This window comes from Clostridium carnis (assembly GCF_054657435.1).
Genome location: NZ_BAAHYS010000001.1, coordinates 2,523,522 through 2,581,192 on the forward strand (window position 1 = coordinate 2,523,522; position 57,671 = coordinate 2,581,192).

General features: G+C 26.7%; 52 protein-coding genes, 2 pseudogenes and 1 riboswitch (2 of these 55 cut by a window edge). Of the genes and pseudogenes, 48 read left to right on the forward strand and 6 right to left on the reverse strand.

Annotated elements, in window-relative coordinates; translation table 11 throughout:
- A protein-coding gene (locus ACYQ1T_RS12175; RefSeq protein WP_459835123.1) for a glycerophosphoryl diester phosphodiesterase membrane domain-containing protein crosses the window boundary here: on the forward strand, positions 1 to 459 show its end. Its footprint begins 1,392 nt before the window's first position; only the last 459 of its 1,851 coding nucleotides appear in the window; its start codon lies off the left edge, out of view; it ends in the stop codon at positions 457 to 459.
- Positions 460 to 496: 37 nt separating this feature from the next.
- Here the strand turns inward: ACYQ1T_RS12175 and ACYQ1T_RS12180 are convergent, their stop codons facing one another.
- Both ACYQ1T_RS12180 and ACYQ1T_RS12185 read right to left on the reverse strand, forming a co-directional pair.
- Positions 497 to 1,024, reverse strand: a complete 528-nt coding sequence (locus ACYQ1T_RS12180) for a permease (RefSeq protein ID WP_459836538.1) — start codon at positions 1,022 to 1,024, stop codon at positions 497 to 499.
- Between the two features lie 8 nt (positions 1,025 to 1,032).
- Positions 1,033 to 1,518: a permease gene (locus tag ACYQ1T_RS12185; RefSeq protein WP_459835125.1), complete on the reverse strand. Its 486-nt coding sequence runs from the start codon at positions 1,516 to 1,518 to the stop codon at positions 1,033 to 1,035.
- 182 nt (positions 1,519 to 1,700) lie between these two features.
- Between ACYQ1T_RS12185 and ACYQ1T_RS12190 the strand changes: the two genes are divergently transcribed.
- From ACYQ1T_RS12190 to ACYQ1T_RS12210, 5 genes are all read left to right on the forward strand, one after another.
- Positions 1,701 to 2,246 carry an ECF transporter S component gene (locus ACYQ1T_RS12190; protein ID WP_459835127.1) on the forward strand — a complete coding sequence of 182 codons (546 nt, stop codon included), beginning with the start codon at positions 1,701 to 1,703 and terminating at the stop codon, positions 2,244 to 2,246.
- A gap of 11 nt (positions 2,247 to 2,257) precedes the next feature.
- Entirely contained in the window at positions 2,258 to 3,403 is a 1,146-nt protein-coding gene (locus ACYQ1T_RS12195) for a pyridoxal-phosphate-dependent aminotransferase family protein (protein WP_459835130.1), read from the forward strand.
- A gap of 136 nt (positions 3,404 to 3,539) precedes the next feature.
- On the forward strand, positions 3,540 to 3,806 hold the full coding sequence (locus tag ACYQ1T_RS12200) for a metal-sensing transcriptional repressor (RefSeq protein ID WP_459835133.1): 267 nt from the start codon (positions 3,540 to 3,542) through the stop codon (positions 3,804 to 3,806).
- Between the two features lie 14 nt (positions 3,807 to 3,820).
- The gene (locus tag ACYQ1T_RS12205) at positions 3,821 to 6,259 is read left to right on the forward strand and encodes a heavy metal translocating P-type ATPase (protein ID WP_459835136.1); all 2,439 of its coding nucleotides are present in this window, start codon (positions 3,821 to 3,823) and stop codon (positions 6,257 to 6,259) included.
- Between the two features lie 508 nt (positions 6,260 to 6,767).
- On the forward strand, positions 6,768 to 8,957 hold the full coding sequence (locus ACYQ1T_RS12210) for an alpha-galactosidase (protein WP_459835138.1): 2,190 nt from the start codon (positions 6,768 to 6,770) through the stop codon (positions 8,955 to 8,957).
- An 87-nt stretch (positions 8,958 to 9,044) separates the two neighbouring features.
- Here the strand turns inward: ACYQ1T_RS12210 and ACYQ1T_RS12215 are convergent, their stop codons facing one another.
- Positions 9,045 to 9,875: an AraC family transcriptional regulator gene (locus ACYQ1T_RS12215; protein ID WP_459835141.1), complete on the reverse strand. Its 831-nt coding sequence runs from the start codon at positions 9,873 to 9,875 to the stop codon at positions 9,045 to 9,047.
- 286 nt (positions 9,876 to 10,161) lie between these two features.
- On the opposite strand from ACYQ1T_RS12215, the gene ACYQ1T_RS12220 reads away from it, so the two are divergent.
- The 13 genes and pseudogenes from ACYQ1T_RS12220 to ACYQ1T_RS12280 form a co-directional block, all read left to right on the forward strand.
- Complete coding sequence (locus ACYQ1T_RS12220) at positions 10,162 to 11,754, forward strand: ClC family H(+)/Cl(-) exchange transporter (protein ID WP_459835143.1); 1,593 nt, start codon at positions 10,162 to 10,164, stop codon at positions 11,752 to 11,754.
- A 63-nt stretch (positions 11,755 to 11,817) separates the two neighbouring features.
- Complete coding sequence (locus tag ACYQ1T_RS12225; protein WP_459835145.1) at positions 11,818 to 12,012, forward strand: hypothetical protein; 195 nt, start codon at positions 11,818 to 11,820, stop codon at positions 12,010 to 12,012.
- A 298-nt stretch (positions 12,013 to 12,310) separates the two neighbouring features.
- Positions 12,311 to 13,063: a Fe-S cluster assembly ATPase SufC gene (sufC, locus tag ACYQ1T_RS12230; RefSeq protein ID WP_459836540.1), complete on the forward strand. Its 753-nt coding sequence runs from the start codon at positions 12,311 to 12,313 to the stop codon at positions 13,061 to 13,063.
- Between the two features lie 15 nt (positions 13,064 to 13,078).
- Positions 13,079 to 14,488, forward strand: coding sequence for a Fe-S cluster assembly protein SufB (gene sufB, locus ACYQ1T_RS12235; RefSeq protein ID WP_459835147.1), 1,410 nt, complete (start codon positions 13,079 to 13,081; stop codon positions 14,486 to 14,488).
- Positions 14,489 to 14,498: 10 nt separating this feature from the next.
- The gene (sufD, locus tag ACYQ1T_RS12240) at positions 14,499 to 15,596 is read left to right on the forward strand and encodes a Fe-S cluster assembly protein SufD (protein ID WP_459835149.1); all 1,098 of its coding nucleotides are present in this window, start codon (positions 14,499 to 14,501) and stop codon (positions 15,594 to 15,596) included.
- Positions 15,589 to 16,824 (forward strand): cysteine desulfurase, encoded by a 1,236-nt coding sequence (locus ACYQ1T_RS12245; RefSeq protein WP_459835151.1) that lies wholly within the window; start codon positions 15,589 to 15,591, stop codon positions 16,822 to 16,824. The genes sufD and ACYQ1T_RS12245 overlap by 8 nt, the downstream gene beginning before the upstream one ends.
- A 1-nt stretch (position 16,825) precedes the next feature.
- Positions 16,826 to 17,248 carry a Fe-S cluster assembly sulfur transfer protein SufU gene (gene sufU, locus ACYQ1T_RS12250; protein ID WP_459835153.1) on the forward strand — a complete coding sequence of 141 codons (423 nt, stop codon included), beginning with the start codon at positions 16,826 to 16,828 and terminating at the stop codon, positions 17,246 to 17,248.
- Between the two features lie 329 nt (positions 17,249 to 17,577).
- A complete protein-coding gene (gene hydG / locus ACYQ1T_RS12255; protein WP_459835155.1) occupies positions 17,578 to 18,954 on the forward strand; it encodes a [FeFe] hydrogenase H-cluster radical SAM maturase HydG in 1,377 nt (458 codons plus the stop codon).
- 9 nt (positions 18,955 to 18,963) lie between these two features.
- The gene (hydF, locus tag ACYQ1T_RS12260; RefSeq protein ID WP_459835158.1) at positions 18,964 to 20,151 is read left to right on the forward strand and encodes a [FeFe] hydrogenase H-cluster maturation GTPase HydF; all 1,188 of its coding nucleotides are present in this window, start codon (positions 18,964 to 18,966) and stop codon (positions 20,149 to 20,151) included.
- Positions 20,152 to 20,301: 150 nt separating this feature from the next.
- On the forward strand, positions 20,302 to 22,893 hold the full coding sequence (locus tag ACYQ1T_RS12265; RefSeq protein WP_459835160.1) for a 3'-5' exonuclease: 2,592 nt from the start codon (positions 20,302 to 20,304) through the stop codon (positions 22,891 to 22,893).
- Positions 22,894 to 22,910: 17 nt separating this feature from the next.
- Positions 22,911 to 23,777: a DMT family transporter gene (locus ACYQ1T_RS12270; RefSeq protein WP_459835164.1), complete on the forward strand. Its 867-nt coding sequence runs from the start codon at positions 22,911 to 22,913 to the stop codon at positions 23,775 to 23,777.
- 29 nt (positions 23,778 to 23,806) lie between these two features.
- Positions 23,807 to 24,121: a hypothetical protein gene (locus ACYQ1T_RS12275; protein WP_459835167.1), complete on the forward strand. Its 315-nt coding sequence runs from the start codon at positions 23,807 to 23,809 to the stop codon at positions 24,119 to 24,121.
- Between the two features lie 108 nt (positions 24,122 to 24,229).
- Positions 24,230 to 24,682 (forward strand): annotated as a pseudogene (locus ACYQ1T_RS12280) (AlbA family DNA-binding domain-containing protein); the annotation flags it as partial.
- Between the two features lie 91 nt (positions 24,683 to 24,773).
- On the opposite strand, the gene ACYQ1T_RS12285 reads toward ACYQ1T_RS12280, so the two are convergent.
- On the reverse strand, positions 24,774 to 25,577 hold the full coding sequence (locus ACYQ1T_RS12285; RefSeq protein WP_459835169.1) for an N-acetylmuramoyl-L-alanine amidase family protein: 804 nt from the start codon (positions 25,575 to 25,577) through the stop codon (positions 24,774 to 24,776).
- 174 nt (positions 25,578 to 25,751) lie between these two features.
- Between ACYQ1T_RS12285 and ACYQ1T_RS12290 the strand changes: the two genes are divergently transcribed.
- A complete protein-coding gene (locus ACYQ1T_RS12290; RefSeq protein ID WP_459835171.1) occupies positions 25,752 to 27,116 on the forward strand; it encodes an MATE family efflux transporter in 1,365 nt (454 codons plus the stop codon).
- Positions 27,117 to 27,189: 73 nt separating this feature from the next.
- Positions 27,190 to 27,345: a hypothetical protein gene (locus tag ACYQ1T_RS12295; protein ID WP_459835173.1), complete on the forward strand. Its 156-nt coding sequence runs from the start codon at positions 27,190 to 27,192 to the stop codon at positions 27,343 to 27,345.
- 69 nt (positions 27,346 to 27,414) lie between these two features.
- Here ACYQ1T_RS12295 and ACYQ1T_RS12300 read toward each other — a convergent pair whose 3' ends face one another.
- Positions 27,415 to 28,518, reverse strand: coding sequence for a DEAD/DEAH box helicase (locus ACYQ1T_RS12300; protein ID WP_459835175.1), 1,104 nt, complete (start codon positions 28,516 to 28,518; stop codon positions 27,415 to 27,417).
- Positions 28,519 to 28,809: 291 nt separating this feature from the next.
- Between ACYQ1T_RS12300 and ACYQ1T_RS12305 the strand changes: the two genes are divergently transcribed.
- The 14 genes and pseudogenes from ACYQ1T_RS12305 (at position 28,810) to ACYQ1T_RS12370 (ending at position 45,665) form a co-directional block, all read left to right on the forward strand.
- Positions 28,810 to 30,138, forward strand: coding sequence for an MATE family efflux transporter (locus ACYQ1T_RS12305; RefSeq protein WP_459835177.1), 1,329 nt, complete (start codon positions 28,810 to 28,812; stop codon positions 30,136 to 30,138).
- Positions 30,123 to 32,447, forward strand: a complete 2,325-nt coding sequence (gshAB, locus tag ACYQ1T_RS12310) for a bifunctional glutamate--cysteine ligase GshA/glutathione synthetase GshB (RefSeq protein ID WP_459835179.1) — start codon at positions 30,123 to 30,125, stop codon at positions 32,445 to 32,447. The genes ACYQ1T_RS12305 and gshAB overlap by 16 nt, the downstream gene beginning before the upstream one ends.
- A 273-nt stretch (positions 32,448 to 32,720) precedes the next feature.
- Positions 32,721 to 33,527, forward strand: coding sequence for a cation diffusion facilitator family transporter (locus tag ACYQ1T_RS12315; protein ID WP_459835181.1), 807 nt, complete (start codon positions 32,721 to 32,723; stop codon positions 33,525 to 33,527).
- Between the two features lie 140 nt (positions 33,528 to 33,667).
- A complete protein-coding gene (locus ACYQ1T_RS12320) occupies positions 33,668 to 34,852 on the forward strand; it encodes a sensor histidine kinase (protein ID WP_459835183.1) in 1,185 nt (394 codons plus the stop codon).
- Positions 34,845 to 35,504, forward strand: coding sequence for a response regulator (locus ACYQ1T_RS12325; RefSeq protein WP_459835186.1), 660 nt, complete (start codon positions 34,845 to 34,847; stop codon positions 35,502 to 35,504). Before ACYQ1T_RS12320 ends, ACYQ1T_RS12325 begins: the two co-directional genes overlap by 8 nt.
- A 131-nt stretch (positions 35,505 to 35,635) precedes the next feature.
- Positions 35,636 to 35,956 carry a hypothetical protein gene (locus tag ACYQ1T_RS12330; RefSeq protein WP_459835188.1) on the forward strand — a complete coding sequence of 107 codons (321 nt, stop codon included), beginning with the start codon at positions 35,636 to 35,638 and terminating at the stop codon, positions 35,954 to 35,956.
- 267 nt (positions 35,957 to 36,223) lie between these two features.
- Positions 36,224 to 37,090: a hypothetical protein gene (locus ACYQ1T_RS12335; RefSeq protein ID WP_459835190.1), complete on the forward strand. Its 867-nt coding sequence runs from the start codon at positions 36,224 to 36,226 to the stop codon at positions 37,088 to 37,090.
- Positions 37,091 to 37,296: 206 nt separating this feature from the next.
- A complete protein-coding gene (locus tag ACYQ1T_RS12340; RefSeq protein ID WP_459835193.1) occupies positions 37,297 to 38,298 on the forward strand; it encodes an ABC transporter ATP-binding protein in 1,002 nt (333 codons plus the stop codon).
- A 2-nt stretch (positions 38,299 to 38,300) separates the two neighbouring features.
- Positions 38,301 to 39,119: an ABC transporter permease gene (locus tag ACYQ1T_RS12345; RefSeq protein WP_459835195.1), complete on the forward strand. Its 819-nt coding sequence runs from the start codon at positions 38,301 to 38,303 to the stop codon at positions 39,117 to 39,119.
- 3 nt (positions 39,120 to 39,122) lie between these two features.
- Positions 39,123 to 39,914 carry an ABC transporter permease gene (locus ACYQ1T_RS12350; protein ID WP_459835197.1) on the forward strand — a complete coding sequence of 264 codons (792 nt, stop codon included), beginning with the start codon at positions 39,123 to 39,125 and terminating at the stop codon, positions 39,912 to 39,914.
- 93 nt (positions 39,915 to 40,007) lie between these two features.
- A riboswitch (Lysine riboswitch) is annotated at positions 40,008 to 40,182 on the forward strand.
- Between the two features lie 86 nt (positions 40,183 to 40,268).
- Positions 40,269 to 41,592: pseudogene (locus ACYQ1T_RS12355) on the forward strand (APC family permease).
- Positions 41,593 to 41,740: 148 nt separating this feature from the next.
- Positions 41,741 to 42,304: a hypothetical protein gene (locus ACYQ1T_RS12360; RefSeq protein WP_459835199.1), complete on the forward strand. Its 564-nt coding sequence runs from the start codon at positions 41,741 to 41,743 to the stop codon at positions 42,302 to 42,304.
- 139 nt (positions 42,305 to 42,443) lie between these two features.
- A complete protein-coding gene (gene mprF, locus ACYQ1T_RS12365; protein WP_459835201.1) occupies positions 42,444 to 44,996 on the forward strand; it encodes a bifunctional lysylphosphatidylglycerol flippase/synthetase MprF in 2,553 nt (850 codons plus the stop codon).
- A 102-nt stretch (positions 44,997 to 45,098) separates the two neighbouring features.
- Entirely contained in the window at positions 45,099 to 45,665 is a 567-nt protein-coding gene (locus ACYQ1T_RS12370; protein ID WP_459835203.1) for a metal-binding protein, read from the forward strand.
- A gap of 50 nt (positions 45,666 to 45,715) precedes the next feature.
- Here the strand turns inward: ACYQ1T_RS12370 and ACYQ1T_RS12375 are convergent, their stop codons facing one another.
- Positions 45,716 to 46,117, reverse strand: a complete 402-nt coding sequence (locus ACYQ1T_RS12375) for a hypothetical protein (RefSeq protein ID WP_459835205.1) — start codon at positions 46,115 to 46,117, stop codon at positions 45,716 to 45,718.
- 165 nt (positions 46,118 to 46,282) lie between these two features.
- Between ACYQ1T_RS12375 and ACYQ1T_RS12380 the strand changes: the two genes are divergently transcribed.
- From ACYQ1T_RS12380 to ACYQ1T_RS12440, 13 genes are all read left to right on the forward strand, one after another.
- Entirely contained in the window at positions 46,283 to 46,582 is a 300-nt protein-coding gene (locus ACYQ1T_RS12380; protein ID WP_459835207.1) for an ATP-dependent Clp protease adaptor ClpS, read from the forward strand.
- 1 nt (position 46,583) lies between these two features.
- Positions 46,584 to 48,815 (forward strand): AAA family ATPase, encoded by a 2,232-nt coding sequence (locus ACYQ1T_RS12385; protein WP_459835209.1) that lies wholly within the window; start codon positions 46,584 to 46,586, stop codon positions 48,813 to 48,815.
- Between the two features lie 118 nt (positions 48,816 to 48,933).
- Positions 48,934 to 50,067 carry an SEC-C metal-binding domain-containing protein gene (locus ACYQ1T_RS12390; RefSeq protein ID WP_459835211.1) on the forward strand — a complete coding sequence of 378 codons (1,134 nt, stop codon included), beginning with the start codon at positions 48,934 to 48,936 and terminating at the stop codon, positions 50,065 to 50,067.
- Positions 50,068 to 50,089: 22 nt separating this feature from the next.
- Positions 50,090 to 50,425 carry a hypothetical protein gene (locus tag ACYQ1T_RS12395; protein WP_459835213.1) on the forward strand — a complete coding sequence of 112 codons (336 nt, stop codon included), beginning with the start codon at positions 50,090 to 50,092 and terminating at the stop codon, positions 50,423 to 50,425.
- 61 nt (positions 50,426 to 50,486) lie between these two features.
- Entirely contained in the window at positions 50,487 to 51,407 is a 921-nt protein-coding gene (locus ACYQ1T_RS12400) for a tetratricopeptide repeat protein (protein ID WP_459835215.1), read from the forward strand.
- 280 nt (positions 51,408 to 51,687) lie between these two features.
- On the forward strand, positions 51,688 to 52,620 hold the full coding sequence (locus ACYQ1T_RS12405; RefSeq protein ID WP_459835217.1) for a 4Fe-4S dicluster domain-containing protein: 933 nt from the start codon (positions 51,688 to 51,690) through the stop codon (positions 52,618 to 52,620).
- Positions 52,621 to 52,653: 33 nt separating this feature from the next.
- Positions 52,654 to 53,544: an RnfABCDGE type electron transport complex subunit D gene (locus tag ACYQ1T_RS12410; protein WP_459835219.1), complete on the forward strand. Its 891-nt coding sequence runs from the start codon at positions 52,654 to 52,656 to the stop codon at positions 53,542 to 53,544.
- Position 53,545: 1 nt separating this feature from the next.
- Positions 53,546 to 54,160 (forward strand): RnfABCDGE type electron transport complex subunit G, encoded by a 615-nt coding sequence (locus tag ACYQ1T_RS12415; RefSeq protein ID WP_459835222.1) that lies wholly within the window; start codon positions 53,546 to 53,548, stop codon positions 54,158 to 54,160.
- A 29-nt stretch (positions 54,161 to 54,189) separates the two neighbouring features.
- The gene (gene rsxE / locus ACYQ1T_RS12420; RefSeq protein WP_459835225.1) at positions 54,190 to 54,909 is read left to right on the forward strand and encodes an electron transport complex subunit RsxE; all 720 of its coding nucleotides are present in this window, start codon (positions 54,190 to 54,192) and stop codon (positions 54,907 to 54,909) included.
- A gap of 14 nt (positions 54,910 to 54,923) precedes the next feature.
- Complete coding sequence (gene rsxA / locus ACYQ1T_RS12425; protein ID WP_459835228.1) at positions 54,924 to 55,502, forward strand: electron transport complex subunit RsxA; 579 nt, start codon at positions 54,924 to 54,926, stop codon at positions 55,500 to 55,502.
- 11 nt (positions 55,503 to 55,513) lie between these two features.
- On the forward strand, positions 55,514 to 56,308 hold the full coding sequence (locus ACYQ1T_RS12430) for an RnfABCDGE type electron transport complex subunit B (protein WP_459835231.1): 795 nt from the start codon (positions 55,514 to 55,516) through the stop codon (positions 56,306 to 56,308).
- Positions 56,309 to 56,596: 288 nt separating this feature from the next.
- The gene (locus ACYQ1T_RS12435) at positions 56,597 to 57,007 is read left to right on the forward strand and encodes a hypothetical protein (protein WP_459835234.1); all 411 of its coding nucleotides are present in this window, start codon (positions 56,597 to 56,599) and stop codon (positions 57,005 to 57,007) included.
- 153 nt (positions 57,008 to 57,160) lie between these two features.
- On the forward strand, positions 57,161 to 57,671 hold the 5' portion of the coding sequence (locus tag ACYQ1T_RS12440; protein ID WP_459835236.1) for an MgtC/SapB family protein. 224 nt of this gene lie beyond the right edge of the window; only the first 511 of its 735 coding nucleotides appear in the window; it begins with the start codon at positions 57,161 to 57,163; the stop codon falls past the right edge of the window.

Sequence of the window (57,671 nt, forward strand, 5' to 3'; positions counted from 1 at the left end):
CTAAAACCAATGAAAGAAGAAGATTCATTAGCTAAGGAAGTAGTGTCATTAATTGAAAAGTATGAAATGGATAAAGAAGTTGTAATATCGTCTTTAGATTATAAATCAATACAGGAAGTTAAAAAATATAATCCTTTAATAAAGGTTGGTTATATTTTAACATTTGGAGTGGGAGACTTTACTGAACTAAATGTAGACTTTATATCTGTAGAATACCAAATGCTAAAGAAGGAACTAGTATATGCTATGCATGCTTTAGGGAAAGAAGTCCATGTATGGACTATAAATGATAGTACTATGGCAGAAGATGCGATAAAGTTAGGTGTTGATAATATTATAACTGATTCCGTAGAAACTATAAAATTTGTATCTAAGGATTTAAAAGAAGATAATGAAATAGATTATTTAACTTGGCTTTATGAATGTATGAATTCAATAATAAAATATGTAAAAATATAAATGAAAAATCCATGATTATAAAAAATCATGGATTTTTTTATAAATTATTTAAATTATAAAGCTTATTTAAATCATCTTTGCTCATAAAATAATTAACTAAATAACCCATTAATATAACACCAGGTATATCTATAATAAGTCTAGTAATGGTAAACTTATAACCAATAGAAGTAATCTCGAAAAGAAGAGTAGAAACTTTAGTAACACACCAAGCATTCATAAAAATTATAATATTACTAAATTTCACTCCTTTTTTTATTAATACAGAAGTAAAAGGGAAGGCTGCATACATTGGTCCAGCAGCTAAAGATCCAATAAGCATTGAAAAAAATATTCCCAAAGCCTTTGAGTTTTCCCCCATATATTTAATTAAAGTTTCCCGAGGAATCCAAATATCCATAAGCCCAAGCAAAATCATTATAGGAGGAAGAACAGTTAACATTTGTAAAAAGCTAGACTTTGCACTTTTAAGGGAGTTAATACCTATATCATAATTAACAAAAAAAATCAAAATAAGAAGAACAATAGAAATAATAAAAAAAATATATCTTTTACATAGTTTAATAATTAATTTCATATAAAACTCATAACCTTTCCAAGGATAAAAGCAACTATAAATGAAAAAAGAAAAGCCAAAAAATTTCTCAAAAAAGCTGCTTTTTTTCCTATATATTTAGATTCTAAAGAAAATGTCATAATACCAACTAAGGTTAATGTAGAAATTAATGCGGCTACTTGTGGATACCCAGCTCCACTTTGAAGAAGAGAATTTCCAGTAGAGAATGCAACAAATGTTGGCATCATAGTAATAGAGCCAAGAATAGAGGCCATAAATACTCCCAAAAAACCTGAGTTGTTACCTATTATTTTTGAAATAGTTTCAGGATCTAATAAGGATAGAATTACACCAATAGTAATAATAATACTTAAAAATTGAGGCATTATATTTTCAAATGATTTAAAAGAAATTTTAAGAGCTTTAAGGGTTTTTTCTGAACTTCGTAAAAAAGATATAAAAAGTAAAATAAAAGCTAATGTATATAAAACAAATCCAGTCATAATTTGACCTCACAATTATTTATTAATTATACTATGCAGTTTATTATAACTTGTGTAGAGTTAGAAAGAATACTAATAGTTAGAATTGTATGGGTACACTTGAAAAAAATTAAGTTGTTTATTATATTAAATATTAAGATTATATAAGAACACGAATTTTTAAATAATTAGGGGGGGAATGTATGAAAAGTAATTCTAAAAAAGATTTTAATGGAAGGCAAATAGCTATTTATGGTTTATTTATTGCACTTGTATATGTAGCAACAAGATTTATAAATATTCCAGGTCCAACACCAGGAGGGTTATTTCATTTAGGAAATGTTATGTTTTTTACTATTGCTATAGTATTTGGTAAAAAAGCAGGGGCAATATCAGGTGGGGTAGGAATGGCATTGTTTGATTTAACAAGTCCTTATGCAATTTGGGCTCCATTTACTTTTATAATAAGATTTGCTATGGGATATATTATTGGTTTTTCAGCAAATATAAAAAATGAAGATAAAAGGAAAAATGTATTATATACAAGCCTAGGGATAATAGCTTCTTCAGTGATAATGATAGTTGGATATTATTTTACAGAGGTTTTACTTTATGGAAATTGGATAACTGCATTTGAATCTTTATGGGGAAACTTTATGCAGTGCTTTATTGGGACTATTCTTTCAATTCCAATTTCAATTTCGCTTAAATTAGGCTTTAAAAGCAGAAAAATAAGTACAGAGGTGTAAAGGAGAAACATATGGAAAAGTTGATAATGACTCCAGGTCCAACATATATAAGAAAAAATGTTAGAGAAGCAATGAGTAGACCTATTACAAATCCAGATTTAGATATAGAGTTTTATGATTTTTATAAGGGCACTTGTGAAAAAATTCAAAGAATATTAAATACAGAGAATAATGTTTTAATACTGTCAGGAGAAGGAATATTAGGATTAGAATCAGCCTGTGCTTCATTAATAGAAGAGGGAGATAATGTTCTTTGTATTGAAAATGGAATATTTGGTTATGGATTTGGAGATTTTGCTAAATTATATGGTGGTAATGTAGATTATTTTAATGGTGATAGAAATAAAGGATTAGATGTTAGAGAAATAGAAGATTTTTTAAAAGAAAATAATAATTATAAAGTTGCAACCTTAGTTCATTGTGAAACACCATCAGGAATTACAAATCCAATAGCTAATATATGTAAAATATTAAATGAGTATGGAATAATAACTGTAGTAGATGCAGTATCAAGTATTGGTGGTGAAGAAATAAAAGTAGATGAATGGAGAATAGATATAGCACTTGGAGGATCTCAAAAATGTTTATCTGCACCTCCAGGATTAACTTTTCTTAGTTTAAGTAAGCGAGCTTTAGATAAAATAAACAATAGAAAAGAGCCAATAAAGGGATTTTACACTAATTTATCAACTTGGAATAGCTGGTATCAAGATAAGTGGTTCCCATATACTCAGCCAATAAGTGATATCTACGCATTAGATAAGGCTTTAGATAATGCTTTAGAAGATAAAGATATTATAAATAGACATAAGTTATTTGGAGAAGCATGTAGAAAAGCTTTTAAGAGATGTGGTCTTAATTTACTTTCAAAAGATTATTATTCTAATACAGTCTCTACTATTCTAGTTCCAAGTAATGTTAAATATGAAGATATATTTAATAAAATGTTAAAGGATCATAATATAATTATTGCAGGTGGATTTGATTTCTTAAAAGATAAAATAATAAGAATAGGACATATGGGAGAAAATTGTTATAAAGATAATCTATATGAAACTTTAAAAGCACTTGATAGTGTTTTAAGAGAATTAAAAGTAAATTTAAATTATGAGCTTCATAGAGCTTTTGAAGAAGCTTTAAGTAATAGCGAAGAGTAAATTAATGTATAAATAAAAATATCTCTCTAATTGAGGGATATTTTTATTTATAGAATTTTTTTAAAATTGTTGACAAAACTAAAAAGAAGAATATAATAAAATTATAAATACACCCCCTAGGGGTGGGGAGGTAAAAATGAGAGAAGAAAGAAAAAAAGCATTACAATATTTAAAAACAGCTAGAGGTCAATTAGATGGAATAATAAATATGATAGAAAATGAAAGATATTGTATAGATATATCTAATCAAATATTGGCGTCACAATCTTTAATAAGAAAATCTAATTTAATGATTTTAAAAGGGCATCTTAATAGTTGTGTAAAAGATGCATGTATTAATAATAATCCTGAAGAGAAAATAGAAGAAATTAATACTATATTAGAAAAAATATTATCAAAATAAAAGAGGGGAGTAATATGGAAAAAAAGTTATTTAAAATAGAAGGTATGTCTTGTTCAGCTTGTGCAAATAGAGTTGAAAAAGCTATAAATAAATTAGAAGGAGTAGACAAGGCAAACGTAAATTTTGCAACAGAAACATTAAGTGTTTCATTTAATAATGAAAAAATAAAAAAAGAAGAAATAGAAAATGCAGTTGAAAAGGTTGGATATGGGGTTAAGAAAAATATAAAATCTTCTATATATAAAATAGAGGGGATGACATGTTCAGCTTGTGCAAATAGAGTTGAAAAAGTTACAAGTAAACTTGGCGGTATAGAAAAGTCTTCAGTAAATTTTGCAACGGAAACTTTAAATATTTCATATAACGAAGATGAAGTAAGTTATGGACAAATAAAGTCAGTAGTTGAAAAGGCAGGATATAAACTTATAAAAGAAGATGAAATATTAAATGAAGAAGAAGCAAAAAAGAAAAAAGATCCAGCTAAATTATTAATGCAAAGATTTATAATATCAATGATATTTACAGTACCATTACTAATAATAAGTATGGGACATATGATTGGAATGGACCTACCAGATATAATAGATCCTATGAAAGGTCCACTTAATTTTGCAGTAATCCAACTTGCATTAACTCTTCCAGTAATGATAGTTGGATATAAGTTTTATAAGGTTGGGCTAAAAAATTTATTTAAGCTAAGTCCAAACATGGATTCTTTAATTTCTATAGGAACATTAGCAGCAATTGTATATGGGATTTTTGCAATTTATAAAATAGTAAATGGTGAAACTGAATATGCAATGCATTTATATTTTGAATCAGCAGCAGTAATATTAACATTAATAACACTTGGTAAATATCTAGAAGCAGTTTCAAAGGGAAAAACTTCACAAGCAATTAAAGCTCTTATGGGGTTAGCTCCTAAAACAGCAAAGGTTATAAGAAATGAACAAGAAGTAGAAATTCCATTAGAAGAAGTTATAGTGGGAGATATTATAATTGTTAAACCAGGAGAAAAGCTTCCAGTTGATGGAACGGTTTTAGAAGGAACTACATCTATAGATGAGTCAATGCTTACAGGTGAAAGTATCCCTGTAGAAAAATCAATTGGAGATAAAGTAATTGGAGCAAGCATTAATAAAACAGGATTTATAAAATATAAAGCAACAAAAGTAGGAAAAGATACAGCTTTAGCTCAAATAGTTAAGTTAGTAGAAGAGGCACAAGGTACAAAAGCACCAATAGCAAAACTTGCAGATGTAATATCTTCTTACTTTGTACCAATAGTAATAGGTCTTGCAATAATAGCAACAGTAGCATGGCTTATGGCAGGAGAAACAACAGTATTTGCTTTAACAATATTTATAGCAGTTTTAGTAATAGCATGTCCATGTGCTTTAGGGTTAGCAACACCAACTGCAATAATGGTTGGTACAGGTAAAGGTGCAGAAAATGGAGTTCTTATAAAAGGTGGAGAGGCTTTAGAGACAACTTATAAATTAGATACGATAGTATTTGATAAAACCGGTACTATAACAGAAGGAAAACCAAAGGTTACAAATATAATAACTAATAATTTAAAAGAAGATGATATATTAATTTTAGCAGCAAGTGCTGAAAAGGGATCTGAGCATCCATTAGGTGAGGCTATAGTAAAAGAAGCAGAGGATAAGGGATTACAGCTTAAGAATATAGAGAAATTTAATGCTATACCTGGACATGGAATAGAAGTTGATATAGAAGGAAAGAACGTTCTTTTAGGAAACAAAAAATTAATGGATGAAAAAAAGGTAGATATATTAGCTTTAAGTAAAAAATCAGATAAGCTAGCAGAAGAAGGAAAAACTCCTATGTATATAGCAATAAATGGAGTTATAGGTGGAATAGTTGCTGTTGCTGATACAGTAAAGCCAAGTAGTAAAAAGGCAATAGAAACTCTTCATAATATGGGGATAAAAGTTGCTATGATAACAGGAGATAATAAGAAAACTGCAAATGCAATAGCTAAAGAAGTTGGGATAGATATAGTACTTTCAGAAGTTTTACCTGAAGATAAAGCAAATGAAGTTAAAAAGATTCAAGATAAAGGAAATAAAGTTGGAATGGTTGGAGATGGAATAAATGATGCTCCAGCGTTAGTTCAAGCAGATATAGGGATAGCAATTGGATCAGGTACTGATGTTGCAATAGAATCAGCAGATATAGTTCTTATGAGAAGTGATTTAATGGATGTTTCTACAGCTATAAAGTTAAGTAAAGAAACAATAAAGAATATAAAACAAAACTTAGGATGGGCATTTGGCTATAATATTTTAGGAATACCAGTTGCAATGGGAGTACTTCATATATTCGGTGGGCCATTATTAAATCCAATGATTGCTGCAGCAGCAATGAGCTTAAGTTCAGTTTCTGTTTTATTAAATGCATTAAGGTTAAAAAGATTTAAATCATAAAGATATTAAAAAGAAAGTCATTAATTTAAATTTATGACTTTCTTTTTAATTTAAACTTATTTATATTTCTATTAAGTTAATGGTAATAAAGTAACTTAATAGAAGTAATATATTTTATCACGAATAATTTTCTATATGAGATAAGGTTAAATATAGTTATATTAAGTAAATTTATAAAAATATAAATAAATTAATAATAATTACAATTAATATTAAAATAAATAATTATTAGGTGAAAAATATAAGAATAGTTGTAGCTACCGGAGCAGTTCTATTTGCTTTACAATTTGCATTAGATCGAACTGATGGAAACTATGATTAGATGTTAACAATTAGCTGGAAAGGATTCTGGAAAACAGAATCAAATCCTTATCAACCTAATTAGTTATTAACCAACATTTATCCATAAAATTGTAACATAAGAACATAGAGTGAAATTAATATAAAATATATAATATTAATGAAAACGTTGTATAGAATGTGTGAAGGTTTAATTTAGGAGGATAATATGGCAATTAGATTTAATGAGGAAAATAAATTATTTCATATTCAATCAGATAATACAAGTTATGTATTAAAAATACTTGAAACAGGACATTTAATTCATCTATATTGGGGAAGAAAAATTAAATCTGATAATATAGATTATATTTTTAAAAATAGACAATGTGGAAACTTTTTAGCTGATTTAGATAATATTAATGATTTACATTTAGAGGTGGTTCCACAAGAATATCCAAGCTATGGAAATACAGATTTAAGATCTCCAGCATTTCAAATAAAATTAGCTAATGGAACTACTTTAACTGATTTTAGATATAGTAATCATGAAATATTTAAAGGAAAGAGGAAGCTTGAAGGTCTGCCAGCAACATATATTGAAAAAGAATGTGAAGCTGAAACTTTAGAGATAATTTTAAAAGATAATTTAGCAAAATTAAGATTAATATTATCTTACTCTGTTTTTGAAAAGTATGATGTAGTAACAAGATCATGTAAAATTATAAATGATAGTAATAACGATGTTGATATACTTAGAGTTTTAAGTGCTAATGTTGATTTTAATAATAGTGAGTTTGATTTAATACAATTATCTGGAGCATGGGCACGAGAAAGACATATAATAAGAACTAAGCTAAGAAGTGGAGGACAATGTGTAGAAAGCAGAAGAGGAGCTAGTAGTCATGCTCAAAATCCTTTTATAGCATTAGCAAGTCATGGAGCAAATGAAGATAGTGGAGATGTATATGGATTTAATTTAATATATAGCGGGAATTTTTTAGCTAATGTAGAAGTAGATATGTACAGTAATACAAGAGTTCAAATAGGGATAAATCCATTTGATTTTACTTGGAATTTAGAGGTAGGGCAAGAATTTCAAAGCCCTGAAGTTGTTATGGTATATTCATCCAAGGGATTAACGGGAATGTCTCATATTTTTCATGACTTATATAGAAATAGACTAGCAAGAGGTATATTTAGAGATAAAGAAAGACCAATTCTTATAAATAATTGGGAGGCAACATATTTTGATTTTAATAATGAAAAAATAAAAGAAATAGCTAAAGATTCTAGTAAACTTGGAATAGAGTTATTCGTATTGGATGATGGATGGTTTGGAGAGAGAAATAACGATAAATCATCCCTTGGAGATTGGTTTGTAAATGAAGAGAAAATTAAATATGGACTAAATTTATTAGCAAGTGATATAAATAAAATGAATATGAATTTTGGATTATGGTTTGAACCAGAGATGATATCTCCAAATAGTAAATTATATAAAGAACATCCAGATTGGTGTATTAGTATTGAAGGAAGAAATAGGTCTCAGGCGAGAAATCAATTAATACTAGATTTAACAAGAGATGAAGTTTGTAATGCTATAATAGAGATGATTACAAATGTATTGAAATCAGCACCTATTTCTTATGTTAAATGGGATATGAATAGAAATATGACTGAGATAGGGTCAGTAAGTTTGACACCTAAAAGACAAAAAGAAGTTGCACATAGATATATTTTAGGCTTATACAAGATATTAGAAAATATAACTTCAAATTTTCCAAATATTTTATTTGAAAGCTGCTCAGGTGGAGGTGGAAGATTTGATGGTGGAATGCTGTATTATATGCCTCAAACATGGACAAGTGATAATACAGATGCTATTGAAAGATTAAAGATTCAAGAAGGTACATCATTGGTATATCCTAATATTACAATGGGGAGCCATGTTTCGGATGTACCAAATCATCAAGTAAATAGAGTAACACCAATTAACACAAGAGGAATTGTAGCTATGGCTGGAAACTTTGGTTATGAATTAGATATAACAAAATTAGAAAAAGATGAAAAGGAAGAAATTAAAAAACAAGTTAAATTTTATAAAAAGATTAGAAAAACTATACAATTTGGTGATTTATATAGGCTAAAAAGTCCATTTGAAAGTAATGAAGTAGCTTGGATGAATTTATCTAAGGATAAAAATGAAATAGTTGTTAGTTATGTAAAGCAATACTCGGAAGCAAACACTTTACAAAACAGACTGAAGCTTAAAGCTTTAGATAAAGATTCTTTATATAAGATAATAGAAACAGGAGAAGTATTTGCAGGAGATGAACTTATGTATATAGGAATTGAAATAGGTGAAGTTATAGGAGATTATGTAGCTAAAGTATGGACATTAAACAAAGTTAAATAAATTTAGATTATTAAAAAATTACTGCTTAAACCAATATTTATTTAAGCAGTAATTTTTTATTAATTTTAATCTGTAAGTAAAAATTCTTCAGTAGATTCTTTTTTGTCTATATTCTTTTGGACTACTTTTTTTTATTTTTTTAAAGGCTTTTGAAAAAGCTAAAGGGTCACTATATCCACAAGAAAAAGCAATATTTCCTATAGGTAAATCAGTATCGTATAAAAGTTCAGCAGCTTTAGTTATTCTAAATTCCATTAAAAATCTTTGAGGTGAAATTTTTAAATGCTTTTGAAAAATAGAAGTTAAATAGCTTCTATTTAAACATATATAATTAGCTATATCACTGACTTTAATTTGAGTATGATAGTTATTTTGTATAAATTCTATGGCTTTACTTATATAAATATTATAAGAATCATCTTTATTTAATGAGTATGTATTATTAAGATTTTCAGATAATTTAGAAAAAAATAAGTATAATAAACCTTCAATTTTAAAAGAGTCTGCTGCTGTTGTAGTATGATGTTTTAACATTTCTAGTACATATTCTTTAAGTGTATCATTTTGATCTGATTTAAATATTAAGTTATCATTATCTAAACCTAAAGATTTTAAGTATACGCTAACTTTATTGCCATCAATACCAATCCATAAATATGTCCAAGGATTATCATTATCAGCCTGATAAAAAGTAACAACATTTGGCATTATTAAAAAACCTTCATTTTTAGTGACAGTATATTTTCTATTATTGACATAATAATAGCCTTTTCCTTCTAAAACATAATGAATTAAATAATTTGGTCTAATAGCTGGGCCAAAGGAATATAAAGGAGCACATTCTTCAAGTCCACAATAACAGAGATACATATCATTAAAATTTCTATTTGTATTTTCTAAAAAATAAACATCTAACATAAACAACCTCTCAATCCAACATAAAGACATATAGTAATAATATTGTTATATATTATTCTAATTAAGTAAATGTTACAATTCAAGTGATATTAAGTATATAATCATCTGTTTACAGTATTTAAAATATATAAAGATAATCAAAGAAAAAATTAATAATAGTATATTTATAATGTTTACATAGGAGCTATATATAACTATGAAGTTTTAATTAATTTTGGATAATATATAATTTGGGAGTATAATAAAAGATAGGGATTTTTTAGAAAACATAATAGGAGGGAAATAGATGGATAATGAAAATATAAATAGTATTTTAACAGATAGAAGAAGTACTAGAATAAGATTAATCTATCAAGGGACTTTAGTTGGATTAGCTACAGGACTTATTATTGTTTTAAATAGAGTTGCTATAACAAAATTATCTGCTTTATTTAAAAATTTATATGAAATATCTAGAGGAGATATATTAAAAGTAATTGGAGTATTTATATTGCTTGGCTTAATTGGTATATTTACTGGATATTTAGTTAGGAAAGAACCTATGATTTCAGGTAGTGGAATTCCTCAAGTTGAAGGGAAACTACTTAGGAAGTTAAATATGAATTGGTTTAGAATTTTAGTGTACAAGTTTATTGGAGGAGTAATGGCGTTGGCAGCAGGTTTATCTGTTGGTAGAGAAGGTCCTTCAGTTCAAATAGGAGCTTCAATTGGAGAAGGTGTTAGTAAGTTATTTAAGAAAAATCCATCAAAAGATGAATTTTTAATTACATCAGGTGCGTCAGCAGGGCTAACAGCAGCATTTAATGCACCGTTATCAGGAGTAATATTTGCATTAGAAGAAGTTCATAGAAGTTTTTCACCGTTGGTTTTAATACCTGCAATGGCAGCTGCATTAACAGCAGATTTTATAACAAAGCAATTTTTAGGCTTTGGCCCATCACTACATTTTACTGATGTAACACCACTACCGTTAAAATATTACTGGGTATTAATTATACTAGGAATTATTACAGGATTATCTGGAGTAATGTTTTCAAAGGGAATACTATTATTTCAAAATTTATATGGAAAACTTAAAAAATTACCAATAGAAATAAAGGTAATGATACCATTCTTAATTACAGGGGTAGTTGGATTTTTAGCACCTAAACTTCTAGGTGGTGGTCATGAATTTATAATGACATTAATAGAAGATGGATATTCACCATGGATGTTATTGCTGATATTTATTATTAAAGCATTATTAATTTTTATAGCATTTGGTTCAGGGGCCCCAGGTGGAATATTTTTACCACTACTTTTACTTGGTGCAATTTTAGGTGATGTTGTAGGAGTGACTGTATCGAATATGTTTAATGTACCAGGAATATTTATTATTAATTTTCTTATTTTTGGTATGGCAGGAAACTTTGCTTCTATAGTTAAAGCACCAATTACTGGTATAGTTCTTATTACTGAAATGACAGGTTCTTTTGAGCATTTACTTGCTTTGGCTATAGTAGTAATGATATCTTATATAACTTCAGATTTATTAAAAAGCGATCCAATATATGAATCATTATTAGAAAGACTATTAAGAAAATCTGGAATAGTATTACATGAAGAAGATGAAAATAAAATTTTATTAGAAATGGTTGTAGAAATGGGAAGTGAAGCCCATGGGAAACTAATAAAGGATATAACTTGGCCAAAAGAATGTCTTTTAGTGGCTATTAAAAGGGGAAACAAGGAAATAATACCAAGAGGGTATATAAAAGTATTAAGTGGTGATTATATTGTTGTATTAGTAAGTGAAAGTAAAGCAGCAGCAACTAAAGATAAAATTAAAAAAATTACATTAATAAAAAATGCCTATAAAGTAGAAACTGAGAATAAGTAATAACAAAAAAAGTTCATATAACTTAACAGATACAATAAACTTTTAAAGACAAGGAGTATTAATATGATAACATTAAAACAACTTAAGGAAGATATAATAACATATGATATTATAAAATTTAAAGATGAAAATGAAAAGTTAATAGAATATGTAGAAGTTACATTAGTAGATAGAATTATTGATGTTTATATGGATACAAAGGAAGTTAATATTGGAATTCTAGCTAAAAAAATAATAGAGGATAATCTTTATAAGTAAGCAAAAAGCTAAGGGAATATATAAAATCCCTTAGCTTTTTTCATTGTTAAGGAAATTATATAAATAACTAAATTATTGACAACTTAAAAGTCTTCATGGCAATTTTTATATATTAATTAGGAAATCTAAGTAAATCAAAGAATAATAGAGCAAATATTAAAAAATATAATTTAATAAGAAGTATTAGATAATATTTAAAGTATATTGCTTATTGATTAAATCAGAGTATTTTAGTAAGATATAAACAAATAAATCAGAGTGATTTACTATGATATAAATTTTTAGGGAGTGTAGTATGATGAATAATATATTATTAAAAATAAATGATTTAAAGATAAATGTAGAAGAAAAAGAAATATTAAAAGGATTAAATCTTAAAATAAAAAAAGGTGAGATTCATGTAATTATGGGTCCTAATGGAGCTGGAAAATCAACTTTAGCAAATGCTCTTATGAATCATCCAAAATATTCTTTAGTAAACGGAAAAGTTATATTTTTAGGAGAAGATATAACTGAATTAAAAACAGATGAAAGGGCGAGAAAAGGAATGTTTTTATCATTCCAATATCCAGAAGAAATTCCTGGGATTACAGTTGAAAACTTTTTAAAAACAGCTAAAACTTCTATCGATGGTAATTTAATAAAGTATTTAAAGTTTGATAAAGATTTGAAGGGAAATATGAAGGAACTTAAAATTAAGCCTGAATATGCAAAAAGATATTTAAATGTAGGTTTTTCTGGTGGAGAAAAAAAGAAAAATGAAATTCTTCAAATGCTTATGTTAAATCCTAAATTAGCAATTTTAGATGAAACAGATTCAGGACTAGATGTTGATGCTATAAAAGTGGTTTCAGAAGGTATAAGACTTTTTGCAAATGAAGAAAATGGTGTTTTAATAATAACACATAATACTAAAATATTAGACGGATTAAATCCAGATTTTGTACATGTATTAGTAAATGGAAAAATTGTTAAAAGTGGCGATAGCAGTTTAGCTAATGAAATAAATGAAATGGGATATGAAAAATATAAAGAAGAAATTACTTTATAAAGGTGGTGATTTAAGTTGGAAATGAAAAAAAGAACATATGTAGATGAAATGGATAGAGGTATCTATGATATTAAAAATAAGGATGAGTTTAGCTTTAAGTCTAAAAAAGGTTTAACTAGAGAAATAGTCGAAACAATTTCTAGAGAAAAAAATGAACCAGAATGGATGAGGGAATTTAGATTAAAATCTTTAGAGATATATAATAGTTTAGAACTTCCATCATGGGGACCATCTTTAGAAGAATTAGATATGGATAATATAGTAACTTATGTAAGACCTAAAACAAACTTAAATGAAAGTTGGGAGAATGTTCCGGAAGATATTAAAAAAACTTTTGATCTTTTAGGAATACCGGAGGCAGAGAAAAAATCATTAGCAGGGGTTGGAGCACAATATGATTCAGAAGTTGTTTACCATAGTATAAAGGAAGACCTTGTTAAACAGGGTGTTATATATACTGATATGGAAACAGCGGTAAAAGAACATGAAGATTTAGTAAAAGAGTATTTTATGAAATGTGTTACAGCAAGAGATCATAAGTTTGTTGCTTTACATGGAGCAGTTTGGTCAGGGGGATCATTTGTTTATGTACCAAAAGGTGTTGAAGTAGATATTCCACTTCAATCATATTTTAGATTAAACTCACCAGGAGCAGGGCAGTTTGAACATACATTAATAATTGTAGATGAGGGCGCAAAGTTACATTTTATAGAAGGTTGTTCGGCTCCAAAGCATAATGTTACTAATTTGCATGCTGGATGTGTAGAACTTTTTGTAAAGGAAAAGGCTACATTAAGATATAGCACAATAGAAAATTGGTCTAAAAATATGCTTAATTTAAATACAAAGAGAGCAATAGTTGATAAAGACGCTACAATAGAATGGGTATCAGGTTCCTTTGGTTCAAAAATATCAATGTTATATCCTATGAGTGTTTTAAGAGGAGAAGGAGCAAGAGCAGAGTTTACAGGGGTTTCTTTTGCAGGAAAAGGACAAAATTTAGATACTGGAGCAAAGGTTGTTCATGCAGCTCCAAATACTTCATCTACAATAAATTCAAAATCAATATCTAAAAATGGTGGTTCAGCTATCTATAGAGGTGTTATTAAAGTAAATGCAAATGCATATAACTCAAAATCTATGGTTTCATGTGAATCATTAATGTTAGATAGTATATCAAAATCAGATACAATACCAGTAATTGACTTAATGAATGATGAGGTTGAAATTGGACATGAAGCTAAGATAGGTAAAATTAGTGATGAAGCAATATTCTATTTAATGACTAGAGGAATAAGTGAAGACGAGGCAAAGTCAATGATTGTTAGAGGATTTGTTGAGCCAATATCAAAGGAGCTACCTTTAGAATATGCGGTAGAAATGAATAACTTAATTAAACTAGAATTAGAAGGAAGTATTGGATAGGAGTAATAGTATGAAAAATATAGAGTTTAAAAATTTAAATAAGACACCGGTAAGAACAAAAAACTGGTTGAAAATTAATGATATTACAATTGAAAATTATAAAATGCCTAAAATTACTCCTTTTAATAATTTAAATATTAAAGATATAAATGGAATAGAAATTATACCATTTGAAAAGAATAATATTTTTTCTTTTAGTAAGAATTTTGATTATGGGGTTTCTAAGGAACTAATAAATCAAGGTGAAAAAGATTTTAACCAAGGATATTTAGTTAAAATAAATAAGGATTTAAGTGAAGAAGAAGCCGCAGTAATTGAATTTAATATAGATAAAGATAATAGTATATTAGTTGATAATATTATTATAGTAGCAGAGGAGAATACAAAGGGAAAAATTATATTAGTATATAAATCAGTAGATGATACTTTAGGATATCATAATGGAGTATGTAAAGTCTTTTGTAAAGAAAATAGTGATATTCAATTAGTTAATGTAAATTTATTAAATAAAAATACTGTTCATATTAACTCTACAATTGCAGAAGTTAAGGAAAATGGAAATGTAGATTTTATTTCAATTGATTTAGGAGGAAAATATAGTATTACTAATTATCATGGAGACTTAATAGAAGATAAATCTAATTCAAGGTTAAATTCATTATATTTAGGTGGAGAAAGTAAAGTTATAGATATAAATTATATAATGAGCCATAAAGGGAAGTATAGTAATTCAGAAATAATTACTAAGGGAGCCTTAAAAGATAAATCAAGTAAAATATTTAGAGGAACATTAGATTTTAAAAGAGGTGCAGAAAAAAGTGTAGGAAATGAAGAAGAATACTGTATGCTTTTATCAAAAAAGGCAAAGTCAAAAGCGGTTCCTTTATTACTTTGCGAAGAGTATGATGTTTCAGGAGAACATGCAGCATCATCAGGAAAAATAGATGAAGATAAATTATTTTATTTAATGAGTAGAGGTTTAAGCTTTTTAGATGCTAGATTATTGATTATAGAAGCCACATTTAATCCGATAATAGATAAGATAAAAGATGAAGAAATAAAAAATGAAATATTAAAAGAGGTTAAGGAGCAATTAAAAAATGAATAATTATGATTTTAAAAATGACTTTCCTCTTCTTACAAATACTGAAAGTGGACAGAAAACTATATATTTAGATAGTGCAGCAACAACTCAAAAGCCAATTGAAGTAATAAAAGCTATAGAAGAATATTATGAAAAATATAATGCCAATCCTCATAGAGGAGCGTATCAGTTAAGTGTACTAGCAACAGAAGCCTATGAAAATGCAAGAAAAAAAGTTAAAGATTTTATAGGAGCAGAAAGCGAAAAAGAAATAGTTTTTACAAAAAATGCAACAGAGGGGTTTAATCTTTTATCTATGTCATATGGTATTGAGAACATAAATAAGGGAGATGAAATAGTTATATCAATAGCTGAACATCACTCTAACTTAATTCCTTGGCAGCAATTAGCAATGGCAAAGGGAGCAACACTTAAGTATCTTTATATAAATGAAGATGGAGAACTAAATTTAGATGAGGTTAGAGAAAAGATTACAGAAAAAACTAAGATAGTAAGTATAACTCATGTATCAAATGTATTAGGAACTATTAATCCAATTAAGGAAATAATAGAAATTGCACATTCTAAAGGGGCGGTAGTTATTGTAGATGGAGCTCAAGGAGTTCCTCATTTAAAGGTAGATGTAAAAGAGTTAGATGCAGACTTTTTAGTGTTTTCAGGTCATAAATTATTAGCACCTATGGGAATAGGAGTACTTTATGGAAAGAAAAAGTTACTAGAAAAAATGAAGCCATTTTTATATGGTGGAGATATGGTTGAATATGTTTATGAACAGGAAGCTACCTTTAATGAAGTTCCATATAGATTTGAAGGTGGAACTCAAAATGTTGAAGGGGCAATTGGACTTTCTAAAGCTATTGAGTATATTGAAAAGATAGGTTTTGATAGGATTGTTGAAATTGAAAGAGAACTTGTAGAGTATGCAATGGAAAGACTTAGAGATATGCCATATATAAAGGTATATGGACCTAAGGATAATAAAAAGAGATGTGGTGTTATATCCTTTGAAATAGATGGGGTTCATTCTCACGATGTTGCATCAGTATTTGATAATTTGGGAATATCGGTAAGATCAGGAAATCACTGTGCACAACCTTTAATGAGATATATGGGAATAAACTCAACATGTAGAGCAAGCTTTTATTTCTATAACACTAAGGAAGATGTAGATAAGCTAATTTATGCTATGAAAAAGGTATATAATATGTTTGAGAAATGGAGGGGAAAATAATATGGATTTAAATTCAATATATACAGAACTTATAATGGAGCATAGTGTATCAAAACACAATAGAGGTCATTTGGAAAATCCAGATAAATGTGAAAAGGGTCATAATCCAAGTTGTGGAGATGAAATAACATTGGAGATAAAATTTAAAGACAATATTATTGAAGAACTTTCTTTTACAGGAACTGGATGTGCTATTTCTCAAGCATCTACATCTATGATGATAGATTTAATAAATGGTAAAAGTAAAGATGAAGCACTTAAATTAATTGAAACTTTTATTTCTATGATTAAAAGGGAAATTAAAGATGAAGAAGAGTTGGAAGCATTAGAAGATGCTATAATTTTAAAGAATATTTCTAATATGCCAGCAAGAGTAAAGTGTGCTGTACTTGCATGGCATACAATAAAAAATGCAATAGAATAAATTAGGTATATTATGGTTATGTATCCGTTGACAAATAATATTAGTATGACTATTATAAATATATGGACTTCATATTTTAAGAGAGTTTTCTTTTTAAATGTGTACCATATAAATAAAATTATCTAACAGAGAAAAGAAATTTAATCTGAAAGAGATGAGATTAAAGTTAATAGTCTTCACTAGTAATTTGTTTAACTAGTGATTTTAGGGTATGTAATTTTAGCAGAGTTTCTTTTTAGAAATTCTGCTTTTTTTAATATAAAAAAAGATGCATATCTTGAAGCTTTAGGATAATTTTAAAATAAATTTAAATGTGGAGGATTTATTTTATGTTTATTAATCATGAGTTTATACAAAACACTTTAGAAAAAGCTAAGTATGCTACAAAAGAACAAATTGGAGAAGTTTTAGAAAGAGCTAAAAGTAGAAAAGGATTATCTTATGAAGATATAGCTATTTTACTTCAAATGGAAGATAAAGTTCAATTGAAAGAAATGTACAAGCTAGCCGGAGAAATAAAGGAATCTATTTATGGGAAAAGAGTAGTGGTATTTGCACCATTATATGTAAGTGATTATTGTGTTAATGATTGTGTTTATTGTGGTTATCAAAGATGTAATAAATTTACAAGAAGAAAGCTAACTCAAGAAGAAGTTGCATCAGAAGTTGAAATTTTAGAAAGTATGGGACATAAAAGATTAGCATTAGAACTAGGAGAGGATCCAGTTAATGCTCCAATAGAATATGTTTTAGAATGTTTAGATACAATTTATAAAACTCAAAAAGATAATGGTTCTATAAGAAGAGTAAATGTAAATATCGCAGCTACAACAGTTGAAGAATATAAAATGTTAAAGGAAGCTGGAATAGGAACTTATATATTATTCCAAGAAACATATCATAAGGAAACTTACGAAAAAATGCATCCAAAATGTTTAAAAAGCAGTTATGAGTATCATTTAACAGCTTTTGATAGAGCTATGGAGGCAGGTATTGATGATGTTGGTGCAGGTGCATTATTTGGACTTGCAGATCCTAAGTTTGAAGTTCTTGCATTAATGATGCATAATGAACATTTAGAAGAAAAGTATGGTGTAGGATTCCATACTATATCTGTACCAAGATTAAAGCCAGCAGGAGGAGTAAGTCTTGAAAATTTCCCTAACTTAGTAGATGATAATATGTTTAAAAAGATAGTAGCTGTTTTAAGAATAGCAGTACCTTTTACAGGCTTAATTCTTTCAACTAGGGAAAGTGCAAAAATGAGAAAAGAATTGTTAAAATATGGTGTTTCTCAAGTTTCGGCAGGTTCAAGTACTGGCGTTGGAGGATATAAAAGTAGACAAGAAGGCAAGGAGTCAAGTCAATTTAAAACATCTGATGAAAGAAGTCCAATGGATATTTTAAAGGAACTTTTGGATGATGGGTATATACCAAGCTATTGTACAGCATGCTATAGAAAGGGTAGAACTGGAGAAAGATTTATGTCTATGGCTAAAGCAGGAACAATACAATATGTATGTGGACCTAATGCATTAATGACATTAATGGAGTTTGCAGTAGATTATGGTGATAAGGAACTTTATAAAAAGGCAAAGGAAACAATAGAAAGAGAAGCTGAAAATATAAATAGAGAGGATATTAAAACTTTACTAAAGAATAATCTTAAGAAGATTGAAAATGGAGAGAGAGATTTTTATTTATAGGAGAAAAATATGAATAGTACACCAAATGCTAATAGAAAGCATATAGCCTTATTTGGAAAAACAAATGCAGGTAAATCTTCATTATTAAATAAAATACTAAATCAAGAGATATCATTAGTATCAGAAAAAGAAGGGACCACTACAGATCCAGTAATAAAAGCAATGGAACTTATTCCATTTGGTCCAGTTTTATTTATAGATACGGCAGGACTTTATGACAGTAGTGAACTTGGTGATTTAAGAATCAAAAGAACAAAGGATATCTACAAGAGAGTTGATTTAGCTTTATATATTATGGAAGCTAATAAGTGCAATGAAAAGGAATTAAATGAATTTAAAAGCGAAGCTAAAAAGTATAATTTTCCTTATCTTTTAATTATAAATAAAATAGACACTATTAAAGAAGATAAAAAAGAAAAATTAAAAGGGAAATATAATGAGGCTATATTTGTAAGCTGTAATGAAAATTTAGGTATTGAAGAACTAAAAATTAAAATAATAGATGCTTTAAATGAGGAAGATGAGGAAATTTCTCTTATAGGAGATATAGTCCCTTATAACGGAAAAGTAATTTTAGTAGTTCCAATAGATTCGGAAGCTCCAAAGGGAAGAATAATACTTCCTCAAGTTCAAATAATAAGAGATTGTTTAGATAATGGAATTAAAAGCTATGTTGTAAGAGATACAGAACTTAAAGATGCTTTAAAAGATTTAAAAGATGTAGATTTAGTGGTTACAGACTCTCAAGTATTTAAAGAAGTTGATAAAATAGTACCAAAGAATATTCCTTTAACGAGCTTTTCCATTTTATTTGCAAGACATAAGGGCGATATAAAAACATTTATACAAGGTGTAAAAGAAATTAGAAAATTAAAACCTGGAGATAAAATATTAATTTCAGAAAGCTGTTCTCATAATATATCTCATGAAGATATTGGAAGAGTAAAAATACCAAACCTTCTAAATAAATATGTAGGAGGAGAGTTAAATTATGAGTTTAGAGTAGGACATGATTTCCCAGAAAATATAAATGAATATAGTCTTATTATTCATTGTGGAGCATGTATGATTAATAGAAAAACAGTTATTAATAGAGTAAATTATTGTAATGAAAAAAATATTCCAATAACTAATTACGGGGTAGTATTAGCATTCCTAACTGGAATTCTAGAGAGAGCAACAGATATAAATTATTAAATTTATACTTTAGGCTTATAGAAATAAAATTAATGTTTATTTCTATAAGCCTTTTGTAAATTTAAAGATAAAAGACGATATATAAATATGGTATAATTATAAAAAATATATAATCGTTAATATACTATTTCCTTGAAAGAAGGTGAAAAAATGAGTTTAAATAAGGAACAAAATATTGTTATAAATGAATTAGATAAAAATATAATACTACTTGCATCAGCAGGCACTGGGAAGACAGAAACTTTAGCCAAAAGAATTACAAATATAATATCTAGAGAAAAAGCAAAGCCAAGTGAAATTCTTTGTATTACATTTACAAATAAAGCTTGTAGAGAAATGGAGGAGAGAATTTCAAAAAGATTAGGAGGCAAAGCAAAAGATATTACAATTAAAACATTTCATAGTTTTTGTTTTGATATAATAAAATCAGAAGCTAAAAAAAGAACTGATATATTTACAGATTTTATGATTTTCGATGAAGAAGATTGTAAGGAGTTAATCAAAACTTGTAATTATATGAATTTTTCAATAGGACAATTACAAAGATTTATAGATTTCATAAAAATTGAAAGAGCTAAACTAGATATTTATTCAAATAATATAATTGAAGATTACAATAATGTAATAGCGTATGTATTTAAAAATAAAGAAGAAGTTATAAATAATATTTGTACAGAAAAAGGACAATTTAATGGAAATCTAAAGAACTTTTTTATTGTAAAAGGTGGAATTTTAGTTAATACATATAATTCATTATTACATAATAATCATGGTTTAGATTTTGCAGATATAATTGTTAAAGTTAAAGAGTTATTTAAAAGTAAGGATGTTATTTTTAAATTAAGTGAGAAATATAAATATATAAATATTGATGAAGTACAAGATACAAGTACATTAGAATATTCAATAATAGAAAGGATATTTAAAGATAATAATATTCTTATTTGTGGAGATATATTTCAAACTATTTATGGGTGGCGAGGTTCTGAACCACTAAATATATTTAAGGAGTATAAAAATAAATATAATCCAATAGAAATAGTATTTTCTAAAAATTATAGAGCAACTAAAATTTTAACAAATGCTTCTTTGGATTTTCTTAGAAATGCCTTTAGTGATGAAGTAAATGAAATCTATAAAAGTGATATAAAATCAGAGTCTGTAGAAGTAGGAGAAAAAATATCTTTAAAGGTTACAGAGGACTTATTAGAAGAAGCACATTTTATAATAGATGAAATAAGAAAGTTAGAGGAAGCTGGATGTGATTTATCCAAGATTTGCATTTTAACAAGAGATAACAATTATAACATAGCTTTAAGTGATAAAATAGGTAAAATAATAGAAAGAGAAGGTGCAAATTTTAGTTTTATTCTAGTAGATCAATTTAAGTTCTTTAGAAGACAAGAAGTTAAAGACATAATCTCATTTTTAAAGCTAATTTGCAATAGATATGATTCAATAAGTTTAAAAAGAATAGTAAAAAGGCTTCCAACAGGAGTAGGAGATAAAGCTTTTGAAGCAATAGATTCAAAGAAATACAAAAGTATTGGAATAGAACTTTGTGATTTTATAGATATAGGCGTTAGAGAATATGGTGAAAAGTATGGAATGTTACTTAGAGAATTTTCAGAAGATAATATAATTATTTTTGATGTAGAGAGTACAGGGATAGATGTAACTTCAGATGAAATTATACAAATAGCAGCTATAAAGATAAATAGAAGTGGTGATGTTATAGAGGTATTTGAAAAGTTTTTAAAAAATAAAAAATCAGTTAATAATTCAAAACATGTACATGGTTTTTCAGATGAATTTTTAAGAGAGAATGGAGAAGAAAAAGAAAAAGTTCTAAGGGAGTTTATAGAATTTTCAAAAGATGCTGTAATAGTAGGACATAATGTACAATTTGATATAAATATATTAACAAGTGAAGCAAGTAGAGTTAAAATTTCAAAACCTAAATTTAAGGGATTTTATGACACTTTAGATATATATAGAAGATTTTATCCTAATTTAAAGAATCATAAACTTGAAACTTTAAGTAATATATTTAATACAACTCATAAGCCAAGCCATAATGCTATGGATGATATACTTGCAACTAAGGAACTTTTAGTAATGGCAATAAAAAATGATATTACTAAAACATCTTTAGAGAGAATGACATTAATGAATAATCATTTAAAAGCATTCTCTAAAATAACAAATAAATTAGATAAACTTTTTAAAGAATCATTAGAATTAAGGCCATTTGAAATAGTTGCATATATTATAAATGAATTTCATATTAAAAGTCTTTATACAGGTGAAGAAGGGAAAGAAAAAATAGAGAGGCTAAGGGATTTTTATTATTTACTTAGGGAAATAGATGATAAGGAAAAAAGCAATAGAGATTCTCTTTTAGAAATAATTAAAATAACTTCACTTTCAAATGGAGAACTTGAAAATCTTATGATTAATAGAGCTAAAGCTGTAAGAATACCAATAATAACGGTACATCAAGCAAAAGGATTAGAGTTTGAAACTGTATTTTTATCAGGATTAAAACAAAATACATTTCCATCATATATGTCAGTTAAAAGTAACAATTTAGAAGAAGAAAAAAGAACATTTTATGTTGCTATAACAAGGGCAAAAAAGAGATTATATTTAACTGCTAATAGAGATGGAGGATATTTTAGAAAAACAACACAAAGTACTTTTATAAATTTAATTCCAAAAAAATATATAGAAAACAGATAAAATTTAAGGAGTTTAAAATGACTAATAAAAAAATTAATAATACAACAAAGGGAATATTTTTTATAATATTATCTGCCTTTGGTTTTGCAATGATGTCTACTTTTGTTAAACTATCAGGAGATTTACCATCACTGCAGAAAACATTTTTTAGAAATTTAATATCTACAATTATTGCATTTGCATTTATTGTTAAAAATAAAGAGAGCTTTTTTGGAAAAAGGGAAAATCAAAAAACTCTTATTTTAAGATCTACATTTGGAACTTTAGGTATAGTTTTAAATTTTTATGCAATTGATAAATTAGTTTTATCAGATGCTAATATGTTAAACAAACTTAGTCCATTTTTTGTTATAATATTTTCAGCATTATTTTTAAATGAGAAAGTTAAGTTAAGACAAGGCTTAGCTATGATGATTGCTTTCATAGGAGCACTTTTTATAATTAAGCCATCTTTTAATTTAGATATAATACCAGCAATAGCAGGATTCTCAAGTGCTATATTTGCAGCAGCAGCTTATACTTGTTTAAGAGTTTTAGGAGGAAAAGAAAAGTACTATACAATTGTTTTTTACTTTTCACTATTTTCAACTGTAACTATATTACCATTTATGCTAATAATATATAAATCAATGTCAATAATGCAATTAACATACTTAGTTTTAGCAGGTATATTTGCAAGTATAGGTCAATTTGGAATAACAATTGCATATAAGTATGCTCCAGCAAAGGAAATATCAATATTTGATTATTCAAATATAATATTTTCTGCAATAATTAGTATTGTAATTTTTGGAGTATTACCAGATTATTTAAGTGTAATTGGATATATTGTTATATTTAGTGCATCAATTTATATGTATATATACAATAGAAAATCAAGTTAATTAATATAAGAAAATAGGGGGAAGAGGTTATGGAGAAGTCAGCTAAAATAATTACTTTTATAGGAGATGTATTAGTTTCAATTGCTTGTATTGTGTTATCAGTAACATCAATTGTAGATTCAGCAATATGGATTTTAGTAAGTATTCCTGTTATAGTATTAGTTTGGGTAGGAAGAAGATATGCAATAGGAAAACAATCAAAGAAGTGGTCAATAGCAATGTTAATACTAACTGGTATATGGGGATATTATTTAACATGGTTTGGAATGATAGAACTACTAGGATATTTGATTTATATAATTTATTTAAATGCAGAAGAGCAATCTAATAATATTTATATTTAAATAGGACGAAAGTTCTATTTTTTTATCTTTTATAGTAGGTATAAAAGGTTTTCACTATATGTATGTAGAATGAATAATATAATAATATAGTGTAATGAGGTGGCTGTAGTGAATAAAAGAAAGATAAGGTCGCTTATAAAACGAGAAGAGGGTCTTAAACTAGATTTTAAGCTTAAACTACTTCTAAATTACGAAAGTGGCAAAAAGGAGCTAGCAAAGGATATTTGTGCAATTGCAAATTCAAAAGGTGGTAGAGGATATATAATAGTAGGAATTGAAGATAAAACAAAGAAAATTGTTGGATTAAATAAAGATGAATTATTTACTGAGGAACAGATACAACAAATTGTATCTTCAAGATGTGAGCCACCTATACCAGTTTCAGTAAGCAAACATTTTATTGATGGAAAATGTATTTGTGTAATAATTATATATAATGGTGACCAAAAACCTTATCAAATTAGAGAAACAGGTGCGTTTTATATTAGAAGAGGATCAACTACAGATGTTATGAGAAGAGATGAATTAATAGAAGCTATTGAAGAATATATAGGATTATCAAGATAATATAAAACCTTGAAATTATTAAAATGTATCAGCTTTTCTTTTGAAGATATTTTATATATTTCAAGGTTTTATTTTAAATATAAATTTACTGATGGTTAGATAAATTTTCAATAGACTTATTAGAATAAATTTCTTTATATTTTAAAATCCCATTATAGATTGCTAAGGCACAATTGGCTTGACCTTTTTCAGAAGATAGAAATTTCTCATCCTGAATATTACTTAAAAAACCTAGTTCTATTAATGTAGATGTGGCTGTGTTAAGTTCAAGAACAGCAAGGGCATCTTCGGGCTTTCCATAGGACTTAAGCCCTCTATCAACAGTATAGTTTATATTGGCAAGCTCTTTTTGAATTAAATCAGCTAACATTTCACCATCTTTACTATTAGGTTTGTACCAAGATTCTACACCTTTAGATTCCTTTGAAGCTTCATTGCTATTACAATGTATAGATATAAATAAGTCAGCTTTAAATACTTTAGGAATATTTATTCTTTCTTTTAAGCTATCATTAGCAGTAGATAACCATGGAAGAGAATCATTTGTTCGTGTATAAACTACTTTTATTTCATTTTCTTCAAGAAGTTTTCCAAGTTTTAATGAAACATTAAGTACTATATCCTTTTCCATAGTACCATTTTCTCCTTTTGCACCAATATCCCAATCACCATGACCTGGATCTATACAAACTATATATTTTTTTTCATCAGTAGCAATTTTTTTAACTGCTATTTTTTTATCATCTTGTTTCATAGTAAATATTAAGGTAAGTGATAAAATAAAAAATAAAAATAAAAGAAAATTAACTCTTAAAATAAACTTTCTTTTTTGCTTACGTTTATATAAAATTTTACGTTTTTCATCGATATTAAAAGTATCTTTTTCCATAATAATTACCTCGTATACTTTATAGAATATAAATCTATTATACATAATAAAATAATAAATGTAAATAAATGGAAAATATAAAATTTTCATTTTGTTAATTATTATAATTTATTTAGTGTATATTATTATGATATAATAAGTTTTCAGAAATTATGGAAAATGGGAGAATTTATAATGAAAATAACAAGAGATAGAAAATTTTATAGGTTACTTTTAAGTATTTCATTACCAATAGCTATTCAAAATCTTATAACTTTTGCTGTAAGTATGATAGACACTTTAATGGTTGGTTCTTTAGGGGAAGTACAATTATCAGCAGTTTCAATTGCAAATAATTTATTTTTTGTTTTAATGATATTGATGTTTGGATTAGCAGGAGGGTCTTGTATAATGACTTCTCAATATTGGGGTAAGGGGGATAGAAAATCAATACATAAAATACTTTCTATAATGTATAGATTTTGCATTATTATAACATTTATATTTATAGCAATAGCAATTTTTATTCCAGGAAAGTTTATGAATATATTTACAACTGATAAGGCTGTTATCGAAGCAGGAAAAAGCTATTTAAGAATTGTCTGTATAGGTTATTTGTTTTATTCAGTAACTAACTGTACTATTATGATTTTAAGGTCTGTAAAAACAGTTAAAATTTCTATGGTTGTATATAGTGCTTCATTAATAGTAAATGCATTTTTTAATTGGGTTTTTATATTTGGTAATTTAGGATCACCTGAAATGGGAATAAAAGGTGCGGCTATTGCAACGGTAATGGCACGTATTACAGAGTTTATTATTATAATTTTGTTTATGAAATTCTTTGAAGAAAAAATACGTATAAAAATAAAAGATTTCTTAAATATTGATAAAGTAATTTTTAAAGATTTTATTTCAATATGTACTCCAGTATTATTCAATGAACTTTTATGGTCAATAGGTGCTTCAATGATATCAGTTGTGGTTGGAAGAATGGGAACTGATGTAGTTGCAGCAAATAGTATAAATGGAGTTGCACACCAATTTGTTACAGTATTTATATTTGGATTATCAAATGCTACATCTGTAGTTATTGGAAATACAATTGGTGAAGGGAGAGGTGAGAAAGCAAAGGAATATGCTCATACAATTGCATTATTTAGTGTTGTAATGGGAGTAATGGCAAGTTTAATTATTTATATTATAAGACCATTTGTAGTAGATTTTTATAATGTATCATCTAGTACAAAAGCAATAGCTATGGAGATAATGAGTATAACTTCAATTATAGTAATATTTCAATCTTTAGGAGTAAATATGCTAATGGGAGTGTTACGTGGTGGTGGAGATGCTAAATTTGTGCTTATTAATGATATAATTTTTATGTGGCTTGTTGCTATACCAGGAGGGTTTATAGCAGCATTTGTATTAAATTTACCAGTAGCATTTGTATTCTTAATTATAAAATCAGATGAAATATTAAAATCTATTATAAGTATATTTAGAGTTTCAAGTGGAAGATGGATTAAAGATGTTACTAGAGACTTTGTTGAATCTTAAAATATAAATTAAGAATAAATCTTCTTAATTAAGTAATACTAATTTTGAATAAACTTAAATAGGAGGAATAGTTATGAAATCTACAAATAAAAGAGAACATACTAAGGATAACTACTTAAAAAATGGAGTTAAAACAAAGGAATCAATGTCTAAAAATAGTTTTATAAATACTACAGAAGAACCAGCATTAAATGAAAGTGGTATAGAAGCTAAGAAAAGAGGATTCTAAATAAATATAATCTAAAAAAAGCTAACTAATTCTATAAGTTAAATAGTATTAGTTAGCTTTTTATAAAGGTTAAAGAATTCTTCTAGGTATTTTAAACTTTATAGCTTCTTCAATTTCTTCAAGAGCATTTTTATTTTTAGGATCTATAAACATACATGTATACCCTTCTTCACCAGCTCTTCCAGTTCTACCTATTCTATGTATATAAGCTTCAGGGCTTTCAGGAATATCATAATTATAAATATGAGTAACTCCAGTTACATCAATACCTCTTGATGCCACATCAGTAGCAATAAGATATTGAATATCAGCATTTTTAAATGATTTCATAATTCTTTCACGTTTTGATTGAATTATATCACTATGTAGTTTAACGCAATTATAACCTCTTCTATGTAATGCAATTTCTAAATCATCAACCCTTCTTTTAGTTCTACAGAAAATAATAGCCATAAATGGATTATCTTCATCTAAAACTTTACATAAAGAATCTTGCTTCCATCTATCAGTTGTTTCAACAACTTCTTGTTTTATTGATTCTAGTGTTATCTGTTGCTTTTTTATACTTATAATAACTGGGTCATTCATATACCTATAGGCTAATTTTTTTACTTGTGAGTCCATTGTAGCAGAAAAACATATAGTTTGACTTTTTTTAGGAACTTCTTTCATTATTGCTTCAACTTCATTTTTAAAACCCATTAAAAGCATTTGATCAGCTTCATCTAAAACTATAGTTTTTAATTTAGATAAATTAATTGTATTTCTTTTTAAGTGATCTAATAGTCTACCAGGTGTTGCAATAATTAAATGGATTCCACCATTTAGTTTTTTAAGTTGAGATCCAATATCTTTACCGCCATAGATAGATAAAATATTAATATCCTTACCTTTTTTTAATTTAAGAGCTTCTTCAGTAATTTGTATGGCAAGCTCTCTAGTAGGAGATATTATTAAGCCTTGTATATTATTTATTTTTGGAGAAATGTTTTCGAAAATTGGAAGTAAAAAGGCAAGTGTTTTACCAGTTCCAGTTTGAGCTTCACCAATAAGATCGCTACCATTTTTTATATAGTTAATACTTTCTTCTTGAACTTTTGTAGGAGTTTTAATTCCTGAATTTTTTAGCACATCTATTAAATTTTCACTAATTCCTAATTCTTTAAAATTCATTATAATTACCTTTCTTAGTATATTTATATTTTTATCAATTAATAATATCATATTGTTTTAATTAATGCTAATTAAAACAATAAATAATATTATTACAAATAAATTAATTTATTTGTAAAAAGGCAATAAATAACTAAAAATATTAAATAAGAATATTTGTGAAATAAGGAGAACTTTTATAAAATAAATAGATATGATTAATGAAAATGTTTAAAAGGTAAAATAAGGTATAGACTCTTTTTATAAATGGAGTATAATGAATACATGTTTGATAAATAAATAGGAGGGAAAATGAAAAAAGTAGACTTAACTACAGGAAATGTTGCTAAAAGTATAACGTCATTAGCTTTACCTATTATGGGAAGTTCATTACTTCAGTTAACTTATAACTTTATAGATATGCTTTGGGTTGGATCACTTGGTAGCGATAGTGTGGCAAGTATAGGAACAGCTAGCTTTTTTATAGGATTAGGTCATTCAATAAGCTCTATGGTTATAATTGGGACTGGTATTAAGGTAGCACATAGTGTCGGCAAAAAAGATGAAAAAGAAGTTAGAGAATATCTAAATGCAGGTTTATTTTTAAATCTTATTATTGGATTATTATATGGATCTATTTTACTTATACTAGGTAAAAACTTTATAGGATTTTTTAATATCGGAAGTTCAACAGTAGAGAGGGATGGATATTTATATTTAGCATTAAGTTCTCCTATGTTATTTTTTTCATTTTATAATTTGCTTTATACAAGAATATTAGGAAGTTTCGGGAATAATAAAAGTGCTTTAAAAATTAGTGTAATTGGCGTAGTTATAAATATGATTTTAGATCCTATATTAATATATATATTTAAATTGGGTGTATCAGGAGCAGCTATAGCAACTTTGATTGCTAATATAGCAATGTTTATACTTTTTAACATTAAAGGAAAAGATATTCTTAGATATAGTCCTAATGAGGGACTAAGTATAAATAAGACAATAAAAATAATTATTTTAGGCTTTCCAATGGCATTTCAAAGATGCTTGTTTACAGTAGTTAATATAATATTAGCCAAAATAATTGCCACATTTGGTGCAAATGCAATTGCAGCACAAAAAATAGGTTTACAAATAGAATCTATTACATTTATGGTTATTGGAGGTTTAAATGGAGCAGTTTCAAGCTTTGTTGGGCAAAATTATGGAGCTTTTAAATTAGAAAGAGTAAAAGAAGGATATAAAGTATCACTTATAATAGGATTAATTTATTCATTAATGGCATCAGCGATATTTATTTTATTTTCTGAAGAGTTAGCAAGGCTATTTGTTAGAGAGGAAGAAACAATAAAAATTGCTAGTGATTATTTGAAAATAGTAGGAGTATCTCAAGTATTTAGTGCAGTAGAAATGATATCAAATGGATTATTTACAGGAATAGGTGAACCTAAAATATCAGCCATTATAAGTATAATATTTACAGTAATTAGAATACCAATGGCGCTTATATTTACAAAGTATATTGGAATATTTGGAATATGGTGGAGTATATCATTATCAAGTATTTTAAAGGGAATTAGCGCTTATAGTATGTATGTGATAAAAATATGGAGAGTGGATAAAAAATGTTATATAAAATAAAAGACAGTATAATTATAGATGAACTTTTAAGTGGAAACTATGGAATAGAAAGAGAATCTTTAAGAATAAATAATAAAGGTAAATTATCATCAAAGTCACATCCTAAGGGGTTTTATGGGAAAATGTCAAATCCGTATATAACTACGGATTTTTCAGAAAGTCAAATAGAACTCATTACACCAGTTTGTAATAGTGTAGAAGAGGTTTATAATTTTTCAAGTGCGCTTTATGATATTGCAGCTCTAGAAATAGGAGATGAATATTTATGGCCTCAATCTATGCCTTGTGATATACCAGAGAATCACGATATTCCAATAGCTGAATTTTGTCAATGTAAAGAAGAAGGAAGAAGAGCAAGAGAATATCGTGAAAAATTATTTAGAAAATACGGTGGAAAAAAACAATTAATATCAGGAATCCATTATAATTTTTCTTATAATGAAAGTATAATAAAAAAGCTTTATGAAAAGCTTGGAGAAGATAGAAGTTATAAGGATTTTAGAGATAGTGTATATCTAAAGGTAGCAAGAAATTATTTAAGATACAGATGGATACTAATTTATTTATTAGGGGGAGCTGCTGTAATTCATGAAACTTATGAAGGAGAATGTATTAAAAAGTTAGAGAAAATTGCAGATAGCACTTTTTCAAATGATGGAGCTTTATCATACAGAAATGGCGATTGTGGATATGGAAATAAAATAGAGTTATTTCCTAGCTATAAAGATGTAAATAGCTATGTAGAAAGCATAAAAGGATATGTTAGAGAAGGAATAATAGAAAGTCATAAGGAACTTTATAGTCAAGTAAGACTTAAAGCAATAGACAATAATAACTTTTTACAATCTCTTTTAAGTGATGGAATTAAATATTTAGAAATTAGAAGCATTGATATTAATCCATTTGATAAGGTTGGAATAAGTTTAGATGATTTAAGATTTTTAAATTTATTTACATTATTCTTATTAAATGAAGAAGAAGATTATAATGAGAAGTGGCAAGAAGAAGGATTGTACAATCAAAAAGTAATTGCTACATATGGTATAAATAATGTCTTGCTTAAAAGAAATGGTGAAAAAATAGAAAAGAATTTATGGGCTAAAGTTATCATTGATAAAATAAGGAAAATAAATGATGATTTTAATTTAGGTGAAAATGAAATAATAAATAAACAGATAGAAAAAATAAATAACTCAAAATTAACTTATGGATATAAGATAACAGAAATATCAAGATCAGAAGGATATATTAATGCTAATATGAAATTAGCTAAAACATATAAAAAAATTGCTTTCAAAAACAGATATAAATTAAAAGGATTTGAAGATTTAGAGCTATCTACTCAAATATTATTAAAGACCGCTATAAAGAGGGGATTAGAATTTGAGATATTAGACAAAGAAGAAAATTTTATTTCATTAAAAAGAAAAAATCATATTGAATACATAAAACAAGCTACAAAAACTTCAAAGGATAATTATATATCTTCATTAATAATGGAAAATAAAATAGTTACTAAAAAAGTACTTCATAAAAATAATATTAATGTTCCAATTGGAGTTGAAGTTAATTCATTAGAAGAGGGAATTAAGAGCATAAGTGATTTTATAAATAGAAGTATTGTAATAAAGCCTAAGTCAACTAATTTTGGACTCGGAATAAGTATATTTAAAAAGGGTGGAAATGAAAAAGATTTAATTAAGGCTTTAGAAATTGCATTTTCATATGATAGTAAAGTTATAATAGAAGAATTAATAGATGGTAAAGAATATAGATTTTTAGTTATAGGGGATAAAGTTTCAGGAGTTCTTCATAGAGTTCCTGCTAATGTTAAAGGTGATGGAAGACATTCTATAGAAGAGTTAGTAGAAGAGAAAAATAAAAATGACTTAAGGGGAAAGGGATACAAAACTCCTTTAGAAAAAATTTCTTTAAATGAAGAGGCAAAACTTTATTTAAAACAAAATAATTTAACTATAGAGTATATACCTAAGGAGAATGAAATAGTTTATTTAAGAGAAAATTCTAATATAAGCACTGGCGGAGATAGTATAGATTATACAAATGATATAAAAGAATATTTTAAAGATATAGCAGTTAAAAGTGCAAAAGCAGTTGGAGCAAATATATGTGGTGTTGATATGATGATAGAAGATTATACTAATATTAATTCTAAATATGCAATTATAGAACTTAATTTTAATCCAGCAATTCATATTCATTGTTTCCCATATGTAGGAGAAGAAAGAAATATAGGAGATGAGGTATTAGATTTATTAGGATTTGAATATATAGATGAATGTAAGTGATGTACATTTAAGTAGAATATAATAATAAAAATATGTACTTTTATGCTATTTTAAAAAAAATACAATTTTTAAAATAGTCATATTAATAAAATTTAAATAGCATGTTAATGGTTTGATAAAAAACCTCTTTAATTATAAAATATATAGTATAATATTCCAAATTAGAGAGGTGATAATATGAAAGCGGAAAACAAAATTCTTAAATTTTCAGCTTATGGTGGATTGTTCTTCGCTATTATTGGTATTGCATGGGGATGAGCGATAGATTCAGAAATGATAACCTTTGATGGTTTATATTCTTTAGTAAGTCTAATTTTATCTTTATTTGCCATTATAGTGACTACATTTATTGGAAAAACTGATTCTGAAAAATATCCATTTGGAAAAACTAATTTAGAGCCTATATTAGTTTTAGTAAAATCTTTAGTTCTTTTAATTATGTGTACAGTTACCATGACAAATGCTGTAAAAGCAGTCTTATCAGGAGGAAATAAAGTAGAGGTTGGATTTGCTATAGGTTATGCAATTATATCATCCGTTGGATGTGCTATAGTGTATTTTTATATGAAAAGTTGTTCCAAAACTTTAAATTCTGAAATAATAAAAGCAGAAAGTAATCAATGGCTAATGGATACAATCTTAAGTGTTGGAGTATTTGTTGGATTTATAATTTCGTTAGTATTAGGAAAACTAGGTTTATATAAAATTGCAAACTACGTTGATCCAGTAATGGTAATTTTAACATCTAGTATTTTCTTAAGAGTACCTATTATAACATTTATAAATTCTTTTAAAGAAATTATAAATGTAACAGCTGACAAAGAAATAAATGAAGATGTTTCTGCATTAGTTAAGGAGATAGAGAAAGAATACAATATGGAAGATTCTATTTCTAGAGTAGTAAAGGTCGGAAGAGAATTAAGAATTGAAATAGATTTTGTAGTTTCAAATAATTCTAAAGTTAAATCTGTAGAAGATATGGATAAGGTAAGAGAAATAATTGATAAAAATACTAATCATTTTGATTTGAAAAAATGGTTAAATGTATCTTTTACTAAAAATAAAAAATGGGCAATTTAAAAACTATACTAGGTAGTATTTACCTAGTATAGTTTTTTGCATTTATAAATATTAACTTTCATTTTATAACGTATCTTGTCAATATGGTGAAAATTATGATATTTTTAAAAGGGTTACTTTATAAATAATAATTAGAATTTATGAAGAATGGAGAAAAAATGGATAAACAATTATATGGAATAGCAAATATAAATATAATAATAAAAAAGGTTATAAGCGAAATAAATATTGGGAAATCTGGTATATTTGAAATTGCAGATAGGCTTAGAGATGATTTTGAAAGAAAAAAAATTGAACTAGAAGAAGTCAAGAATTTAATAAAAAAGGTAATAGTTGAAGTAGATGAATTAGAGGCTTTAGATAAAAAAATGAGAAATTTATTAGCTAATGCTTCAAGAAAAACTAATGAAGATACAGAATCGAAGCTAAAGGAAATTTATGAAGAAGCATTAGATATAAGAGTAAAATTTATTACTAAAAAAAATGAAGAAAAGGATTTAATAAAGAAAAGAGATTCTTTAGAAAGAACTATTAAATCTTATATGAATAGTATTGAAGAAGCAAATAATGCAGTAAATCAAATTAATATTGCTTTAGGGTATCTAGAGGGCGATATTTTAAAGGAATTTAAAGACATTGAGGACTCTGGTATATTATTAGGCATAAAAATTCTAGAAAATCAAGAAATGGAAAGAAGAAGGATTGCAAGAGAAATTCATGATGGTCCTGCTCAATATATAGCTAATACTATGATAAGGATAGATTTATGTAAAATGATATTGCAAAAAGATTTAAATAGTGGTTTAAAGGAACTGGATGATTTAAAATTAAATGTAAAAATGGCTTTAAAAGAAGTAAGGGGAGTTTTATGTGATTTAAAACCAATGCATTTGGAAGAACTTGGGTTAAATGATTCTATTAAAGAAATGGCAAATGAGATAAGTAGAGAGTGTAATATAAATATAAATTTAAATATGATGCCAATAGTTGTAGAAATAGAAGAAATAATACAAGTTGCAGTATATAGGTTAACTCAAGAAATATTAAATAATGTAAAAAAACATTCTAAAGCTACAAAAGTAATTATAAGAGTTGAGAGTGGAAGTAAATATATTATGTTAATGATAAAAGATGATGGGGTAGGATTTAATATAGATAATGTATTAAAAAAATCAAAACAAACCAGAAATAAATATGGATTAATTGGAATATTAGATAGAGTAAATCAGTTACAAGGAGAAATAAGCTTAAATTCATCTGAAAATGAAGGAACTACATATAAAATTAAACTACCTATAAATAGAAAGGTTAGAAAAAATGAGTAAAGAAAAAATAAAAGTTATGGTAATAGATGATCATCATTTAATAAGAGAAGGATTAAATAGAATTATAAGTTTTGAAGAAGATTTAATTTTGTTAGCAGAAGGAAAAACAGGACAAGATGCAGTAGAGTTAGTAGATTGGAATGAGCCGGATGTAATATTATTAGATATAAATATGCCAGTATTAAGTGGGCTTGAGGCTCTTAAAATTTTAAAAGAAAAATATAAAAATCTAAAAATTGTAATGCTAACAGTAGAAGACGATAGAAAAACAATAAAAGAAGCAATTGATTTAGGTGCTGATGCATATATATTAAAGGAATCAGCAGGATGTGAAGTTGTTTATGCAATAAGAAGTGTATTCTATGGAGATAAGTATATAGATAAAGCTTTAGTTAAGATTATGGTTACTGATATAACTGAGAGCAATGAAAGAGAAGAAAATATATTAGACTCATTAACAAAAAGGGAATTAAGAATATTATATGAAATCTCTAATGGATTAAAAAATAAAGAAATTGCAGAAAAGCTTTTCTTATCAGAAAAGACAATAAAAAACTATGTTACTAATATCTTTAGAAAAATTTCTGTTGAAGATAGGGTTCAAGCAACTATTTTAGCTATAAAAAATAATATAGAAAAATATTTTAATTAAAAGGGACTATAGTCCCTTTTTTTGTTGTTATTTTAAGGGAAAAAAGGACTATAGGTTACCTATATTTTATTTTATATGAAATATATAATAATTATATAAAGTGAAAAATAAAATATAAAGGAGGAGGAGCAATGGTTTTTACTAAAAAGAATAAAGAAATAATGCTAAGAATGAACTTGAAAAATGATGAAAATATTAAGTTTCACTATGGAAAAGATAAAGATGAAGAAATTTTAGATTCAAATTATGGTGAAATATACATAGATGTACATACAAATAAAAATTGCGAGTATATAGCTGTTGCTTATGATAGAACAGTAGATACATATTTTAATAATACTATTATTGAAAAAAGTATTAATGATGAAGAAATAGAAAAGATAGTAAGTTTAAAAGTAAGAAAAAATAAAGAAAAAGAAGACTATATTGAGTTAGAATACATATTTAGTTAAGAAAACATACTTATTAAATAATTGATTTTAATGTAATATCAGTTAGTAATAGTTTTTATTTAAATAGTTGTTAATAAACTATAATTAATTTATTAACTAATTATTAAAAAGTACATAAAAAGTTTTAAATGTTATCAAATTGTTAAAATAAATAAATTTAAATTGACAAAAACAAATAAAATATACGAAAAATGTTGAAAATTATTATTTAGGTATTATATAATATTTAAGAAAATAGACGAAAGTCAATTAAGGGGGATAAGTATTATGATTTCAAAAAGACTAATTGCTGTATGTTTACTTTCTACGGCTTTATTAGTAGGATGTGGTTCTAAGGATACACCTACTGATGAAAAGAAAGGTACAAGCACAGAATCTACTCAAAAGTTCACTGGGACTAAGAAAGGAGAAAAACTTTACGATGTAAAGAAAGGTGACGTAATAGTTACAGAAGTAGAATTTAAAGATGGGGAACCAGTAAAGGTTTCTATGGATGTTCGTCAAGAAGATGGATCAATGAAAAAAGCAGCTTCAGAAGATGGGAAATATGTTATGAAAGAGGGAGAAGCTAAACATTGGCATGAACAAATTGAACTTTTAGAAACTTTTTTAAATGAAAATAAAGTTGATATAAGTAAGGTTAACTTAAGCAATGATAAAGGAAATACTGATGCTATATCAGGAGTTTCTATAAAAGTTGCTCCATATTTAGATGCAGTTAAAGAAGTAATTAATTCAGTTAAAGATGGAAAAGAGTTAGAAACTGGATTTACTGGTGCTAAAGCTCAAGAAACTGAATATGATCCATCAGGTAAAAAGAAAGATATGATTCAAACTAAGGTTATGTTTGAAAAAGGAAAGCCAGTAAATGTTGTTATAGACATTAAACAAGAAGATGGATCAAGTAAGAGAAAGGCTTCTGAAGAGGGAACTTATGTTATGAAAGCAGATGAAGCTAAACACTGGCATGAACAAATGGATTTATTACAAAAATTTATAGTTGATAATAACTTTGATCTTTCAAAGGTAACTTTAACTAACGATGAAGGAAATACTGATGCTGTGTCAGGAGTTTCAATTAAAGTTGGTAACTATGTAAAGGCTGTTCAAGCAGTTTTAGATTCAGCTAATTAATAATTATTTTTAAGCTATTTGGAATTTAGATTCCGAATAGCTTTTTTTTAGGAAATTATATAAATAACTAAATTAAGTAATTTTGTATATCTATCCAAAATATTAGGTTAAATATAAAAATAGTAAGGAATAAATTGACAGTTGTATGATGCAGTCTTAAGATGGAGTATAGAATTTAACAGTAATTACATCTGGAGGTAAAAGCATTGATTAAAGTTGAAAATTTATCAAAGGAATTTAAAAGTAGCAAAAAGTATCCTGGATTTAAAGGCGCGATTAAATCTTTTTTTTCAAAGGAGTATATAACTAAAAAGGCAGTTGATAATATAAGTTTTGAAATAGAAAGAGGAGAAGTAGCAGGATATATAGGAGCAAATGGGGCAGGAAAGTCAACAACTATAAAAATGATAACAGGTATCCTAACACCTACAAGTGGAAGTGTAAAAGTAAATGGAGTTATACCTTATGAAAATAGAGAGAAAAATGCTAGAGATATTGGTGTAGTATTTGGTCAAAGAACTCAGCTATGGTGGGATTTACCTCTTTCTGAAACCTTTTCTTTATTAAAGGATATTTATGATGTATCTAAAGAAGATTATGAGGAGAGGATGAAATTTTTAAATGAGATATTAGAATTAGAGGATTTTATACTAAGCCCAGTTAGAACTTTATCATTAGGTCAGAGAATGAGGGCAGATTTAGCAGCTGCATTACTTCATAATCCTAAGGTGATATACTTAGACGAACCTACTATAGGACTAGATGTAGTTGTAAAGGAAAATGTAAGACAAGCTATAAAACAGATAAATACAAAGTATGGAACAACTATAATATTAACAACTCATGATTTAAATGATATAGAGGAATTATGTAATAGAATTATTATTATTGATAAGGGAATAAAATTATATGATGGAAGCTTATCAGAAATAAAAGAAAAGTATGGATATATAACTAAGCTTGAATTTCAAATAAAAAATATAAAACATTTATCTAATATGAATATTAATAAGAAGTTTAATTTAAATAGTGAAGAGTTAGAGCTAAAGGAAAACGAGAATAGGCTAATAATTAAGTTTAATAAAAATAAAGTGTCATCTTCAGAAATAATAGCTTACATAATGAAAAATTATGAAATAATAGATTTTTCAATAAAAGAAACTAGTATAGAGGATATTATAAAGAAGATTTATAGAAATGAGGTGTAGATATGAGTAAGTTTAAAGGAGTAAAATCATATCTAACATTTGCAAGAAATTCTTTTCAAAGAAATTTATCATATAGAGCTAATGCTATTATATTTTTCTTTGGAGAATTAATGATACTTGCAGTAACATACTATCTTTGGAAAGCAATATATAGTAGTTCAGAAGTAGATATAATTAATGGATTTACACTTAATGAAATGATTATTTATGTTCTTATTTCTTTTATTACAGGTGCAATAGTAAATGCTGATGTAGCTCATTTAATAAGCAGAGAAGTTAAAGATGGATCAATTGCTATAAATTTAATTAGACCTATAAATTTTGAAAAAAGAATGCTATTTGAAGGTTTAGGAAATTTATTATATAACTTTATTGTAGTTTTTATAATAGGATTTTTTGCAGTTACATTTTTGTTTTTTAAATATACTGGAAATATTAATTTACTTAATATTATTTTTTATTTTATAAGTATCTTTTTAGGGTTTATAATTAGTTTTTATTATAGTTATGCCTTTGGTCTTTTATCTTTTAAAATAACAAATATGTGGGGATTATCACAAATTATGCAGGCTATAATCCAGTTGCTTTCAGGAGCATTAATTCCAATTACCTTCTTTCCAAATTGGTTACAAAATATTTTTAATATTCTTCCATTTGGCTCTATGATTTATACTCCAAGTATGATTTATTTAGGAAAACTAACATATATGGAAAGTATAAATGCTATGTTTATACAGCTAATATGGGTTTGTGTTTTAGCTTTTATAGCTAGAAGTATGTGGAAATCATTAATTAAAGAATTAACTATTTTAGGAGGGTAGATCATGTGGAAATATATAAGATTATATTTTAAGTTTTTGCAGCAATATATTAAAAGTTTAATGGAATATAGAACAGATTTTATATTAGGACTTATTGGGTTTATCCTTGTACAATTTACAGGAGTAATTTTTATTAGACTTATATTTAATGTAATACCAACTTTAGAAGGATGGAGTTTTTATGAAATATTATTTATATATGGTTTTGCTCAAATACCTAGAGGGATAGATCATGTATTTACAGATTATTTATGGATATTTAGTTGGAAAACAATAGTTAAGGGAGAATTTGATAAATATTTATTAAGACCTTTAAATCCTTTATTTCAAGTTATTTCAGAAAGTTTTCAACCAGATGGTTTTGGGGAAATTATAATAGGAGTTTCTTTAGTTGGAATATCATCAAGTAAACTTGGAATTAATTATAATATAAAGGTAGTTACTTTATTTGTTTTTACTGTTTTTTGTGCCACTTTAATATATACAGCTATAAAGCTCGCAACAACTTCTTTAGCTTTTTGGGTTAAATTTGCACAGTCATATTTATTTATGGCATATCAAATAAGTTCTTTTGCTAAATATCCTATAAAAATATATAATTCAGGAATTAAATTTATTTTAACATTTATAATTCCATTTGCTTTTACTGGATATTTTCCAGGCGCTTATTTTATAGGAAAGGGAAGTTTTAAAACAGGAGTTATTTTACCTTGTGTAGTTAGCTTAATATCAATTATAGTAGCTTATTTTATTTGGTTAAGTGGTATAAGAGTATATGAAAGTGCTGGAAGTTAAATTATAAGATATTATAGGGTTAAATTAAATACTTGAAAATAATGCCTTTGACTTTTTTTAGATATTTGTTACAATAGCATGTGAAAATATAATAGGTAAGATAGAGGTTGCATCAATAAAGAGTAACATTAAGGAGTTAAGCACGAAGAGATAATGTAAAAGGTATTGATGCCGAAGTGTAAGATTTAAGCTTTAAGATTTTACATTGGGTTTGTATAAAATATATACAAAACTGTCACAATAAATATTGTGAAGCGCTATCTTTGTGTTTGTAAAAGTTTTATACCAAGTACAAGCTCGAAGAATAGTCTTTGAGCCTATTTTTTTATCTTAAAACATAGGAGAAGAAAACATATGAAAAACAATAATTTAAAAAAAGAAATTAGCTTATTTATGGCTACAATGCTTGTTTGTGGAAATATGATAGGCTCAGGGGTATTTATGTTACCGGCAACTCTTGCAGAGGTATCAGGGCCTTTTGCCACATTAATAGCATGGGGAATTACATCAATTGGATCAATATTAATAGCAATTTCTTTTGCAAATCTTGGTTCTAAATATCCAGCTACAGGTGGAGCATATCAATATACTAAAGAAGCTTTTGGGGAGTTTGTAGGTTTTTTAAGTGCATGGCTTTATTGGAATGGTTCTTGGATAGGGAATGCGGCTATAATAGTAGCATTATCTAGTTATAGTGCAGCTGTAATACCAGCTCTTAATAAACCAATAATATCTATAATTTATACAAGTTCAATATTATGGATTTTTACTATAATAAATATAGTAGGTGTAAAAAAAGCAGGAAAGATTCAATCTTTTGCAACTGTTTTTAAAATAGTATTTTTTGCATTATTTATAATAGTAGCATTTTTAAATTTTGATTCATCAAATTTAATGCCTTTATTACCAGCAGAAAAGGGATTAAATACAGTACCATTAGCTGCAGCTTCAACTTTATGGGCTTTTGTTGGACTTGAAAGTGCTACAGTTACGGCAGGAGAAATTAGTAATCCAGAAAAAAATGTAAAAAAGAGTACTATTTATGGTATGTTAATTGCATCTATTATTTATATACTAATAAGTATTGCTAGTATGGGAGCTATGCCTAATGATAAACTTGCAGCAAGTTCAGCACCACTTACAGATATACTAACTAATATATTAGGAACATCAATAGGAAAACCATTAACTATAGCAGTAATTGTATGTATATTAGGAACCTACTATAGGATGGTTATTATCTACAGCGAGAGTTGCTTATGCAGCAGGGGAAGATGGAGTATTTCCAAAATACTTTGGAGAATTACATCCAAAGTATGCAACACCAGCAAAAGCTTTAATAACAGGATCTATTTTAGTAAATATACTTTTAGTAATGAACTATCAAAAAAGTATGGTATCAGCATTTACATTTATAACAATACTTGCAACGTTAGCATTTTTACCAATTTATTTACTAACAGCAGCAGCAGAAATAATGTTAATGTTTAAGGGACATAAAGAATTTAACTTTAGAATATTTATAAAAAAATCTTTGATTCCAATATTAGCATTTGTTTATACAATATGGACTATATATGGATCAGGTGCTGAAACTGTAATGTGGGGATTTATATTAATGTTACTAGGAGTTCCATTTTATATATATAATCATCACAAAAATAAAATTAGTAATTAGAAATATAATTATAAGAATATTTAATATTAACTGAAATACAAAGGCAGATTTAGTATAATACGAATCTGCCTTTTTTAGTTTTAAATAAATAAATTTTTAATTTAGGGGTAAATTATTTTTGAGCAAGAAAATTAAGGAGGAATTTAAAATGAAATTTAGATCACTTATTTTATCATTAATCCTTGGAGTTACTTTATTAGTTGGGTGTGGTAAAACAACTAAGGAAGAAGTACAAAATAATGAAAAAACTCCACAAATTACAGATGAAGCTCCAGATGTAGTTACTTCTCCATCAAGAGTAACTGATGAAGCAACTTTAGAAAAAGCATCTAAAGAAAGTTGGATTATAATATTAGAAAAAGATGTAAGTACAAATAAAGATGTAGTTTTAGAAGGTGGATTATATAAAGCTGATAAAGAAGATATAAGTAAAAAGGTTCCTACTTCACGTGTTTTAGCATTATATAAAAAAGCTGAAGATAAGACAATAGAAGCTACGTACACTTTAACTACTCCTAAATTAATAATAAAAGATGAAAATGCTAAAATTGAAGGTGGAACTATTAAAGGCGATGTATATATTGAAAAAAATGGTGTAAAACTAGAGGATGCTACAATTGAAGGAAATGTATACTTTAAAACTGAAGAAGCTAAAGGATCTTTTCATTTAAGTGAAAAATCTAAGGTAACAGGAAGCATGGAAGTAAAATAATAAATAAAAAAGGTCTTATTCTTAATTGAAATAAGACCTTTTTTGTGGGAAAATAAGTTGTTGGAGTTATGTGCCATGTAATTAATATTAAAAGACATAATATTAACAAAAGGATTATATTTCTTAGGGGGATCAAAATATGGAAGGTTTAAAGAAGTATCTGCTATCGGATAAGAAGCAGTTATTAAAAATTATAGTAGAGATTATAGCTGTTATAGTTATTTTTTACTTTTTAAAAGGAGAATTAAAGAATTTAAATATTATTGAGATTATAAAAACCTTAAGGGGAGAATCTAATGAAAGAGTAATGATGATTTTAGTATTATCTCTAGGTGCAGTAGCTGTAACAACATTATATGACATTGTACTTTGTAAAGATTTGGGTATAAAGAATATTCCTAAAAGAAGATTGTTTAAAATTTCATGGATTGCAAATACAACAAATAATTTTGTAGGTTTTGGTGGAGTAACAGGTGGCAGTCTAAGAACAGCCTTTTATAAAAATGAAGGAATAGATATTTTAAGTGCAGTAAGTATTAGTGTAATTATTTGGATGACAACTTTAACAGGATTATCTGGTTTAATGCTTTTAAACTTTAAATTTATTTTCTTATTAGATAATACAATTTATTTAATTAGTGCATGTCTTTTAGTACTATATATTCCTTTCTATATGTTAATAGGAAAGTTTGTAAATTGCATTCCGATAATTGGAGAGAAATTAAAGTCGAATGTAGCGATAACCCTTCCTATAAGAATAAAAATACATATGGTAGTTATTGCTATATTGGAGTGGGCTTCAGCTGGAATATTCTTTTCTTTTATAGTTGGACATTTTGCAGAGGGAGTTACTTTATCCCAAAGCTTAGCTGTTTTTTCTATAGCAACTGCAATAGGAATATGTACTCTTATTCCAGGAGGACTAGGATCATTTGAACTTGCTTGTATTTATGGATTTGGTTTATTATCAGTAGACAACACAAGTATAATATCAGCTGTATTAATATATAGAATATTTTATTTTGCCATTCCATGGGTACTTTCATTATTTGTCCTTATAGAAGAATTTATTGTAAAGAAATTTAAGAAAACTATAGATTTTGATGAGACATCTCTTATAAATGATTTAGGTATAAAAGCTTTAGCAACTATTGTATTTATAAGTGGATTTATATTAACATTATCAGCTGCAATTCCATTAGTTGCAGAAAGATTTAAACTGGTTAGAAGATTTTTATCAATGCCTATGTTACAATTTTCTCAAGTTGCAATAATGGGAATTGGAATAATATTAATAATACTTTCTAAGGGAATATTAAGCAAAGTTAAACAATCATATTATATTACACTAGTTTTATTAATCTTAGGTGCAGCTTTAAGTTTAATTAAAGGGGTTAATATACTAGGGGCTATTTGGCTTATAGTTACTGCAATTTTAATATATCTATCTAAAGATAGATTTTATAGAGAAAGTTCTACTATAAAGATAAAAAATGCAATTATTTTATTTATATCTATTTTATTTATAAGTGGAATTTATGATTTAATATATACAAGTATAGTTAACCATAAGGCTATGGGGAATCATAGAGCACAACTTACTAGCTTTATGTTTAGTGGTTATAAAATATTTTATTATTTAATAATAATATCATTAAGCGCATTTGTATTTAGATTATTTATGGTGAAAAAACCAAGTGTAGGTAAAGCTACGGAAAAGGATTTAATTAAGCTTGAAGAATTTTTATGTAAACATAAAGGTAATAGTAAAACTCACTTATTATATTTAAAAGATAAATCATTTTTCTATTATAAAGAAGATAAAGTTCTTATAGCATATAAAATGTTTAAAGATAAAGCTATTGTTTTAGGTGATCCAATAGGGGAAAAACAATTAATTGGAGAGGCTATTAATGATTTTAGAAAATATTTTGACACATATGATATAGCTACTATATTCTACGAGGTTAGTGAAGAATATTTGCATTTATATCATGAAAATGGATATAGACTGTTAAAGCTTGGTGAAGAAGCAAGTATAGATTTAAATAATTTTAATTTAAATGGAAAAAGTAAAAATGATTTAAGAACTATAAGAAATAAAGTTGAAAAAGGATATATGAAGTTTGAAATTATAAATCCACCACTAAGAAATGAAGTTATGAAAAGACTTTTACAAATTTCTAATGAATGGTTAGGAGATAGACATGAAAAGGGATTTTCAATGGGATGGTTTAATGAAGAATATATAAATAAATCTCCTATAGCAGTTATAAAATATGAAGATGATATAATAGGCTTTGCATCATTATCACCAATGTATAATGATGAGGGGTTAGCTATAGATTTAATGAGGATAATAAAAAACCCACCTAATGGGGCAATGGATGCATTGTTTTTAGGAATTATAAATTGGGCAAAGGAAAATAGATATAAAGAGTTTAGCTTAGGAATGGCACCATTATCTAATGTAGGTGTAAATGAATTTTCAAATATATCAGAAAAAATAGTTAAAGAGGTTTATAAATATGGCGAAAGAATTTATAAATTTAAAGGACTTAGGAAATACAAAGAAAAATTTGGACCAGAATGGAAAAGTAGATATTTAGCGTATCCAAGTAAATATGAATTACCAGGAATTATAGTTGATTTATTTAGAATGATATCAGCTAGTCCTAAAGAGGAAAAATAATTGATATTTAAGAGTATATGTATTAAATATTATTTAAACTAAATAATTAAAGATAAAATAAATTGTAAGATATATTCTTATAATTTAGGAGTAACAAATGAAATGGCATCAGGAAAAACACATGATAAAATAACAGTTGGTATGTTACCAATTGTTATTTTAATTTTAATTAGAGTAAATATTGAAATTTACAACACGTTAAATAAAGTAATAGTATTTACCGTTATAGGCGCCTTAATATATATTTTTGCTGGATATATGTTTTCAGGAGATTTAGATATAAAAAGTAGGGAATATAATAGATGGGGGAAAATTAAATATATTTGGCTGCCTTATCAAAAGCTTATTTCTCATAGAAGTATATTTTCACATGGAATTTTATTAGGACCAATAATAAGAATAGTATATCTTTATATAATTTTCTTATTAATAAGTGCTATTATGTACTCATTAAATATAACCAAATTCTCTACAATTTATTTAATAAATAGAACAGTTATATTTATCAATGAAAATAAAAAGCTAATGTTTATAGTTTGGATTTCACTTTTTTTAGGCTCAGGACTTCATACTATAGTAGATATTTTCTATAGTTATATAAAGAAGAGATATATATTTAAAAAGAAAAGAAATAAAGTATATAGACGTAATAAAAACAAGGTAGCCTAATAATAGAGTTATATCCTAATAATAGGACTGTAGATAGAACTACAGTCCTATTATATTTTCCAATGTTCTTTAAATTTCAAAACTTCATTTAAACTTTTAGTTGACATTTGTTCAGTAAGTACTAATTCGTCTTCGATTTCTGCTATTCTTTTTCCAAGGGTTTGATCTAAAACCTGAATATCATTTTCAAGCTTATCAATTAAGGAGATTTTTTCAGAGATTATAGATAGAACTTGAGTTATATCATTTCTAAATCTTTCATTATCAGACTTTAAATTAGTTACTTCATTTTTTAAAATTGAAATGCTTTGTTGATTAGAGAGTATTATGTTTTTCATTTGTTTTAAAATTTTAGGAACTTGTTTTAAAATTTCATTAGTTTCCTTAAGGGTAAAGTTACTATCTTCTGTAGAGGGTATATTCTCAAAATTGCAAGAATTTGTATTTTCCATAAATTAATCACCTCTTAATAATATATGATAATAATGATATAAGGTCCATAAAGAAATGTTAAATTTTTAAGTAAAATAGATAATTTATAAAATATTGATTAAATACTAAGATAAATAATATAATTGATATATAATTTTAATAAGTATAAATATGGAGGAGATATTTTGGAAACTAATGCTAATATAATCGAAAAAAATAAAATAAAAATAAAAAAGCCAAAGCACTTTAAAGTTATAATGCATAATGATGACTTTACTACTATGGAGTTTGTAGTAGCTATATTAATTGATATATTTAGAAAAAATATAGAGGAAGCAAATAAAATAATGATAGATGTCCATAAATCAGGGATTGGAATTGCAGGGATATATCCATATGATATTGCAGTAACAAAGGTTTCTAAAGCAATGACATTAGCGAAAAAAGAAGGATTCCCATTCAAACTTACTGTAGAGGAGGAATAAAATGGAGATAAGTAAATCAGTAAGAGAAATCTTACTTAAAGCATATAATGAAGCTACAAAAAATAATGATGAATTTATTACACCAGAGCACTTATTATATTGTGCATTAGACAATGAAAAGTTTAGAAAAGCAATATTAAATTGTAATGGTAAAATAGATGAATTAAAAAGTAATTTAAGAAACTATATAGATGAACATATAAATAGATTAGATACTGATGAACCAGAAGAGAGTTTTGGAGTAAAGAATATATTATTGATTGCAACTGAGCAAGCAATATATAGTGAGAGAAACTCGGTAGAATTAGAGCATATTATTGCTGCCTTTTATTCACTAAAAAATAACTATGGAACTTATTTTTTAGAGGAACAGGGAATAACAAAAAGAGATTTACTTTTTTATCTTTCTCATGAAGATGTAGAAAAAAGATCTTTAAAGAGTAATATATTTGTAATTAAAGGAGACAGTGATAAAGAGAATAAAGAAAATGTATCATTAAGTAGTTATTCTAAAAACTTAATAAACGAAGTTAAAAATAATGAAATTGATACTTTAATAGGTAGAGAAGATATTATAGAAAGAACAATTCAAATTCTCTGTAGAAGAACTAAAAACAATCCAATTCATATTGGAGAGCCAGGGGTAGGAAAAACAGCAATCACATTAGGTCTAGCTAAAAAAATTGCAGATGGAAGTGTACCTGAAAAACTGAAAAATGCTGAAATATTTTCATTAGATTTAGGAGCTATATTAGCAGGAACTAAGTATAGAGGGGATTTTGAAGAGAGAATAAAGGTAATATTAGATGAAATAGCCAATAAAGAAAATCCTATTGTTTATATTGATGAAATTCATAATATAGTAGGTTCAGGAGCTTTAAATGGAGGCGCATTAGATGGAGCAGGATTAATAAAGGGGTATCTTTTAGAGGGGAAAATTAGATTTATAGGTGCTACAACCTTTGATGATTATAAAAAATATTTTGAAAAAGATAAAGCTTTAGTAAGAAGATTTCAAACTATTGAAGTTAAGGAAACATCAATTTTAGAAACAATAAAGATTATAGAAGGTATAATTAATAATTTTGAAGAATTCCATAATGTAAAATATACTAAAGAAGCCATAGAAACAGCTGTTAAGTTAAGTTATAAATATATAAATGATAGATTTATGCCAGATAAAGCAATTGATATTATTGATGAAGCCGGTTCATATATTTCAGTATGGAAAGGTGAAGAAGATAAAAGAATAGTTGATGGAAGAGTAATTGAAGATATTATATCTAAGGTATGTAATATACCGAAGCAAACAGTAGAAAAAAATGAAGTAGATTCATTAAAGGAATTAGAAAATAATTTAAAAGATAATATTTTTGGTCAAGATGAAGGAATAGAAGAAGTTTCAAGATGTATAAAAATGTCTAGAGCTGGATTAAATGATGAAAATAAGCCAATAGCATCAATGTTATTTGTAGGACCTACTGGAGTTGGAAAAACAGAGGTTGCAAAAATATTATCAAAAACTTTAGGGGTTGAATTAATAAGGTTTGATATGAGTGAATATAGTGAGAAACATGCTGCATCAAAACTTATAGGTTCTCCTCCCGGATATGTTGGATATGAAGAGGGGGGATTACTAACTGATACAATTAGAAAAAAGCCTAATTCAGTATTACTTTTAGATGAAATAGAAAAAGCACATAATGATATTCTAAATGTTTTATTACAAGTTATGGATTATGCAACATTAACAGATAATAAAGGAAGAAAAGCTGATTTTAGAAATGTTATAATTATTATGACATCAAATGCAGGGGCAAGAAATATAGGGAAAAGTATTGTGGGTTTTGGAAGAGATGAAATTAAGTCAGAAGCTATAACAGAAGAAGTTAAAAAAATATTTACACCTGAATTTAGAAATAGATTAGATAAAATAGTAGTATTTAATAATATTGACAAAGAAATGGCAAAAAGTATAGTTGAAAAAGAAATAAATAAGTTTAAAGAAAAGTTAGCTAATAAAAATATAGAAATTATGTTTACAGATAGAGCTATAGAACTAATAGTAAACAAGGGGATATCTAAAGAATTTGGAGCAAGAGAAATTATAAGAGTTATTAATAGTGAAATAAAACCATTATTAGTAGATGAAATACTATTTGGACGATTAAATAATGGTGGGAAATGCAATATAGATATAAATAAAGATAAATATATATTAGAAATACTATAATATATATTTAAAAATACTCTACAAAAACTGTAGAGTATTTTTAATGTTTTTATACACAAATAATAAAAAACATATATAATGGTATATGTGTTTTATAATAAAAAAAGAGGTGACAATTTTGAGTAATGATATAAATAAATTACAAGAAGATATAATAAAAGCTGATATAAAGAAAGTAGAAAAAATGTGGAAAAGCATGGAGGATAATTCTTCCTTAGAATATCATTTAGATAGAATGACAAAGGATGAACTTGTAAAGATAGCCTCAAAATATAATGTTAAGGGAATAACTTCTTTAAAAAAAGCTGATGCAGTTAAACGTGTTAAAGAGTGTATTATTAATGATATAGATATTATTTTAAACTTATTAGATAAAGATGCAGTAGAATATATAGATGAGCTTATTAGCTTAAATGGTAGAAAGATATATTCTTGTAAAGAACTTATAAATGCAAACTATTTTAGAAATAGAGGAATAATGTTTTCAGGTATGGTGGATGAAAAACTTAATGTTATTCTTCCAAATGAAATATATGATATAATAAAAGATAAGTTAAATAAAGACCTAAGAGAGAAAGCAAATAGAAATACAGAACTGATGAATTTATTTGCAGGTATGGTTTATTATTATGGTGTTTTAACTTTTGATAAATTTTCAAATCTAGCTTTAGAAAGATATAATTATGAATTAGATGGAAATGAATTGGAAAAATTGATAAGAGATGGTGAAGAGCTAGGATTAGATTATCAAGTAGATGGAAGTATGGCTTATCATATTGATGTGGAGGATCCAGAATATATATTAGAAAAACAAGAGGAAAATAGAGAATTAGATTACTTAAAGATAGATAAAAGAGATCTATTTAAAGCTGCAAAGCCAGATTTTATAGAATCAAATAAACAAGGGGAAAAACTTGAAAAAGTAATAGGAGAGTTATTTGTTATAGACAAAAACATATTAAAAGAAGAAATAGACTCATTTTTTATAGCAATAAAAAATGAATCATCAGAAGAGGAAGCAATTGAAACATTTTTAAATGCTTATGAAATAGAAAGTGATGTAGAAAGAAATATATTTGTAAATGAATTAATTAAACTTTCTAAGTCTGTAAAAAAATGGAGTTTAAAAGGACATACATACTTAGAAATAGAAAATAAAAATAAAATAGTTGTAAATGAGTTGAAAATAGGAAGAAATGATCCATGTACTTGTGGAAGTGGAAAAAAATATAAAAAATGTTGTGGAAAATAGTTAATAGTAAAGGGTGGGATTTATGGTTTTTAAATACTTATTGCTTACTTGGGGTCTTGTAGTATTTTTATTAGGTGCTTTAATGAGATTTAGAAAAAATGAAAGTATAGCTAAAATGATTATGGAAAGCTATTATATATTTTCTAGTGAATTTGGATATAATGATATAAAGGATAAAAAGATATTCTCTAATTGGATTGGCGATGTTATTATAATTGAAGGAGCTTTATATACATTTTTAGCTTCAGCAGCTATTTATTTTAAAATAAATTTATTAGTTATTATTGCATTTATTATCTTAATAGAAATATTTTTCTTTAAAGTTATTTCAAATGGAATAAAAAATTTTTTTGAGTAGAAAAAAGAGGACATATTCTTTTGTCCTCTTTTTAACATATAAGAATAGAGGATAAGTATAAATGAACAATGAAAAATACCTTTTCGAGAATTATATAAATATTGCTAGAAATTTTACTAGTGAAAAAAATTATATAAAGGCACTAAGATTTTATAAAAAAGCATATAGATGTAAAGAGGGAAGAGAAGACATAGAACTTTTACTTGATATGGCACTTTTATATGATAAGGTGGGAAGTAAGGATTTATCAGAAAGTAAATATAGAGAAGTAATAAAAATAAGTGAAAATGAAGCAAGAGCTTATTATGGGTTAGGAACTTTATATGATGAGGATGAATTTTATGATGAAGCAATTAAATATTATAAAAAGGCAATAGAAATAGATGACAAATATGATAGAGCATATTTCTTTTTAGCAAATGCATATGATGAAATCGATAATAAGGAAGAAGCTATAAAAAATTATAGTATTGTTTTAAATCTTAAAGAAAAAGATTTATGGGCAAATGCCAATTTAGGTTGTATATATGAAGAGATAGGTGATTATAAAAACGCATTATATTTCATGGAGAAGGCATTAGAAATATCCCCAAATCACTTTAGAATATTATTTAATATGGGTGTTTTTTATGGTAAATTAGGAAATATAGAAAAGGCAATGGAGTTTTATAAAAAATCTATTAATGAAAATAATAATTATCCATATAGCTTTTTAAATTTATCAGTTATTTATAGAGAGCAAAGTAATTTTGAAAAGGCGATAGAAATCATAAATGAGGGTATAGCTAAAAATTCAAATCAAGGTTTTTTATATTATAATAGAGCATGTTTTTATGTTAACTTAAACAAGATAGAAGAGGCATATAAAGACATATTAAAAGCTATTGAATTAAATAATATATTTTTAGATTATATGAAAAAGGATAAAGAATTAGATCCTATTAGAAGTTTACAAGAGTATAGAAAAAGATTTGATAATTAGTGGAGCAATAGCTCCATTTTTTTATTCTATTTGTTAGTTATATATTTAACTTTTGATAGTTGATAAAGTTAATAAAAAAATAAGTTTTTTTAAAAAATTAATAAAATATTAAACATAATTATAAAATTACAAAGAAAATCTTAAGAAAAGATTGTTAAAAAAATTACAACGGTTGAGTACAATAGGTATTTATGTTAAGATTTAACCATAACCATTAAAATACATAAGTACTGTCAAATGGTATATATAAATACTTTAGTTAAAGTAGGAGGTTTTTATAGTGTTAAGTAATCTTTTGGGAAATGTAAAAGTTACTAATAAACTATTTACACTTAATGATTCTAAAATCATTAAAATTACTTCAGAAAATGTTAAGTTAGAAGAGGTTAATGATATATTTTCTAAGTATGATGGTAAGAAATTTAAGAAGATAATAGTTAAAGCTTTTAGTTTACAACCAAATTTAAATGGCTATGGCATAATAGCAAAGGAAAGAAAAGAAGATTTAAAAAACGGGTTAAGTAAAATTAAATTATTAACAGGTGTGTCAGAAGTAAAGTTTGTAGTAGATGGGAAAGATAAAGGTTTACAAAAGGAACTTTCATCAATAAGTGAAGTGATTAAAGTTAAATCAATAGATGATCTTTATAACAATAAGCTAATTTATAAAGTTTTTGGAAAAGAACAAAGTGAAGATGAGGTATTAATTGAAGACCTGATTGAGCTTATTCAATTAGGACAAGCTGATAAAAATATACCAAGAGAAATCTTAGTTACTGTTTATGGAAGTGCTATAAATGGAAATAAAGTTGTATCTTTAAATTTAGGAACAACTTATAGAGAATTGTTTACTTTATTAAATGGTACAGATATTAACTTGAATAAAGTTATAGATGGAGGAAGTTTGAATGGTACTCCAATATATAATTTAGATAAAGAAATTGAAATGTCATCAAAAGGAATATTATATTTAACAGAAAACAACTCAAAAAGAGAAGAAAATTTTAGTTGCATTAGATGCGCTAAATGCTTAAGAGCATGCCCAGAAGGGTTAAATCCAATTAAATTAATGGAATTATATAGAATTAATGAAAAAGATGAATTTATTAAATTTGGTGGAGAGAAATGTATTGATTGTGGCCTTTGTAGTTTTGTATGTCCATCTAATATAGATATAGCTCAATCAATTAAAACTGCTAAAACATTTAAGTAAAGTAGAATTAAAATCAGAACAGGAGTGAAGATTGTGGAAAGTAAAACTCTTAATATATCGCCAGCTCCTCATATAAAAAGAGGATTAGGTGTTAACATTATAATGCTAGATTATATAATAGCATTAATTCCAGCTTTGGGAGCAGGAATATATTTTTATAAAGGTGATGTTATAAAAATACTTATAGCTTCAGTTTTAACAAGTGTTGTTGCAGAAGCATTATGGAATAAATTTGTAAAGAAAACTAATTGGATTACTGATTTAAGTCCAATTGTAACAGGCATTATGCTTACATTAATTATGCCAACGTATGTTCCTTTATGGATTCCAGTAGTTGGAGCTATATTTGCAACTATAATTGTTAAACAATTTTTTGGAGGTCTTGGACAAAATTTTATGAATCCAGTTGCTGCAACAAAAGCATTTTTAATTGCTTCTTGGGCAGCTGTTATGGCAAAGCCAGTTGTTGATTCAGCTTCAGGAGCTTCGGCAGCAGAAAAGGTTGTTCCTTTAATAGATCAAATAATTGGTCAAGCAAATGGAAGTATAGGTGAAGTATCTATATTAGCTTTATGTGTAGGTGGACTTTACTTAGTTTTAAGAGGTGTAATTAGTTTAAGAGGACCAGTTACATTTTTAGTTGTTGCTTTTGGAATGTATAGTTATTTTGGAAAGGAAGGATTACTTCCAGGGGCATTTTTCTTAGCAGCTATATTTATGGCTTCAGATCATGCGACAACACCTATGACTAAAGTAGGGCAATATATATTTGGACTAGCAGCAGGGGTATGTGCAGCAATTATAGCAGTAAAAGGATTTAATCCAGAGGGACCTTATTATGCAATAATAATAATTAATTTATTTACTCCATTAATAGAATATTTTACAACTAAAAAAATAAAAGTAAAGAAGGAGGTTGCTTAAGATGAAAGAAAATTTTAAGCTGGGAGGAATCCTTCTAATAATAACAATGATAGCAGGGCTTTTATTAGGATTTGCAAATGATTTAACCAAGGAAGCAATTATAGAAAATTCAAAAATAAATAAAGAAGATTTAAATGCAATATTACCAGTTGCAGAATCAATAAAAGATATGGATATAGAAATAGCAGAAGATGGAACTGTTAAAGAAGTTTATGAAGCTGTAAAAGGAAATGATGTAGTTGGTTATGTATTAAAGGTAACTAGCAAGGGGTTCCATGGTGCTATAGATTTTGTAGTAGCTATTTCAAAGGAAAATAAAGTTTCAGGAATTAAAGTATTATCCCATAGTGAAACACCAGGTTTAGGAGCAAAAGTAGCAGAAGAAAAATTTGCTTCAAGATTTGTTGATAAACCAGCAACTGGATATTTAGAAGTAGTTAAAACAACTCCTAATAAAGATACTGAAATAGAAGCTGTTTCAGGAGCTACAGTTTCAAGTAAGGCATCTATAGCTGCAGTTAATGATGCGATAGCATTTTATTTAGAAAAAATTAAGGGTGAAGAAGTAGCCCCACAAGCAGAAACAGATGCTAATACAGCAGCTAGCGGAAGCTAAGTAAATTATAATTAATTAGGAGGATAAACATGAACAAGTTAATAGAGAGATTAAAAAACGGTATTATTACAGAAAATCCGATTTTTGTTCAAGTTCTAGCTATGTGTCCTACTTTAGCTGTTACAACAAATGCTAAAAATGCTTTAGGTATGGGACTTGCTTCAACTGTAGTTTTAATATTTTCAAATATGATTATTTCAGCTATTAGAAAAATAGTACCTGAAAAAATAAGAATACCTGCATATATAGTAGTTATTGCTTCTTTTGTTACAGTAGTAGATATGCTAATGCAAGGATATGTACCGAGTTTATATAATTCACTTGGGATATTTATTCCACTTATAGTTGTTAACTGTATAATTCTTGGAAGAGCTGAAGCGTATGCTTCAAAAAATCCAGTTATACCATCAATATTTGATGCTATAGGAATGGGGCTTGGTTTTACAATTGCCTTGCTTTCAATAGGAACATTTAGAGAAGTCTTAGGTGCAGGACAATTATTAGGATTTCAAATATTACCAGAAACTTTTAAACCAATATCAATAATGATATTAGCTCCAGGAGCTTTCTTTACACTTGGAGGATTAATGGTTATTTTAAATGCTATTAATATGAAAAAGGCAGCTAAAACTGGAGAAACAGTTAAGGTGTTAGAACATAGCTGTGGAAGTTGTTCAGGATGTGGAACAGGATCTTGTGGAACTAATAATAAAGAAGAAAAAGAAATGATTAAAATAAAGAAAGACTAAGAGGGGTGTAACGAATGGAATTATTTATGATTTTCATGGGAGCAATGTTAGTAAACAACTTTGTTCTTTCTAAGTTCCTTGGAATATGTTCATTCCTTGGAGTTTCTAAGAAAAAAGATGCAGCTTTAGGAATGGGACTTGCTGTTATGTTTGTTATGATATTGGCATCACTAATGTCATGGCTTGTATATAGAGGAATTCTTGTGCCACTAGAGCTTGAATATTTAAAAACAATAGCTAATGTTTTAGTTATTGCAGCATTAGTTCAATTTGTTGAAATGGCTATGAAAAAATTATCACCAAGCTTGCATAAGGCTCTTGGAATATATTTACCACTTATAACTACTAATTGTGCAGTGCTAGGCATGGCTACACTAAATATTCAAGAAGGATATACTCTTGTTCAATCTTTAGTAAATGGAGTTGGAGCAGCTTCAGGATATATGCTATCAATAGTTTTATTAGCATTTATAAGAGAGAGAATAGATAATAATGAAAATATACCAATGGTTCTTAGAGGGTTACCAATTACATTATTTACAGCAGCATTAATGTCAATTGCCTTTTTAGGATTCCAAGGATTAATTCACTAGGAGGGATTTATATGAATATTTTATATGCAGCATTAAGCTTGGGAATTCTAGGATTAATTTTTGGTTTACTACTTGGATTTGCTTCAAAGGCTTTTGAAGTAAAGGTTGATCCAAAGATACCAAGACTTAGAGAATGCTTACCAGGAGCTAACTGTGGAGGATGTGGTTTTGCAGGATGTGATGCCTATGCAGAAGCTGTTGTTATGGATGGCGCTAAGCCAAACTTATGTTCAGTTGGTGGAGCAAAAACAGCAGAGGATATTGGAGAAATATTAGGTGTAGCTGTTGATGCAGGTGAAAAGATGACTGCTTTTGTTAAGTGCAATGGTAATTGTGATTCAGCAAAAAACAAATATAATTTAAAGAGTGTAACTGACTGCTTAACAGCATCTTTAATGATTGATGGAGGGGCAAAAGCCTGTTCATATGGATGTATAGGGCTTGGAAGTTGTGTTAATGTTTGTGAGTTTGGTGCACTGGAAGTTATTAATGGTGTAGCTAAAGTCAATGTAGATAAATGTACAAATTGTGGAGCTTGTATAGATATATGTCCAAAGGGACTTATTGAATCAGTACCTGTATCTAAAAAGGTTAGAGTAGAATGCAATAATGTAGAAATAGGAAAGCATGTAAAGGATAATTGTTCTTCTGCATGTATAGGGTGTAAGTTATGTGAAAGAAATTGTCCAAAGGATGCAGTTCATGTTACTAACTTCTTGGCAAAGGTAGATTATGATAAGTGTGTAAACTGTCAACTTTGTACTAAAAAGTGTCCAACTGGAGCAATAAAAAATATATTTTTATAATAAGTAGGAAAAGGCATATTCTTTTTAGGATATGCCTTTTTAGTATAAATTTACATAAAAATAAAAAATTAATATGAAAAAAGATTATTTTCATATGTATATATAAAAGTAATACAATAACATAGAAAAAGATAATAATGTTGATTTATTTTTATTAGAAAAATTGATAAAGTATGAAATAATCTTGAAAAGACAACGTTATCTACAAATTAGCATAATATATATTATAAAACTACATTTTATTTAGTTATTTATAGTTACTAAAATTTGTTTTAAGGAGGAGATTTTATGGTAACTGTATTTATTGGTATTGGTTTTTTATTGGTTCTATTTGGAATAATAGGCATATATGTAAAGCGATATTTATATAAAAATGGAATTAGGACAATTGGAACTGTGGTAGGAGTTGAAAGCTATACTTATGTTACACAAGGTCCAGAATCTAATACTTTATATCATCCTAATGTTACTCCAATTATTGAAGTTAAGGATGATGACAGGGTTATAAGAGTTATGTGCTCAGGAGAAAATGATTATTATAATTTAGAAAAGGGAGATGAAATAGAGTTAATATATCATAAAGGAAAAATAGAAAATTTTGAAATATATAATACTCACGGTATCTATAATTTTTACGTTGCTATAATTAGCTTTGGTATATTAATTTCATTAGTAGGAATTATGTTTATGGTGATTTAATAAGTAAAGAAGTAAGTATAAATAAAAATAGACTTACTTCTTTCTTTGTTTAGTAGATATAATTTAAATTAAATGTTAATACAAATTTAAGTTGGGTTATAATAAAAAAATTTTTAATAGTATATAGTAATATATATATTTAAGGGGAAAAGTATGACTTTAACAATACAGGATATATTAATAAGGTTTTTTTTAGCAGTATTAATAGGTGGGGTAATTGGGTATGAAAGAGAAGTTAATCATAGAGCTGCTGGATTTAGAACTCATATATTAGTATGTATAGGTGCAACACTAATTTCTCTTATACAAATTAATATAGGAAATAAAGCTATAGAACTTATTGATATGAATAAGGAACTTGCTAATGTTATTAAATTAGATTATGGAAGACTTGGAGCGCAAGTTATAACTGGAGTAGGTTTTATAGGGGCTGGAACAATAATGCATAATAAAGGCAATATAAAAGGTTTAACAACAGCCGCAACACTTTGGGTTGTTGCATGTTTAGGTCTTGCTATTGGAATGGGAGATTATTTAATAAGCTTAGTAGGAGCTATCTTTATTGTAGTAACATTAGTATTTTTAAAAAGAATAGAGTATAGATTTATAGAAAAAATAATAATAAAGAAAATCGAAATACAATACTTTAAAAGTTATACAACAC

Excerpts from the sequence above, each read along its gene's own strand:
- ACYQ1T_RS12185 (WP_459835125.1), bottom strand. The coding sequence starts at position 1,518 with ATGACTGGATTTGTTTTATATACATTAGCTTTTATTTTACTTTTTATA.
- ACYQ1T_RS12190 (WP_459835127.1), top strand. The coding sequence starts at position 1,701 with ATGAAAAGTAATTCTAAAAAAGATTTTAATGGAAGGCAAATAGCTATT.
- ACYQ1T_RS12195 (WP_459835130.1), top strand. The coding sequence starts at position 2,258 with ATGGAAAAGTTGATAATGACTCCAGGTCCAACATATATAAGAAAAAAT.
- ACYQ1T_RS12200 (WP_459835133.1), top strand. The coding sequence starts at position 3,540 with ATGAGAGAAGAAAGAAAAAAAGCATTACAATATTTAAAAACAGCTAGA.
- ACYQ1T_RS12205 (WP_459835136.1), top strand. The coding sequence starts at position 3,821 with ATGGAAAAAAAGTTATTTAAAATAGAAGGTATGTCTTGTTCAGCTTGT.
- ACYQ1T_RS12210 (WP_459835138.1), top strand. The coding sequence starts at position 6,768 with ATGGCAATTAGATTTAATGAGGAAAATAAATTATTTCATATTCAATCA.
- ACYQ1T_RS12215 (WP_459835141.1), bottom strand. The coding sequence starts at position 9,875 with ATGTTAGATGTTTATTTTTTAGAAAATACAAATAGAAATTTTAATGAT.
- ACYQ1T_RS12220 (WP_459835143.1), top strand. The coding sequence starts at position 10,162 with ATGGATAATGAAAATATAAATAGTATTTTAACAGATAGAAGAAGTACT.
- ACYQ1T_RS12225 (WP_459835145.1), top strand. The coding sequence starts at position 11,818 with ATGATAACATTAAAACAACTTAAGGAAGATATAATAACATATGATATT.
- sufC (WP_459836540.1), top strand. The coding sequence starts at position 12,311 with ATGAATAATATATTATTAAAAATAAATGATTTAAAGATAAATGTAGAA.
- sufD (WP_459835149.1), top strand. The coding sequence starts at position 14,499 with ATGAAAAATATAGAGTTTAAAAATTTAAATAAGACACCGGTAAGAACA.
- ACYQ1T_RS12245 (WP_459835151.1), top strand. The coding sequence starts at position 15,589 with ATGAATAATTATGATTTTAAAAATGACTTTCCTCTTCTTACAAATACT.
- sufU (WP_459835153.1), top strand. The coding sequence starts at position 16,826 with ATGGATTTAAATTCAATATATACAGAACTTATAATGGAGCATAGTGTA.
- hydG (WP_459835155.1), top strand. The coding sequence starts at position 17,578 with ATGTTTATTAATCATGAGTTTATACAAAACACTTTAGAAAAAGCTAAG.
- hydF (WP_459835158.1), top strand. The coding sequence starts at position 18,964 with ATGAATAGTACACCAAATGCTAATAGAAAGCATATAGCCTTATTTGGA.
- ACYQ1T_RS12265 (WP_459835160.1), top strand. The coding sequence starts at position 20,302 with ATGAGTTTAAATAAGGAACAAAATATTGTTATAAATGAATTAGATAAA.
- ACYQ1T_RS12270 (WP_459835164.1), top strand. The coding sequence starts at position 22,911 with ATGACTAATAAAAAAATTAATAATACAACAAAGGGAATATTTTTTATA.
- ACYQ1T_RS12275 (WP_459835167.1), top strand. The coding sequence starts at position 23,807 with ATGGAGAAGTCAGCTAAAATAATTACTTTTATAGGAGATGTATTAGTT.
- ACYQ1T_RS12285 (WP_459835169.1), bottom strand. The coding sequence starts at position 25,577 with ATGGAAAAAGATACTTTTAATATCGATGAAAAACGTAAAATTTTATAT.
- ACYQ1T_RS12290 (WP_459835171.1), top strand. The coding sequence starts at position 25,752 with ATGAAAATAACAAGAGATAGAAAATTTTATAGGTTACTTTTAAGTATT.
- ACYQ1T_RS12295 (WP_459835173.1), top strand. The coding sequence starts at position 27,190 with ATGAAATCTACAAATAAAAGAGAACATACTAAGGATAACTACTTAAAA.
- ACYQ1T_RS12300 (WP_459835175.1), bottom strand. The coding sequence starts at position 28,518 with ATGAATTTTAAAGAATTAGGAATTAGTGAAAATTTAATAGATGTGCTA.
- ACYQ1T_RS12305 (WP_459835177.1), top strand. The coding sequence starts at position 28,810 with ATGAAAAAAGTAGACTTAACTACAGGAAATGTTGCTAAAAGTATAACG.
- gshAB (WP_459835179.1), top strand. The coding sequence starts at position 30,123 with ATGTTATATAAAATAAAAGACAGTATAATTATAGATGAACTTTTAAGT.
- ACYQ1T_RS12315 (WP_459835181.1), top strand. The coding sequence starts at position 32,721 with ATGATAACCTTTGATGGTTTATATTCTTTAGTAAGTCTAATTTTATCT.
- ACYQ1T_RS12320 (WP_459835183.1), top strand. The coding sequence starts at position 33,668 with ATGAAGAATGGAGAAAAAATGGATAAACAATTATATGGAATAGCAAAT.
- ACYQ1T_RS12325 (WP_459835186.1), top strand. The coding sequence starts at position 34,845 with ATGAGTAAAGAAAAAATAAAAGTTATGGTAATAGATGATCATCATTTA.
- ACYQ1T_RS12330 (WP_459835188.1), top strand. The coding sequence starts at position 35,636 with ATGGTTTTTACTAAAAAGAATAAAGAAATAATGCTAAGAATGAACTTG.
- ACYQ1T_RS12335 (WP_459835190.1), top strand. The coding sequence starts at position 36,224 with ATGATTTCAAAAAGACTAATTGCTGTATGTTTACTTTCTACGGCTTTA.
- ACYQ1T_RS12345 (WP_459835195.1), top strand. The coding sequence starts at position 38,301 with ATGAGTAAGTTTAAAGGAGTAAAATCATATCTAACATTTGCAAGAAAT.
- ACYQ1T_RS12350 (WP_459835197.1), top strand. The coding sequence starts at position 39,123 with ATGTGGAAATATATAAGATTATATTTTAAGTTTTTGCAGCAATATATT.
- ACYQ1T_RS12360 (WP_459835199.1), top strand. The coding sequence starts at position 41,741 with ATGAAATTTAGATCACTTATTTTATCATTAATCCTTGGAGTTACTTTA.
- mprF (WP_459835201.1), top strand. The coding sequence starts at position 42,444 with ATGGAAGGTTTAAAGAAGTATCTGCTATCGGATAAGAAGCAGTTATTA.
- ACYQ1T_RS12370 (WP_459835203.1), top strand. The coding sequence starts at position 45,099 with ATGGCATCAGGAAAAACACATGATAAAATAACAGTTGGTATGTTACCA.
- ACYQ1T_RS12375 (WP_459835205.1), bottom strand. The coding sequence starts at position 46,117 with ATGGAAAATACAAATTCTTGCAATTTTGAGAATATACCCTCTACAGAA.
- ACYQ1T_RS12385 (WP_459835209.1), top strand. The coding sequence starts at position 46,584 with ATGGAGATAAGTAAATCAGTAAGAGAAATCTTACTTAAAGCATATAAT.
- ACYQ1T_RS12395 (WP_459835213.1), top strand. The coding sequence starts at position 50,090 with ATGGTTTTTAAATACTTATTGCTTACTTGGGGTCTTGTAGTATTTTTA.
- ACYQ1T_RS12400 (WP_459835215.1), top strand. The coding sequence starts at position 50,487 with ATGAACAATGAAAAATACCTTTTCGAGAATTATATAAATATTGCTAGA.
- ACYQ1T_RS12415 (WP_459835222.1), top strand. The coding sequence starts at position 53,546 with ATGAAAGAAAATTTTAAGCTGGGAGGAATCCTTCTAATAATAACAATG.
- rsxE (WP_459835225.1), top strand. The coding sequence starts at position 54,190 with ATGAACAAGTTAATAGAGAGATTAAAAAACGGTATTATTACAGAAAAT.
- rsxA (WP_459835228.1), top strand. The coding sequence starts at position 54,924 with ATGGAATTATTTATGATTTTCATGGGAGCAATGTTAGTAAACAACTTT.
- ACYQ1T_RS12430 (WP_459835231.1), top strand. The coding sequence starts at position 55,514 with ATGAATATTTTATATGCAGCATTAAGCTTGGGAATTCTAGGATTAATT.
- ACYQ1T_RS12435 (WP_459835234.1), top strand. The coding sequence starts at position 56,597 with ATGGTAACTGTATTTATTGGTATTGGTTTTTTATTGGTTCTATTTGGA.